Source organism: Arthrobacter sp. B0427-1-12, assembly GCF_059092905.1.
The window spans coordinates 110669-165306 of sequence record NZ_JBNHIC010000004.1; the positions used below are offsets into that span (position 1 = coordinate 110669).

Annotated in this window: 53 protein-coding genes, 1 tRNA gene, 1 other RNA gene, 3 pseudogenes and 1 riboswitch (2 of these 59 running past the window's edge); of the genes and pseudogenes, 27 read left to right on the forward strand and 31 right to left on the reverse strand. The window is 67.4% G+C overall.

The window, feature by feature from the left end; translation table 11 throughout:
- Positions 1-1198 carry the 3' portion of a S8 family serine peptidase gene (locus AC5RWU_RS04995; RefSeq protein ID WP_494029942.1) on the forward strand. The gene continues 1961 nt to the left of window position 1, outside the view, so the window shows 1198 of its 3159 coding nt (coding positions 1962-3159); its start codon lies off the left edge, out of view; the stop codon is at positions 1196-1198.
- A 73-nt stretch (positions 1199-1271) separates the two neighbouring features.
- Positions 1272-1502 (forward strand): hypothetical protein, encoded by a 231-nt coding sequence (locus AC5RWU_RS05000; RefSeq protein ID WP_494029941.1) that lies wholly within the window; start codon positions 1272-1274, stop codon positions 1500-1502.
- 78 nt (positions 1503-1580) lie between these two features.
- Here the strand turns inward: AC5RWU_RS05000 and AC5RWU_RS05005 are convergent, their stop codons facing one another.
- The 7 genes from AC5RWU_RS05005 to AC5RWU_RS05035 all read right to left on the reverse strand — a co-directional run bounded on the left by AC5RWU_RS05005 (position 1581) and on the right by AC5RWU_RS05035 (position 8208).
- Entirely contained in the window at positions 1581-2867 is a 1287-nt protein-coding gene (locus AC5RWU_RS05005; RefSeq protein ID WP_494029940.1) for an aspartate kinase, read from the reverse strand.
- A gap of 229 nt (positions 2868-3096) precedes the next feature.
- The gene (gene recR, locus AC5RWU_RS05010) at positions 3097-3693 is read right to left on the reverse strand and encodes a recombination mediator RecR (protein WP_494029939.1); all 597 of its coding nucleotides are present in this window, start codon (positions 3691-3693) and stop codon (positions 3097-3099) included.
- Positions 3694-3754: 61 nt separating this feature from the next.
- On the reverse strand, positions 3755-6685 hold the full coding sequence (locus AC5RWU_RS05015; protein ID WP_494029938.1) for a DNA polymerase III subunit gamma and tau: 2931 nt from the start codon (positions 6683-6685) through the stop codon (positions 3755-3757).
- A 75-nt stretch (positions 6686-6760) separates the two neighbouring features.
- Positions 6761-6856, reverse strand: an RNA gene (gene ffs / locus AC5RWU_RS05020) — signal recognition particle sRNA small type.
- A 7-nt stretch (positions 6857-6863) separates the two neighbouring features.
- Positions 6864-7289 (reverse strand): hypothetical protein, encoded by a 426-nt coding sequence (locus AC5RWU_RS05025; protein WP_494029937.1) that lies wholly within the window; start codon positions 7287-7289, stop codon positions 6864-6866.
- Between the two features lie 57 nt (positions 7290-7346).
- Positions 7347-7847: a hypothetical protein gene (locus AC5RWU_RS05030; RefSeq protein ID WP_494029936.1), complete on the reverse strand. Its 501-nt coding sequence runs from the start codon at positions 7845-7847 to the stop codon at positions 7347-7349.
- Positions 7848-7878: 31 nt separating this feature from the next.
- On the reverse strand, positions 7879-8208 hold the full coding sequence (locus AC5RWU_RS05035) for a hypothetical protein (RefSeq protein WP_494029935.1): 330 nt from the start codon (positions 8206-8208) through the stop codon (positions 7879-7881).
- A gap of 192 nt (positions 8209-8400) precedes the next feature.
- Between AC5RWU_RS05035 and AC5RWU_RS05040 the strand changes: the two genes are divergently transcribed.
- Positions 8401-8488, forward strand: a tRNA-Ser gene (locus AC5RWU_RS05040).
- Positions 8489-8550: 62 nt separating this feature from the next.
- Here AC5RWU_RS05040 and AC5RWU_RS05045 read toward each other — a convergent pair.
- The 4 genes from AC5RWU_RS05045 to AC5RWU_RS05060 form a co-directional block, all read right to left on the reverse strand.
- Positions 8551-9156: a class I SAM-dependent methyltransferase gene (locus AC5RWU_RS05045; protein WP_494029934.1), complete on the reverse strand. Its 606-nt coding sequence runs from the start codon at positions 9154-9156 to the stop codon at positions 8551-8553.
- A gap of 148 nt (positions 9157-9304) precedes the next feature.
- Positions 9305-10333, reverse strand: a complete 1029-nt coding sequence (locus AC5RWU_RS05050) for an MsnO8 family LLM class oxidoreductase (protein ID WP_494029933.1) — start codon at positions 10331-10333, stop codon at positions 9305-9307.
- A gap of 49 nt (positions 10334-10382) precedes the next feature.
- On the reverse strand, positions 10383-10700 hold the full coding sequence (locus AC5RWU_RS05055; RefSeq protein ID WP_494029932.1) for a hypothetical protein: 318 nt from the start codon (positions 10698-10700) through the stop codon (positions 10383-10385).
- Between the two features lie 92 nt (positions 10701-10792).
- Positions 10793-11458 (reverse strand): response regulator, encoded by a 666-nt coding sequence (locus AC5RWU_RS05060; RefSeq protein ID WP_494029931.1) that lies wholly within the window; start codon positions 11456-11458, stop codon positions 10793-10795.
- A 207-nt stretch (positions 11459-11665) separates the two neighbouring features.
- On the opposite strand from AC5RWU_RS05060, the gene AC5RWU_RS05065 reads away from it, so the two are divergent.
- Positions 11666-12511, forward strand: coding sequence for an ACT domain-containing protein (locus AC5RWU_RS05065; protein ID WP_494029930.1), 846 nt, complete (start codon positions 11666-11668; stop codon positions 12509-12511).
- 9 nt (positions 12512-12520) lie between these two features.
- Here AC5RWU_RS05065 and aroQ read toward each other — a convergent pair whose 3' ends face one another.
- The 6 genes from aroQ to AC5RWU_RS05095 are packed head-to-tail and all read right to left on the reverse strand — an operon-like array spanning position 12521 to position 19840.
- Complete coding sequence (aroQ, locus tag AC5RWU_RS05070) at positions 12521-12976, reverse strand: type II 3-dehydroquinate dehydratase (protein WP_494029929.1); 456 nt, start codon at positions 12974-12976, stop codon at positions 12521-12523.
- Between the two features lie 32 nt (positions 12977-13008).
- Entirely contained in the window at positions 13009-13914 is a 906-nt protein-coding gene (locus AC5RWU_RS05075) for an oxygenase MpaB family protein (RefSeq protein ID WP_494029928.1), read from the reverse strand.
- Positions 13915-13942: 28 nt separating this feature from the next.
- Positions 13943-14194 (reverse strand): hypothetical protein, encoded by a 252-nt coding sequence (locus AC5RWU_RS05080; protein WP_494029927.1) that lies wholly within the window; start codon positions 14192-14194, stop codon positions 13943-13945.
- A gap of 54 nt (positions 14195-14248) precedes the next feature.
- Positions 14249-17662, reverse strand: a complete 3414-nt coding sequence (locus AC5RWU_RS05085; RefSeq protein ID WP_494029926.1) for an ATP-binding protein — start codon at positions 17660-17662, stop codon at positions 14249-14251.
- Positions 17659-18381, reverse strand: a complete 723-nt coding sequence (locus AC5RWU_RS05090; protein ID WP_494029925.1) for a DUF4194 domain-containing protein — start codon at positions 18379-18381, stop codon at positions 17659-17661. The genes AC5RWU_RS05085 and AC5RWU_RS05090 overlap by 4 nt, the downstream gene beginning before the upstream one ends.
- Positions 18374-19840 carry a DUF3375 domain-containing protein gene (locus AC5RWU_RS05095; RefSeq protein WP_494029924.1) on the reverse strand — a complete coding sequence of 489 codons (1467 nt, stop codon included), beginning with the start codon at positions 19838-19840 and terminating at the stop codon, positions 18374-18376. Before AC5RWU_RS05095 ends, AC5RWU_RS05090 begins: the two co-directional genes overlap by 8 nt.
- Before the next feature lie 503 nt (positions 19841-20343).
- Positions 20344-20521, forward strand: a riboswitch (cyclic di-AMP (ydaO/yuaA leader).
- 89 nt (positions 20522-20610) lie between these two features.
- Here AC5RWU_RS05095 and AC5RWU_RS05100 point away from each other — a divergent pair.
- Positions 20611-21333, forward strand: a complete 723-nt coding sequence (locus AC5RWU_RS05100; RefSeq protein WP_494029923.1) for a LysM peptidoglycan-binding domain-containing protein — start codon at positions 20611-20613, stop codon at positions 21331-21333.
- A gap of 137 nt (positions 21334-21470) precedes the next feature.
- Here the strand turns inward: AC5RWU_RS05100 and AC5RWU_RS05105 are convergent, their stop codons facing one another.
- Together AC5RWU_RS05105 and AC5RWU_RS05110 are read right to left on the reverse strand one after the other, a co-directional pair.
- Positions 21471-22115 carry an NAD(P)-dependent oxidoreductase gene (locus AC5RWU_RS05105; protein WP_494029922.1) on the reverse strand — a complete coding sequence of 215 codons (645 nt, stop codon included), beginning with the start codon at positions 22113-22115 and terminating at the stop codon, positions 21471-21473.
- Positions 22116-22232: 117 nt separating this feature from the next.
- Positions 22233-23064 (reverse strand): annotated as a pseudogene (locus AC5RWU_RS05110) (cation diffusion facilitator family transporter); the annotation flags it as partial.
- Positions 23065-23261: 197 nt separating this feature from the next.
- Between AC5RWU_RS05110 and AC5RWU_RS05115 the strand changes: the two are divergent.
- Together AC5RWU_RS05115 and AC5RWU_RS05120 are read left to right on the forward strand one after the other, a co-directional pair.
- Positions 23262-23456, forward strand: a complete 195-nt coding sequence (locus AC5RWU_RS05115; protein ID WP_494029921.1) for a hypothetical protein — start codon at positions 23262-23264, stop codon at positions 23454-23456.
- Positions 23457-24028: 572 nt separating this feature from the next.
- Complete coding sequence (locus tag AC5RWU_RS05120) at positions 24029-24190, forward strand: hypothetical protein (protein WP_494029920.1); 162 nt, start codon at positions 24029-24031, stop codon at positions 24188-24190.
- A gap of 420 nt (positions 24191-24610) precedes the next feature.
- On the opposite strand, the gene AC5RWU_RS05125 is transcribed toward AC5RWU_RS05120, so the two are convergent.
- Complete coding sequence (locus AC5RWU_RS05125) at positions 24611-27124, reverse strand: M14 family zinc carboxypeptidase (protein ID WP_494029919.1); 2514 nt, start codon at positions 27122-27124, stop codon at positions 24611-24613.
- A 280-nt stretch (positions 27125-27404) separates the two neighbouring features.
- Here AC5RWU_RS05125 and AC5RWU_RS05130 point away from each other — a divergent pair, with 280 nt between their 5' ends.
- Entirely contained in the window at positions 27405-28592 is a 1188-nt protein-coding gene (locus tag AC5RWU_RS05130; RefSeq protein WP_494029918.1) for a TerC family protein, read from the forward strand.
- A 202-nt stretch (positions 28593-28794) separates the two neighbouring features.
- Positions 28795-29352: a dihydrofolate reductase family protein gene (locus tag AC5RWU_RS05135; RefSeq protein ID WP_494029917.1), complete on the forward strand. Its 558-nt coding sequence runs from the start codon at positions 28795-28797 to the stop codon at positions 29350-29352.
- Between the two features lie 44 nt (positions 29353-29396).
- On the opposite strand, the gene AC5RWU_RS05140 is transcribed toward AC5RWU_RS05135, so the two are convergent.
- Positions 29397-30059, reverse strand: coding sequence for a lytic transglycosylase domain-containing protein (locus AC5RWU_RS05140; RefSeq protein WP_494029916.1), 663 nt, complete (start codon positions 30057-30059; stop codon positions 29397-29399).
- A gap of 96 nt (positions 30060-30155) precedes the next feature.
- The gene (locus tag AC5RWU_RS05145) at positions 30156-31184 is read right to left on the reverse strand and encodes an isopenicillin N synthase family dioxygenase (protein ID WP_494029915.1); all 1029 of its coding nucleotides are present in this window, start codon (positions 31182-31184) and stop codon (positions 30156-30158) included.
- Between the two features lie 177 nt (positions 31185-31361).
- Here AC5RWU_RS05145 and AC5RWU_RS05150 point away from each other — a divergent pair, with 177 nt between their 5' ends.
- Together AC5RWU_RS05150 and AC5RWU_RS05155 are read left to right on the forward strand one after the other, a co-directional pair.
- Entirely contained in the window at positions 31362-31835 is a 474-nt protein-coding gene (locus tag AC5RWU_RS05150) for a hypothetical protein (protein ID WP_494029914.1), read from the forward strand.
- Positions 31836-31849: 14 nt separating this feature from the next.
- The gene (locus AC5RWU_RS05155; RefSeq protein WP_494029913.1) at positions 31850-32347 is read left to right on the forward strand and encodes a glutathione peroxidase; all 498 of its coding nucleotides are present in this window, start codon (positions 31850-31852) and stop codon (positions 32345-32347) included.
- A 95-nt stretch (positions 32348-32442) separates the two neighbouring features.
- On the opposite strand, the gene AC5RWU_RS05160 is transcribed toward AC5RWU_RS05155, so the two are convergent.
- Together AC5RWU_RS05160 and AC5RWU_RS05165 are read right to left on the reverse strand one after the other, a co-directional pair.
- Positions 32443-33306, reverse strand: a complete 864-nt coding sequence (locus tag AC5RWU_RS05160) for an NAD(P)H-binding protein (protein ID WP_494029912.1) — start codon at positions 33304-33306, stop codon at positions 32443-32445.
- 50 nt (positions 33307-33356) lie between these two features.
- Complete coding sequence (locus AC5RWU_RS05165; protein WP_494029911.1) at positions 33357-34271, reverse strand: hypothetical protein; 915 nt, start codon at positions 34269-34271, stop codon at positions 33357-33359.
- A 39-nt stretch (positions 34272-34310) separates the two neighbouring features.
- On the opposite strand from AC5RWU_RS05165, the gene AC5RWU_RS05170 reads away from it, so the two are divergent.
- Positions 34311-35210, forward strand: coding sequence for a ribokinase (locus AC5RWU_RS05170; protein ID WP_494029910.1), 900 nt, complete (start codon positions 34311-34313; stop codon positions 35208-35210).
- Between the two features lie 6 nt (positions 35211-35216).
- On the opposite strand, the gene AC5RWU_RS05175 is transcribed toward AC5RWU_RS05170, so the two are convergent.
- Both AC5RWU_RS05175 and AC5RWU_RS05180 read right to left on the reverse strand, forming a co-directional pair.
- A complete protein-coding gene (locus AC5RWU_RS05175) occupies positions 35217-35720 on the reverse strand; it encodes a flavin reductase family protein (protein ID WP_494029909.1) in 504 nt (167 codons plus the stop codon).
- The gene (locus tag AC5RWU_RS05180; RefSeq protein ID WP_494029908.1) at positions 35720-35962 is read right to left on the reverse strand and encodes a DUF3072 domain-containing protein; all 243 of its coding nucleotides are present in this window, start codon (positions 35960-35962) and stop codon (positions 35720-35722) included. Before AC5RWU_RS05180 ends, AC5RWU_RS05175 begins: the two co-directional genes overlap by 1 nt.
- A 48-nt stretch (positions 35963-36010) precedes the next feature.
- Here AC5RWU_RS05180 and AC5RWU_RS05185 point away from each other — a divergent pair, with 48 nt between their 5' ends.
- Together AC5RWU_RS05185 and AC5RWU_RS05190 are read left to right on the forward strand one after the other, a co-directional pair.
- On the forward strand, positions 36011-36835 hold the full coding sequence (locus AC5RWU_RS05185) for a phosphotransferase (protein ID WP_494029907.1): 825 nt from the start codon (positions 36011-36013) through the stop codon (positions 36833-36835).
- A gap of 74 nt (positions 36836-36909) precedes the next feature.
- Positions 36910-37329 carry an SRPBCC family protein gene (locus AC5RWU_RS05190; RefSeq protein WP_494029906.1) on the forward strand — a complete coding sequence of 140 codons (420 nt, stop codon included), beginning with the start codon at positions 36910-36912 and terminating at the stop codon, positions 37327-37329.
- Between the two features lie 14 nt (positions 37330-37343).
- Here AC5RWU_RS05190 and AC5RWU_RS05195 read toward each other — a convergent pair whose 3' ends face one another.
- Positions 37344-37757, reverse strand: coding sequence for a hypothetical protein (locus AC5RWU_RS05195; protein ID WP_494002657.1), 414 nt, complete (start codon positions 37755-37757; stop codon positions 37344-37346).
- 214 nt (positions 37758-37971) lie between these two features.
- Here AC5RWU_RS05195 and AC5RWU_RS05200 point away from each other — a divergent pair, with 214 nt between their 5' ends.
- The 7 genes and pseudogenes from AC5RWU_RS05200 to AC5RWU_RS05230 all read left to right on the forward strand — a co-directional run bounded on the left by AC5RWU_RS05200 (position 37972) and on the right by AC5RWU_RS05230 (position 42366).
- On the forward strand, positions 37972-38973 hold the full coding sequence (locus tag AC5RWU_RS05200; RefSeq protein WP_494029905.1) for an NAD-dependent epimerase/dehydratase family protein: 1002 nt from the start codon (positions 37972-37974) through the stop codon (positions 38971-38973).
- Between the two features lie 26 nt (positions 38974-38999).
- Positions 39000-39095 (forward strand): annotated as a pseudogene (locus tag AC5RWU_RS05205) (3-oxoacyl-ACP reductase); the annotation flags it as partial.
- A gap of 194 nt (positions 39096-39289) precedes the next feature.
- Positions 39290-39607 (forward strand): annotated as a pseudogene (locus AC5RWU_RS05210) (SDR family oxidoreductase); the annotation flags it as partial.
- A gap of 99 nt (positions 39608-39706) precedes the next feature.
- Positions 39707-40786, forward strand: coding sequence for an ATP-dependent DNA ligase (locus tag AC5RWU_RS05215; protein ID WP_494030048.1), 1080 nt, complete (start codon positions 39707-39709; stop codon positions 40784-40786).
- Positions 40787-40896: 110 nt separating this feature from the next.
- Positions 40897-41196 carry a type II toxin-antitoxin system VapB family antitoxin gene (locus AC5RWU_RS05220; RefSeq protein ID WP_494029904.1) on the forward strand — a complete coding sequence of 100 codons (300 nt, stop codon included), beginning with the start codon at positions 40897-40899 and terminating at the stop codon, positions 41194-41196.
- Positions 41189-41977 (forward strand): LytR C-terminal domain-containing protein, encoded by a 789-nt coding sequence (locus AC5RWU_RS05225; protein ID WP_494029903.1) that lies wholly within the window; start codon positions 41189-41191, stop codon positions 41975-41977. Before AC5RWU_RS05220 ends, AC5RWU_RS05225 begins: the two co-directional genes overlap by 8 nt.
- 89 nt (positions 41978-42066) lie before the next feature.
- Entirely contained in the window at positions 42067-42366 is a 300-nt protein-coding gene (locus tag AC5RWU_RS05230) for an FAD-binding protein (protein WP_494029902.1), read from the forward strand.
- Between the two features lie 72 nt (positions 42367-42438).
- Here AC5RWU_RS05230 and AC5RWU_RS05235 read toward each other — a convergent pair whose 3' ends face one another.
- Positions 42439-43146 carry a DsbA family oxidoreductase gene (locus AC5RWU_RS05235; RefSeq protein WP_494036913.1) on the reverse strand — a complete coding sequence of 236 codons (708 nt, stop codon included), beginning with the start codon at positions 43144-43146 and terminating at the stop codon, positions 42439-42441.
- Between the two features lie 178 nt (positions 43147-43324).
- Here AC5RWU_RS05235 and AC5RWU_RS05240 point away from each other — a divergent pair, with 178 nt between their 5' ends.
- Positions 43325-43966 carry a CPBP family intramembrane glutamic endopeptidase gene (locus AC5RWU_RS05240; RefSeq protein ID WP_494036914.1) on the forward strand — a complete coding sequence of 214 codons (642 nt, stop codon included), beginning with the start codon at positions 43325-43327 and terminating at the stop codon, positions 43964-43966.
- 21 nt (positions 43967-43987) lie between these two features.
- Here AC5RWU_RS05240 and AC5RWU_RS05245 read toward each other — a convergent pair whose 3' ends face one another.
- The 3 genes from AC5RWU_RS05245 to aceA form a co-directional block, all read right to left on the reverse strand.
- A complete protein-coding gene (locus AC5RWU_RS05245) occupies positions 43988-44440 on the reverse strand; it encodes a hypothetical protein (RefSeq protein WP_494036915.1) in 453 nt (150 codons plus the stop codon).
- 179 nt (positions 44441-44619) lie between these two features.
- Entirely contained in the window at positions 44620-46269 is a 1650-nt protein-coding gene (gene aceB, locus AC5RWU_RS05250) for a malate synthase A (protein WP_494036916.1), read from the reverse strand.
- A gap of 161 nt (positions 46270-46430) precedes the next feature.
- Entirely contained in the window at positions 46431-47747 is a 1317-nt protein-coding gene (gene aceA, locus AC5RWU_RS05255; protein WP_494036917.1) for an isocitrate lyase, read from the reverse strand.
- Positions 47748-47905: 158 nt separating this feature from the next.
- Here aceA and AC5RWU_RS05260 point away from each other — a divergent pair, with 158 nt between their 5' ends.
- The 5 genes from AC5RWU_RS05260 to AC5RWU_RS05280 all read left to right on the forward strand — a co-directional run.
- Positions 47906-49393, forward strand: a complete 1488-nt coding sequence (locus tag AC5RWU_RS05260) for a helix-turn-helix domain-containing protein (protein ID WP_494036918.1) — start codon at positions 47906-47908, stop codon at positions 49391-49393.
- Positions 49394-49829: 436 nt separating this feature from the next.
- Positions 49830-50123 carry a DUF3040 domain-containing protein gene (locus AC5RWU_RS05265; RefSeq protein WP_494036919.1) on the forward strand — a complete coding sequence of 98 codons (294 nt, stop codon included), beginning with the start codon at positions 49830-49832 and terminating at the stop codon, positions 50121-50123.
- Between the two features lie 17 nt (positions 50124-50140).
- Positions 50141-50461: a hypothetical protein gene (locus AC5RWU_RS05270; protein WP_494036920.1), complete on the forward strand. Its 321-nt coding sequence runs from the start codon at positions 50141-50143 to the stop codon at positions 50459-50461.
- 378 nt (positions 50462-50839) lie between these two features.
- Complete coding sequence (locus AC5RWU_RS05275) at positions 50840-52759, forward strand: FAD-binding monooxygenase (protein WP_494036921.1); 1920 nt, start codon at positions 50840-50842, stop codon at positions 52757-52759.
- A 354-nt stretch (positions 52760-53113) separates the two neighbouring features.
- Positions 53114-54638 carry the 5' portion of a ribonuclease J gene (locus tag AC5RWU_RS05280; protein ID WP_494036922.1) on the forward strand. Its footprint extends 101 nt past the window's final position, so the window shows 1525 of its 1626 coding nt (coding positions 1-1525); its start codon is at positions 53114-53116; the stop codon falls past the right edge of the window.

Genomic DNA, 54638 nt, shown 5'->3' on the forward strand with positions numbered 1-54638 from the left:
CGTGGCCGGGTTCGGGGCCCTGCTGCTGTCCCGGAATCCGCTGTGGTCGGCGGCGGTGGTGAAGTCCGCCATGATGACCACTGCGACCGACGTAGTGCTGCCCGACGGGGCACGGGACACGGACCTCTTCGCCACCGGGGCAGGGCACATTGACACCGAACGGATGCTGGATCCGGGGCTGGCGTACGAGGCCGACCCGCAGGACTGGCAGCGCCTGATCGCCAGCCCCCCGGAGGAGCGCAATATTGCCGCCCGGGATGTCAACCTGCCCTCCATCGCCGTCGGCGAGCTGGTTGGTCAGGTCACGGTGGCGCGAACGGTGACGGCCCTGGAGCCTGGCGAGTACCACGCCGAGATCCAGGTGCCCGGAATCGATGCCACGGTCTCGCCGTCCAGCCTCGTGTTTGACCAGCCAGGCCAAAGCCAGGTGTTCCAGGTGACATTCGAGAACGCGGGCGCGGCGATCGATCAGTTCACCACGGGCAGCCTGGTGTGGAGCGGCGAGGGCACGTCAGTCGTCTCTCCCGTGGCCGTCAGACCCGTGACGGCCATCGCTCCGGATTCGGTGTCCTTCACCTCAGCCACAGACTCGGGCAGCGGGGTCATCCCGGTAACGGTGGGCACCAGCGCGCCGATCCCCCTGACGGTGCAGGGCCTGACCAGGACCACCCCGCAGGACGTCAGCCTGGTCCCGGGCCCGGTGGCACTGGAAACGAATCCGAGCAACCACGTCACGCAGGTCGAGGTGCCGGCTGGAACATCTCTGGCGCAGTTCGCCGTGACATCCGCCGATCCGACGGCGGACTTCGATCTGTACGTCCTCTCACCGGCCGGCCCGATGCAGGCGGCAACTCCGGCCGCCAGCGAGTCGCTGACCATCAACGATCCGGTCCCGGGAACGTACCTGGTGGTCGCCAATCTGTTCGCCAGCCCCGGAGGCGCAGCCACGGCGGCCACAGTCGAGACCGTGGTCCTCGCCGGCGACGAAGGCAATCTCACCCTGTCGCCCAATCCGCTGGTGCGCCGGAATGGAGAATCGGCAGAAGTCACCGCATCCTGGACCGGGCTGGAACCGGGCAATTACATCGGCATGGTGACGTTCGGAGAGACCGGTCCCCGAACCGCGGTCAACGTGGCTGTCGGGGATCCGGCGGGCGAGCCCCCGGCCGGCGGCGCTCCGGCAGGTCCGGCCGGCTGAGCGGGCGGGGGGCCAGAGAGCTAAAGCACAAAAAGCGTAAAATGGTGCCATCTCCTGGAAGAAGGTGATACAGATGGCCAATCGCCACAGAGTGCTGACGAAGTTTATGAGCATTACGGCAAAAGCAGCAGAGATCTACGGCCCTGCGGACCGCCTGCCCGGGGATACGCCGGTTGTTCACAAGCATGACGAATTCGAAAAGGCCTCCGAACAGGACCTGGCCGGGTTCGAGGTCGTAATCGGGTCCAACGGTGAGCGTTATGCGGTGCGGAAGAGCCACCCGGAACTGCGGCGAACCACCTGACCAACTTGGGTAGTGGAAGGCCCCGCGGGAACACTGTTCCGGCGGGGCCTTCGGCTACTGCCTTTGCGGTTGAAGCGGCTAACGCCCCGTTCCGCCGTAGACGGTGGCCTCAGCTTCCGTGTCCAGGTCGAAGGCGCGGTGGACGGCGCGTACGGCTGCGTCGAGCAGGTCGGCGCGCGTGACGACGGAGATACGGATCTCGGACGTCGAAATCATCTCGACGTTGATGCCCGCTGCGGACAGGGCCTCGAAGAACCGGTGGGAGACACCCGGATTGGAGCGCATGCCGGCACCGATCAGGGACAGCTTGCCGATCTGGTCGTCGTACAGCAGGGATTCGAACCCGATATTCTCCTGGGCGGCCTTGAGGGCTTCCAGCGCATCCTTGCCCTCGACGATCGGCAGCGTGAAGGAGATATCCGTCCGGCCTGAGGCGTGGGTGGACACGTTCTGCACAATCATGTCGATGTTGGAGTGAGCGCCGGCGACGATGCCGAAGATCTCGGCGGCCTTACCGGGGATGTCGGGCACGCCGACCACCGTGACCTTGGCTTCGGAGTGATCGTGGGCGACGCCGGAGATGATGGGCTGTTCCAAGGGTTCTCCCTCTTGAATCTTGATCTTGTCGTCGGGACTGGGCAGGACCCAGGTTCCTTCGTGCTGGCTGAAGGATGAGCGGACGTGCAGCGGCACGCCGAAGCGACGGGCGTACTCGACACAGCGCAGGTGCAGGATCTTGGAGCCCGAAGCGGCCATTTCCAGCATTTCCTCGCTGGAGATCTTGTCGATTTTACGGGCGGATGGAACCACCCGAGGGTCGGCGGTGTAGATGCCGTCGACGTCGGTATAGATTTCGCAGACGTCCGCATTCAGCGCCGCCGCCAGCGCCACGGCCGTGGTGTCGGATCCGCCGCGGCCCAGCGTCGTGATGTCCTTGCTCTCCCGGCTCATGCCCTGGAAGCCGGCCACGATGGCGATGTCGCCCTTTTTGATCGATGTATTGATCCGGTGCGGCGACACATCGATAATGCGCGCCTTCCCGTGGATGGCGTCGGTGATCAGGCCGGCCTGGCTGCCGGTGAAGGATTGTGCAGTGGCGCCAAGCTCGTGGATGGCCATAGCCAGCAGGGCCATGGAGATGCGCTCGCCGGCGCTCAGCAGCATATCCATTTCGCGGGCGGGTGCATCCGAGGTGACCTGGGCGGCCAGATCCAGCAGTTCGTCCGTGCTGTCGCCCATGGCGGAGACGACGGCGACTACTTCGTTTCCGGCGGCCTGCGTATCGACGATCCGCTTGGCAACGCGCTTAATGCCGTCGGCGTCCGAGACTGATGACCCACCGAATTTCTGCACAATTAGGCTCATGCGCTCACGCTCACTGAAAAATCTCCTGGTCTGATGCCATGCAGCATCGACGGGATGGAAGGCGGGAATGCAGATGCGGATTCCCTCCAGGTACGACGGTATGGTGCCGGGCACCGCGTCCAGTTTATCCCCGGGGCGGGTGCGGATCAGAATCCAGGCGTCAAGTACCGCAGCGTGGATCGGCCGGGGTGCCGCGTTTTCCCCGCTCCCGCAGCCTTGGCCGGGGCCGTTAACTAACGGGGCGCCGGCCCTCGAAGGCACGGCCCAGGGTGATCTCGTCCGCATACTCCAGGTCGCCGCCGACAGGCAGCCCCGAGGCCAGGCGCGTGACCTGGATGCCGATGGTCTTCAGCATCCGTGCCAGATAGGTGGCGGTGGCTTCACCCTCAAGGTTGGGGTCCGTGGCAATGATGATTTCCTGGATCTGTTCGTCCGAAAGCCGGTTCAGCAGCTCCCGGATGCGCAGCTGCTCCGGGCCAATTCCGGCGATCGGGTTGATGGCGCCGCCCAGCACGTGGTAGCGCCCGCGGTAGGATCGCGTCCGTTCGATCGCCACGACGTCCTTGGATTCCTCCACCACGCAGATGAGGCTGGGATCACGGCGCGGATCCCGGCAGATGCCGCACGTTTCCTGCTCCGCGACGTTTCCGCAGATGGTGCAGAACTTCACCCTTTCCTTGACCATGGTGATCGCGCTGACAAGACGCTTCATGTCTTCGGCATCCGCCTCCAGAATATGGAAAGCGATGCGCTGCGCCGATTTCGGGCCAATGCCCGGCAATCGGCCGAGCTCGTCAATCAGCTCCTGGACGGCACCTTCGTACACGAAACCTCAATCTGCATAGTCGTTCTGGGGGCACGTAGGGCCAGCGGCATGCCGGAACCGGCTACATCCCGTCGAGGTTGCGTTCCTCGATCAGCCGTCCACCGAGGATGCGCTCGATGGCTGCGCGTCCCACCAGACCGGATTCCTCGATGGTTTCATCGTCTGCGCTGGGGATGTCCTCGATGTAGGACAAGTCTAGGTTACGCCTGTCCGATCCCATGGGTGCCGCACCCTGCGTCCGCGCCTGCGCGGCGGCCTGCGCCTTCAGCAGCTGGTAGCGGCTGAGCGGCTTGTCCGACGGCGGGGCGGTGGCTTCCGGGGGCGACGCCGGTGCGGCCGCAGGTGCTGCCGAGGGCTCAGACTGGTCCCAGGATACTTCGGCTTCCGTGGGGTCGCCGTAGTCGACCGGCGGTTCCTGGTCCGGGTAGTCCGGCTCCGGCGGAACCTGGTCAGTCCACTGCCAGGTATCCGCGCTGGTGGCAGCCCGGCTTCCGGCGGCAGGACGCGTTTCCTGCCGTGCCGGTGCGGTCCGGGCCGCTGGCGCCTGCGATGACGGAGGCATGGGGGCCGGAGGATTTGAGGCCGGGGGTGTTTGGGCAGGAGGTGTTTGGGCAGGGCGGACTGCAGTTGCGGGTCCGGGTGTTGGTGGCGCGGGCGGCACGCTTGGTACGGCCTGCGGTTCACCAGCCGGCAATGCAGGTTCGGCGGCGGCGGTTCCCCACCCTCCGGTCACCGCTGCCGGCGCGGGCCGGCTAGAACCTTTTGGGTCCGGCTCACCCGCTGCCGGGGACGAATCACTGCGAACGATCCGGACATCGGCACCCAAGGTTTTCTGGACCGCGGCACGTACGTTCTCGATGTGGTCCTTGCGGCCGAAGAAGGCGTTGGCGAGTCCCTCGGTGGTGAAGCCGAGCCCGAGGGCGCCGCCGTCGAAGGCCTGGACACTGGCATTGGGCTGGACCAGGCTCCAGGTGCTCCGCTTGATCCGGGCCAGTTCCTCCATGATTTCCGGCCAGGCCCGGCGGAACATCTCGATGCTCTGGCTCCCGCCGCCCGTTCCAGCCGGTTGCTGGGCCGACTGGGCATGCTGGGTCGGCTCGGCCTGCTGCGGTTGCCCGGCTCCGGGGCGCTCGTCCGCACGGATCTCCGGCTGGGGCCGCTGCTGAACGGTTGGAGTTTCCGCCGCTGGAGCTTCGGTGGCCGAAGTGATCGTGCTCGAAGCGTCCGCCGTCGAAGGCTCGGGCGCGGGCGCCCCCCACGTACCGCCCCAGTCGGAAGGATTCGGTTCCTCGGCTGCGGGGACAGGGGCAGACGGGATAGGGGCAGACGGGACGGCGGCCGGCGGGGCAACGGCCGGCCGCTGCGGCCGGTCATCTCGCTGCTCAGGACGCTGCTCATCTCGCTGCTCAGGACGCTGCTCATCTCGCTGCTCAGGACGCTGCTCAGCGCGCTGCTCCTGCGCCGCCATCGCGGGCCAGGCATCGTGGCTGCGTTCGGCTTCCTGCCCGGACGGCGCCGACTGCCCGGACGGCATAGCCTGGCGCGCGGAGGTCTGTGCTGGCACGCCGTCTTCGCGCGGCCAATCGTCCGTGCTCACGCGGGGCGACGGGAAGCGGTCCCGGCGGGCGGCAGCAGGCTCGGCTGCACCGCTGCCGGCCGCAGGTTGGGACATGCCTCTGGCAGCCGCCCGTGCAGCGGCCGGTCCCGAGGCCGCCGGGACGGCAAACTCCGCCCCGGCGCCGGCTGCGGCTTCGGTGGGGGCCGTGCCGGCAGCAGAAGCAGCGTCAGCCGCAACGGGTTCCGCGCCTGCCGGCGCAGAGGGTGCGCCGGCGTAGCTGAGCCGGCGTTCGATCCGGTCCACGCGGGACGCGATCCCGCGTTCGGTCTGGTCCGCCGCGGGCAGCATAATCCGGGCGCACAGCAGTTCCAGGTGCAGCCGCGGAGAGGTTGCGCCGGTCATCTCCGTCAGTGCGGTGTTGGTGATGTCGGCCGCGCGGGACAGCTCGGAGGCGCCGAGCTGCATCGACTGCTGGCGCATGCGCGAGATCTGGTCCTCGGGGGTGCCTCGCAGGATGGCGGCGGCGCTTTCCGGCATGGCGTTGATAATGATCAGGTCCCGGAAACGCTCCAGCAGGTCCTCGACGAACCGGCGCGGATCATGGCCGGTCTGGATCACGCGGTCCACGGCGCGGAACACGGTTGCGGAGTCCGCCGCGGTGATCGCGTCTACGACGTCGTCCAGCAGCGAGGCGTGTGTGTAGCCCAGCAGCGAGACGGCCAGGTCGTAGTCCAGCCCGTCCGGGCCGGCGCCGGCCATGAGCTGGTCCAGCACGGACAGGGAGTCGCGGACGGAGCCGCCGCCTGCCCGGATCACCAGGGACAGCACGCCCGGGGCGACGGGGACGTTTTCCTGGCGGCACAGCAGTTCCAGGTATTTGATCAGCGGTTCCGGCGGGACCAGGCGGAACGGGTAGTGGTGCGTCCGGGAACGGATGGTGCCGATGACCTTGTCCGGTTCCGTGGTCGCGAAAATGAACTTGATGTGCTCCGGCGGTTCCTCGACGATCTTCAGCAGCGCGTTGAAGCCTGCCGAGGTGACCATATGGGCCTCGTCGATGATGAAGATCTTGTAGCGGTCCCGCACCGGGGCGAAGGTGGCGCGTTCACGCAGGTCGCGGGCGTCGTCGACACCGCCGTGGCTGGCGGCGTCGATTTCGATCACGTCGAGGCTGCCCGGGCCTCCGCGGCCGAGTTCACGGCAGCTGTCGCACTGGCCGCAGGGGGTGTCGGTGGGTCCCTGGGCGCAGTTCAGGCAGCGCGCCAGGATGCGTGCCGACGTCGTTTTGCCGCAGCCGCGCGGGCCGGAGAAAAGGTAAGCGTGGTTGACTCGGTTCTTGCGCAGCGCCGCCATCAGCGGCTCCGTGACGTGTTCCTGCCCAATAACGTCCGCGAATGTGTCCGGGCGGTATCGACGGTAAAGGGCTGTACTCACAGGAAGAACCCTATCTGTTGGTGGCGACGCTTTGCATGCCCGTGGAGGACGAGTGGACCGCCTCCGGCCGGGGATATAGAAGACCCCCCATGCACCTGCCAGAGCCCGCTTACCCTTGCTACCTTCCGGTCCTGGGGGAGTTCACAGGATGACACCACATGAGGGGCCGTCCAATAGTTTACCCGATCCTGGACGCCGGTTCGAATCGGGCTTCGTCCCACCAGCGCAGGACGCGGGCGCAGCGCAGCGTGGCCCAGCGGCTGGGGCCGCGGGGTTCGGGCGGGAACCAGCTGTGCCCGGGGTAGGGGCGGTGGGCGTACCAGGTGCCGTCGGTGCGCTGCCCCTTCCGGATCACGTCGACGGCCCGCTCCAGCCGCAGATTGCGTGCGGCGCCGGCGAGGCGGAAATGCTCCAGTCCGCGCAGGATGTCGAAGTGCCATTGCGGCGGAAACGGGTACCGCAGGAACACCGGGTTCGCCACCTCGCCGGTCCGGTGGGAGAGGAAGAGCGAATGCGCCAGGAAGAACCGCTGGCCGCTTTCGACGGCGGCATCCACGTCTTCGCGTCCGCCCGCGGCACCATAGGCGGTCAGGGCATCGAGCACGTTGATCGTGGTGTGGAATGAACTGTGGTGCGATCCGGCGGCGCGGGCCGCGCAGTTTCAGCCGCCGTCGTCGAGCCGGTCCCGCAGCAGCCAGCGGACGGCGTCGTCAATGCGGTCATCTGCATAGCCCAGCGGCACCGAGGATAACACCACTAAGGCAGTGATGCAGGTTTCCGGTTCCGCCGCGGGCCGCCCGAAGCCCAGGCCGCCGTCGAAACAGCGGGCACCGTCCCACAGCACCCGGCAGTCTTTGAGCGCCTGCGGATTGCCCGGCGGCAGGTCCAGCCAGTGCAGCAGCAGGAGCGCGAAGGTGGTGGAGGTCCACTTCGGGTTGTAGAGGCCGTTGGCCCAGCGTCCGTCCGGATCCTGGCGGGCCAGCAGTTCGGCGCCCCGGCCGTCCCGGGCGACCTTCGCGCGCTCGGCGCGAACCTGGGGCGGCGGCGCATCGAGCAGGTCCCGGAGCGTCTGCCAGACGCCGGATGGATCGCCGGCGAGGAGCCAGTCCACTACCGGCGGCGGCAGCCCGCCGGGCTGCGGTGAGGCTCCACAGACGCCCACATGGTGATTCTCCCACTGGGCGCAGCCGGCGTCAGCCTGCGGTGCCGATGTCGATGGGGAAGGTCATGAAGGCGGGGGTTTCGTAGGGATGGGCGTACAGCATCGCGCGGACGACGGCGGCGCGCAGCAGCCGCGGATAGATCGCCTCGATGCGCACTTCCGGCACTTCCTCCGCCCGCCCGACAGCCCCGATGGTCGGGTTGGCGCCGGCCAGCGGCGTGAACCGTCCGGTTCCCTCGGTGACAAAGGAGCAGTGGGAGTAATTGCCCAGCCGCCCGGCGCCGGCGTCGCCGATCGCCTGAAGAACGACGGCGGCAGCCTCCTTGGGTGTGTACACCACGATGCAGTCGAACTGTTCCATGCCGTCTATCCTGCCAATTACTGGCGGTGCTCGAAGACGTTGTCCGCCCTGATGTTGCAGAAGGTGGTCATGCCGCCATCTGATCGGCCTCGGGTTGGGCCGTCCCGCAGGGAGCGGCTGCCGCTGATCTGACCGAAGGTGCCGATTCGGTACTTGGCGCAACTTAGGGTACTCTGGAACCTGCTTCAAATTGGAGGATTCGCCTAGCGGCCTATGGCGCACGCCTGGAACGCGTGTTGGGTTAACGCCCTCGGGGGTTCAAATCCCCCATCCTCCGCCAAGCGAAAAGCGGCCCTGACCTGCGGAAACGTCGGTCGGGGCCGCTTTGTTCCGCCCGCCTTCTCAGGCCCGGCCGAAGACCGCGACCAGGAAATCGGAGTCCGCCTCGAACGGGCGCAGGTCCCAAGTGGCCAGCCGCAGCTGGCACGTCAGGCCAGCGGCTTCGGCATCGGCAAAGAACTGCTCGAAGGCATAGCCGCGACCGGCGCCGAAGCCAGTGACCAGCCGGCCGCCGTCGGCCAGATGGGCACCCAGACGTTCCAGGACCTTCGGCGCGGTGCCGGGTGCCAGGAAGGTCATGACGTTGCCCGCGCATACGATGATGTCGAACGGGTCCTCGATGCCCTGCGCCGGCAGGTCAAGTTCGGCCAGGTCGCCAACCAGCCACTGTACGCCCGGGTGGTCGCGCCGGGCCGCCTCGATCAGCTCGGAATCGACGTCCACGCCGACGACCTGGTGCCCGCGGTTGGCCAGTTCGCCGCCGACTCTGCCCGGGCCGCAGCCGGCGTCCAGGATGCGGCTGCCACGGGGCACCATCGCATCAACCAGCCGGGCTTCCCCGTGCAAGTCCGCGCCCTCGGCCCGCATCTTCTCGAAGCGCTCGATGTACCAGGCGGAGTGTCCAGGGTTCGCCCGTTTCTGGGCCTCCCACAAAGTTTCTTCCCTCACCCTGACAAGCCTAGCGCGAGGGGGCCCCGTCCGAGCGAACCGAGGGCGGGGAAGCGCGACGGCGCTAGCGCGAGGGGTCCCCGTCCGAGCGAAGCGCGACGGCGCTAGCGCGAGGGGCCCCGTCCGAGCGAAGCGTGACGGCGCTGGATCATCCGGGGACGGTGCTGGGCTCCAGCCGCATCAGCTCCGCCAGCAGCGCGTCGGACCGCTCCTGCCCGGCCGTGTCGTAGGCACCGCCGGTAACCAGCAGTTCGTCCGCGCCGGTGAGGGCCAGCAGTTCCTCCAGCCGCTCGCCGACGTCGGAGGCTGTTCCGTGGACCGATGACGCCAGGACGGTGTCAATGATGCCGCTTTCCCGCGGAGTAGAGGAACGGTTCCGCAGCGCCGCGGCGGGTTCCAGCGGCGGGAATTCTCCCCGGGTCCGGGCGTGCGCCATCGCCCAGGCCTCCGGCAGCAGCAGGTCCCTGGCCGCTGCCGCTGAATCGGCCACCGCCACGTTGACGGACGCAATGACGTGCGGCTCCGCGTAGCGCTCCGACGGGCGGAAGTTGTCCCGGTAGCGCTCCAGCACGGTGCGGGAGCCGGGCTGGGCGGACTTGGCCAGTGCCGGGCCGCCGAGTACGACGGCGAGTCCCGCCCGGGCGGCGATGTCGGCGCCCTTGACGGTGGCCAGGACAAAGACGGGAGTCGCAGACCCGTCGCGGGGCCGTGCGGTGATGCCGGCAGTGCCGGACAAATAACCGAGAAGTTCGCCGAGGTCCTGTTCGAAGCCGTCTGCGGCTTCCTTGCCCTGCCGGAGGGCCGTGCGCACGGCGGGGGTGAATCCGACGGATCGGCCGACACCCAGGTCGATGCGTCCCGGGAAAAGTGCCTGCAGCGTGGCTGCCTGTTCGGCGACGACCAGGGGCTGGTGGTTGGGCAGCATGATTCCGCCGGAACCGATGCGGATGCGGCTGGTCCGGGAGGCAATGGCTGCCATCAGGACGGCGGGTGCAGACCCGGCGATGCCCGGAACCCCGTGGTGCTCGGCCACCCAGTAGCGGTGGTACCCGAGTGCCTCCGCACTCCGGGCGCGGTCGACGGTTTGCCGCAGGGCTTCGGATTCGGTGTGACCTTGGCGCGAGTTGGCGCGGTCGAGGATGGAAACGGGAATCAGGGGACGCTGCACATCAGGCATAACAGCGCCGCTGCCCGGATATTCCAGCCGGCTCCGGTCCTGGCGCTTCCTAGGCGATGGCTGCCAGGTCCCTGGCTGCCTTGGCCGGGGCCAGGATGCTCAGGGAGCAAGGTGACTGAGCCGGGTCGATGCCCGGCGGCAACAGCCCGGCCGCGGCGCAGCGCTGCAGAGCCTCCAGCGGGTCCTGTCCGACCCGCGCCCGACGCAGATCGAGCACTACATTCAGGTCCTGCATCAAAGCGTTGGCACGCTTCGCCACCACATACAGGGCCTGGACGCTCCGGGTCGTGACATTGCCGCCGACCTCTATCCAGGCAGTTCCTCCGTCAATATCAAGCCGCACGAGTACACGCAGTTTGTGATCCATAATGCTCCGACCGTAGGCGCCGGAGGTTGGAAAAAACCTGCCGGGTGCGCTGCAGCCGCTGCCGGGCGGCTGCAGCGCGTGCCGTTAGGCGGCTAAGCGTCGTCCGCCGGGAGCAGCTGCAGCCGCCGGGCGATGACCACCGCTTCCAGCTGCGAGTGGGCATTGAGCTTGGACAGGATTGACTTCACGTAGCCGCGGCAGGTGTGGGTCGAGATACCCAGCGTCTTGGCATTGGTCCGGACGTCGTGCCCTGTGGCCATCAGCCGGAGGACGTCCTGTTCCCGGTGCGTCAGCGTTGGAACAAGGGTGCCGTCGTCGGGCTGACGTTTGGCGGACAGCAGGGACAGCAGCGACGGATCGACCATCATGTTTCCCTGCCGTGCATGCCGCAGGGTGTCCAGCATCGTGGCCAATGAGCCGCCCTTCGGCAGGAAGGCGCACACCCCGATGGCCGCTGCGCGTTCCAGGGCTTCGGCTGTGGGATGCCCGGTGAGGATGACTATCCTCGTGTCCGGCGCCTGCGCCAGGATGCGCTCCGCGGCCAGGACACCGGTCCCGTCCGAAAGGTGGTAGTCCATGACCACCACGTCGGGCCGGAGCAGCAGGCAGAGTTTTACGCCTTCTTCCACGCTGCGGGCGTGCCCGGCGCTGATCAGGTCCGGTTCCCCGTCAAGTGCGTAGGTGAGCAGTTCGGCAAAAGTCGTGTGGTCGTCGACGACCAGCACCCGTGCCTGTTCCAATGCAGCATCAACCGCCATAATGATCCCCCAATCTGCGGTCCCCCCAAGGACACTCCTGGCTTCGAAGGCTGGCTGGCCCCGAAACACCGTGCAGACCAATGTAACCCATGTCACTCACAAAACGGTAACGAAAGACCGCGCGTGGTGTGATTTCGTGTGATTCCGTTCAAAGCCTTTTGACACCGCGGCAATGCAGCCGAAACAACGGCCGGCCAAGGTGGAGGGATGAAGCGCGGAAGAACGAACCAGAGCAGAGGATCCGCGACTGCGGCCGAATTGTCCTGCGAAGTGTGCGGCCAGCTGCCCGAACCGCACAAACCCCGCCGGACCGTGGCCAGCGTGGCGGCCATCCTGCCGATTGAGCTGCTGGTGCATGCCCTGGTGGTCAATACCGGACTGCCCTCCCTGGCGAAGGTGCTGGTCCTGGCCATTACCGCAACCGTCCTGGTGGTCTGGGTGGTGGAGCCGTCGGCCATGAAGCTCCTGCGGCGCTGGCTGCACGCGCCCGCGCTGCGGCGCCGCCGGCGGCTGGACGCATCGCCGGCACTGTGGCGGGTCAGGACGGTCCGGGACCAGCCGGGCGCGCTAGAGCGGCTGACTCACGGCCTGGCCTGCCTTGACGTGAACATCCTGAGCATCCACGTGCATCCGGTCCCCGGCGGAGCCATGGCTGAATTCGTGGTGGAGACGCCGGACAGCGTTGCCGAGTCGGAGCTGCTGGACGCACTGGAATCCAGCGGCGGCCGGAATTCCCATGCCTGGCCCACGACGGCGCTGGCGCTCGCCGATGGCCAGACCAAGGCACTCACGCTGGCCGTACGGGTGGCCGGGAATCCGGACGAACTGCCGCTGGCTGTGGCCGAGCTGCTGGGCGCGGACATGGTGCCGGACGCTCCCGGCCGGCTGGAGATTCTCCAGGGAACGACCCTGAAGGTCCCGTCCGCCTGGAACGGGCCGCTCTATTTTGCGCGCCCCGGGAAGCCTTTCACGCCTGCGGAATCCGCCCGGGCCCACCGGCTGGCCGAGCTGGCCGAACTCACCGAGCTGTCCCGCTCCGGCGGGCGGCTGTAAAGGTCTGAGTCAGCGGTTGGCGAGGTAGTCCACAGCCATCAGGTAGCCGCGGGTGCCGGCGCCGGCGATGACGGCTTCAGCGACGGAGGAGACGTAGGAGTGGTGCCGGAAGGCCTCGCGCTTGTGGATGTTGCTGATGTGCACTTCCACGGTCGGCACCTCGACGGCGGCCAAGGCATCATGCAGCGCCACGGAGGTGTGCGTGAAGGCGCCCGGGTTGATGATGATGCCCAGGTCCCGGTTGCGTGCCTCATGGATGGCGTCGAGCAGGACACCTTCGTGGTTGCTCTGGACGCACTTGACCTCGATCCCGTGCTCGGCGGCGGCTTTCCTGGTCATTTCCTCGACATCGGCCAGCGTGGTCGAGCCGTAGATGTGCGGTTCCCGGGTGCCCAGGAGGTTGAGGTTGGGACCGTTGACCAGCAGGATGCTGCGGGCAGGTGCGGCGGGGGCGGGAGTTGTCATGGTGCCAACCCTACCGAATCGGGTCCGCTTCTTTATGCCTGCCCGCCCAGCCGCCTGATGCGGCGGCGGGCGGCGGCCTCGCTGGAGCTTTGCCGCCCGAGTCCCAGCCGGACTATGCCAAGCACCACGCGCGCGGCGGTGCGCACCGGCAGCGGCACCGGCCCCAGCCGGGCAGATTCCAGTCCCAGCAGCCGGCGGTATTTCGGCTGCAGCGTGGACACTGCTGCGGCAAACAGGATGCGGCAGCCGAGGCGCTGGCCCGGGGGCAGCGGCGGATCGCGGAGCAGGCGCACCGCTTCCTCCACCCGGCCGGTGTGCAGCAGTTCGGCGTCGAAGGCGGCCAGCTGCGCCTGCAGTTCGGCTTCCGTGCGGGGAGGGCAGGGCACGCGCATGAGCTCACCGGCGATGGCCCAATCGGCGACGTACGCGTCCGGCCCGCCGGGAATGGGACCGCCAAAGGCTTTGTGCGCGGCGAGGAACGCCTCGACGAAGGCCAGGTGGATCCAGCTCAGCAGGTGCGGATCGTTGGCGGAATAGGACCGGGTTGCGCCGCGCGCATCCAGGTACGTGCCGGTGACGGGCTCGTGGACGTGGAGGACATGGTTGCAGGCAACCTTGGCTGCGGCTGTGTCCCCGTAGGTGACGGTGAAGATCCACCGGATGGTCGAGGCGAACCGGGGGAGCAGTTCCTCGCGGAAATTGGAGTGCTCATATACCCCGGCCATCGCGCCCGGGTGCAGGGACTGGATCAGCAGGGCGCCGATGCCGGCCACGACCGTGGACATGGAACCGTGCACCGCCCACGCGGCGGAATCCGGCCGGAAGTAGCCGGCGTCGTTCCCATTAGCCAGCTCCAGGGACCACTGCGGCGGGGTGGTGGAGCCGCCGTTGAAGGTGGCGCCGAGCCGCTGGCGCCATGACTCCACGATGCGGAACATGGCAGTTGCGTCCGCAGCTGTGGTCCGGTTAGTCGGCCTTGGGCGGGTGGAAGCCGCTCTGGCCGGGATTTTCATCGTGTTCGGGTCTGGCCTCTTCGTTGTACTCGACCATCGGATTGACGCCCGGCACGAACTGTCCGGCGTTCAGCAGGGAAGAGGTGTAGTGCTTCTTGTCGAATTCCGCCGCGGACTCGTGCTCCACTCCGGTGGCGTTGATGTCCTCGCGCAGATGCTCATCCTCGGGCAGCAGGGGCCGCCCGTGTCGCTGTGGCTCTTTCATGCATCCAGCAAACCAGCTTGCGGGGGCAGGCACAACGGCATTTTCACCGGCGCCTTATGACCCCGGCACGGCCTCCCGCAGGATGATGTCCACCGGGTGTGCCAGGGACCGGCCCCGCTCCACGAAACCGGACCGGTTCACCGAGTCATCACGCAGGATCTCGGTGACCGAACCGAGGAAACGGGACAGATCCACCTTGTCTTCCGGGGCGGCCAGCAGCAACTGGAAGCCGAATTCATGCAGGGCGTTGATGCTGGCCTCGGCGAAGGAGAGGCTGGATTTCACGAAGGCCTCATCCATCATGACCGTGCCGTACGTACTGAAGCCCTGGGTGACGATGCCCAGCTGGTACGCCAGCGCGGCGGCCATGATGAAGGCCGTGAACCGCTGCCCCTCGCCGCCGGACATGAGGCCCGCCTGCAGGTTGGTGAACGCATGGCCGTTACCCAGCCGATTGGTGCAGGTGATGGAAACGTGCCCGCGCACGTCCAGCACCTCGGCCCGCCAGCGGCGCTCGTCGTGGTCCTTGAGCCGGTCGACGATCCGCTCCAGCGCCAGGTACTGCGCGTCCATTTCCGCCTCGGTCTGCCGCCGGCCCATGATGGGAAGGGCGTTTTTGAGCGCGGTCCGGAATGCGTGCGCCGCGTCCGGAACGGCGGCCTGGATCTCGATCTCCAGGCGGCTGTCCGCGTGGTACTCGACCCGGCCCAGGATCTGGTTCAGCGGCAGCAGCCGCTGGGCGATGACCCGCCGCTCCTCGTCCAGCAGCTGGAGCAGGTCGCTGAAGCGCTCGTAGGTGCGGTTGTTGAAGTACTCCTGGAATTCGGCCTCACGCTGGGGCAAGCCCTCGCTGACGATGTTCCCGTAGCGCTCCTCATAGGCCGGTGCGCTCTCAATCCCGGTGCCGTAGTCCGACCCCCACTTTTCGGCGAAGGTCTCGAAGGTGCGCACCAGTTGGTTGCCGGTCTCCAGCAGCGTCTTTTCCAGCTGGGCGCGCTCGGTGAGCAGTTGCCGCTCCACCCGGCCGACGACGTCGTTCAGCTGGGCGGCGCCGGTGACCTCGCCGTGCGGCGCGAAGTACGCGTCCAGGTCCTGCCGCACCGCGTCCGGCACGGACGCCGGCGCGTCCCCGGACTCGCCGGAGCGCAACCGGTCCAGGCGCCCGGAGGCGGCGGCAAGTTCCGCCTGCAGCCGCGCCAGGTCGCCCTTGAGCACGCCCAGGTTTTCGACGGCGGCGGTCAGGTCCAGTTCGGCGGTGTCCAGTTCGAAGCGCAGCTGCTCCAGGTCCGCGTTGCCGTCCCGCGCGTCCTCGAGCCGCTGCGTTGCGGTGGCGACGGCGGTCCGCTCGGCCTCGGCGGACAGCTCCTCCCAGCTGCGGGTATCTGCAGCGATCCGGCGCACCGCGGCCAGCCGGACGGTCAGCTCCTGCTGTTCGCCCGCCCGCTCCTGCGACAGCGAATCGGCCGCCGCGAAGGTGTCCCGCAGGGCCAGCAGGTCGGCGGCGAGCGCAGCGATCTTGTCCTTGTTGTCGAAGCCGAGCAGGAAGTCGGACGGCTTGGTGTGGCGGTCGTCCTTTTCCGTGGTGCCGGCGTTCCGCTTGACCGCGCCGCCCAGGCTCACGCCGCGGCGCACCGCGGCCAGCCCGCCGGGATCCTCGACGCAGACGTAGTCGTACCGGGCGGCGATCCGTTCCCGCACCCAGCGGCCCATCGGGGTGTCCCTAGTGACCAGTTTGCCCACCAGAGCATCGTCAGCGGTGCCGTCGACGCCTGTACCGTCGCGGTCTGGGGCCCTGCCGCCGTCGTTCTCCTCCCCGCCGGGCTCCTGGCTGACGTCCAGGCATCGGATGAAGCCGCGCATGTCGTTGGCGCTGATGAAAGCGGTCACCGCGCGCATGTGCTCGCCCGGCACCAGCAGCGTGGTGGCCAGCGGCCGCAGCGCACGCTCGGCGGCCGGACGCCAATGGGCGTGCTCCGGCGCCACGTCGATCAGTTCGGCGGCGAACGGCATCTGCTCCTCCGGGATGCCGGTGCCTGCGCTGATCCGGGCCCGCCGGTCCAGGCTGTCCTGGCGGATGTTGCTGGTACGGCGGCGGAAGGACTCGATCTCCTGCTCCAGCTCCCGGATCCGGCCCTTGAGCGTCCATGCCTGCCCCTGTGCGTCGTTGCTGCGCTCCTTGGCCGCGTCCGCTTCGCGGGCCAGCGTCCGGGACAGCTCGGCGGCGCGGCTGCGCGCCGTGGCCAGGCCGGCGGGGGACCAGTCGGTCTCGATCCCGGCGGCGGCCAGATCCGCGCGCGCCGCGGCTTCGGTGGCTTCCCGGCCCTGCAGTTGTACGACGGCGGCCGCCAGCTCCCGCTCCAGCGTCGCGATCGCGCCGCCGCCCTGGGCGCTGTAGCGCTCGGCCAGGTCCGCTGCCTTCTGCTTCAGGGCGGCGCGGTGTGCCTCGGCGGCGGCCAGCTCCGCTTCCTTGGCCGCGGTCTGGGCGGCAAGCCGGTCATGCTCCCGCTCGTGCAGCGTGCGTTCCAGCTGCTGCCGGTACAGCGGCAGGGCGTCCTCGGCCAGGGCACGGTTGGCCTCCAGCGCGGCGGCCGACTCCTGGTGGAGCCGGTGGCGGGCCGGTACCTCGGCCAGATGGTCGCGCTGCTGGCGGGCGCGTTCCAGCTGGCGGCGGATGCTGCTGAGGTGGCTGAAGTCCTCCACCGCCTCCTCGGCGGCCAGCAGCGTCTTCGGTTCGTCCAGGACGTGATGGCGGAAGAAGTCGTTGACGGTTCCGCCCAGGCCCTTGCCGGCCTGCAGCATGCGCAGCAGGCCGAAGGCCTTCTCATTCTCGACCCCGAGGACCTGCCGGAAGCGTTCGGCGAACTGCTTGTGCGAGTCGAAGGCCTGGCTGCCGGGCAGCATCGCCTCCAGCCCGCCCTTGGTGAAGCGGCCGCGGGTGCGGGTCTCGATCACGGCGATGTTCAGCGGCCGGTTATGGAGCAGGTAGAAGCGCCCGATGCTGTTTTCCGTGCCGTGGGCCGGCAGGTCCAGCAGTACGGACAGGCTGGTGACCTGGCCCAGGGCATTGTCGAAGGTGAGGCTGACCGCGGACCAGGTGGCGCCGTCGCGCTGGTAGGACGTGGCGGCGGGGCCGGCGGTTCCCTGGCCCCGTCCCGGTGCCGCCATGGGCTGGCTGCCGAGGCGGCCGCGCATGTAGCTGAACGTGGTGCGGCGTTCCTCGCTGGTGGTGCCGCTGCCGGTCTGCGCCGCCTCATTCATCCGCGGCCGCGCCTCGAGGATCTGCAGAATGCCGTCGAAGATCGTGGATTTGCCGACGCCGGATTCGCCGGTCAGCAGCGTGCCGGCGCGGTCCACGTGGATGGTGTGGGCGCCGTCGAACGTGCCCCAGTTGACCACCTGCACGGAGGCGAGGCGGTTCTGGCCGGGGTTGATCAGATCGCCCATGGGCAGGGTGACCTCGATGCTCACAGCAGTACCTCCTGGGCTGGTGCTTCCTCGACCGGCGCACCGCCGTCGTCCGCCAGCGCCTCCATCGCGGTGATGGTGTCGCCGATGTTCTCGTAGGGCAGCGCCAGCGGCAGCGCGGCGGAGATGACGTACACGTCGTCGAGCTCGGTGGGCAGCAGCAGGCGGCGCTCGTTGACCAGCTTGCGGATGTTCTGGTCCGCCAGGTCCTCCACGCTCTTGGCGTCGCGCTGATCCGGGTCCAGGTACTGCTCGAGCACCTCGATAATCTCCGCGCGGGAGACCACCGCCTCGTTCCCGGTACCGGCGTGCCGGTCCTGGACCAGGCGCATGCGCAGCAGGAGCAGGGTTTCCTCCCGCGTCATCTCGCGCTGGCGCTGCAGTGCGGTGGTGTGGGGTTCCTCGACGCCAGCCGGGCGCAGCAGCGCGATCTTGCGGTCTTCATCGATCACCAGGACCAGGAACAGCTCGCTCAGCCGCGAACGGAGGATCTCCTGATGGTCCACGATGGTGCCGAACACCTTGTCCGTGCTGTTGCCGTCGATGTACGGGCCGCGGAGCAGCCGGATCAGGGCCTGGCGCAGCTTCAGCGGCAGCCGGCCGGTGTCCCCGGCGAACAGCTCGGGGCCGTCGGCCAGGCGGTCCCGCACGAGGGCGGCAGGAGCCTCGGGGAACACGGCCTCGCCGCTGTCGGTGCCGGCGTCGGTATAGGGCTCAGGCATGGAAGGCTGCTTTCCGGAAGGTAACGGTGGGTAGGTGGGCGATGCGCTCGGTCCCGTCGATCTGCGTGAACCGGACCTCTTCACGCCGGAGGGGATCCGGTGGGGCGCCCTGGTTCAGGGCGGCGTGGAGCAGCGCGCGGATGCTGTTCAGGTGCCGGTGCTCCGGCGGCAGGTGCCCGAAGACCTGTGCCAGGGTCGCCTCTCCGGCCGCCGCGAGGGCGCGTCCGACGGCGGCACGCAGCGCTTCGGGGTCGGCCTGCGGTGTGCGGGGCGAGCGGCGGGGGATGTCCGCCTCGCTGAACGTCGCGGGGGCGGCCAGCTTCGGCGGCGCCTGGTGGTCGTCCGGGTTGTACAGCCGGATCATGGCCAGGGATTCGAACTGGGATCCGTACAGCTGCGGTGCCGGCACGACGGCGGCGCGCCGCCGGGTGCGGGGGGCCTTGTGGATGGCGGTTTCAGCGGCCCGGATCAGCCGGCGCAGCTGGACCGATTCGCGGTACTCGTCGCTTTGCACGTAGGTGTGCATGCTCTCCGAGAGCCGGCCGTAGATCCGCTGGATTTCCGTGGCCTGCTCGCGCAGATCGGCCACCAGCCGGTACAGGGTCTGCCGGTCCTCGGCGCTCATCGCCTCGGTAAAGTCCCGCTCCAGCACCGCCGCGGTGGCGCGCCGGAAGCGTGCCTGCTGGTCGCCGTCGTTCAGGAAAGCCGTAAAGCCCTCATAGGTGCGCCCCTCCACGGTGCTGCGCAGCTTCTTGTCCGCCTCCAGGATCTCCCCCATGGTGATGCCCTTGCTGGCGTTGCTCTCGATGATCTCCTGGCGGAGCGAATGCAGCATGCGCTCCAGGCCGTCGCGCATCCGCTTGAAGTCCGCCGGCAGGCCGGCGGCGAGGTCGAGGACGTCGTGGGCGGCCTCCAGTGCCGTGGCATCGGGGAGGGTATGCGGTGCTTCGCCGGCTTCCAAGGCCCGCAGCTGTTCCTGGCGCTCGGCGATCTCCGCCTTGAGGAGGTCGATCCGCGCGGCCGGGTCCGGGTCCGTTTCGTGTGCCAGCGCCTCGACGCGCGTCAGCAGCGTGGCCAGGCGGGAGCTGTTGAGGTTGGTCTTTTCGGACGTGAAGCCGTCCAGGTAGGAGAGGAAACGCACGGAGGATTCAGTGAGTTCGTAGACGAACTGGCCGCCGGCCCGGGGGCGGGCCAGGAACCGCTTGGCCACCCACTCGTCGCAGTAGCTTCGCCCCGTGGCGTCTTCCCGGAGCTGGACGCCCTGGCGGCGCAGCTCGGTCAGGAAGGTGTCTGTCGCGGCGTGGAATTCCTCCAGCGGAACGCGCGGCCGGGGCCGGGTGAAGGCAGCCCGGAACAGTGCCGGGATCCAAGGTGCCGCGGCGGTGAGCTTCCAGCCAGGGGAGGACTGGAGCGTCTGGAGTTCGCGCCACTGGGACACGGCGGTTTGTGTGAGGGACATACTGCGCTTTCCGCCCGCATCCAACAAGCAAACGGGCAGAGATGATCTTAACCCGCGGTCGGCAGGAAGCCCGGATCCAGGTCTCCGTCGGAATGGCTGTGCCCCGCTGTGCTCCGGCTGGGGCCGGGACAGTGGCCCCGGACGAAAGAGAGATAAACGTCACATCTGTGGAAGCGGAGGGGATCGGCTTCCCTTGGAAGGGGCATTTTCGCCGCGGCGGATGCCACAACAGCCACAATCGCCACACAGGTTCCTTCTGCCGCGGAATCAATGGGATTTTCGGAGCGGGCGGGTGGGTTTGTACTCTTCTTAGTCCCACGGCAAACAGAAAGACGCCTTGTGAAAGGCTGGGAAATTCCTGAGTGTCAACCCCATGAAAGCCAGAACTTTGTTCCGTATCCGAAATGTGACATTCGGGCGGGGCCTCGGGTACGGTCGGTCCTCGTGTTAACCAATTGCTGGTTAACAACCCTCGGGTGGATCGCCTAGCTCTGCCACTGCCCGGGGTCCGTTCGCTACAACCGCTTGGCAGGGGCGGGGGAACCATGATCGGGCTTCGCCAGAAGTCCTAGGGGTTAAGCCGCAGCGGTGTCCGGCCGGAATTTTCCGCAGGACGCCGTTCGGCCGGGTGACTCCCATCCGAACCCGACAGCTCACCTCGCAGGCGTTGGGAGAGGCTAAAGACTTTGTTTTTCACTTCATCTTCGGCACGCCACCGTGCTACTCCGGTCCGCACCAACCCGGTTAAGGGTCTGTCCAAGGCTGTCGTTGTGACCGCCGCCGCCGGTGGCCTCGTGCTGGGCTTCGGCGCTCCGGCCCAGGCGGGCGTTTCCGCTCCGAGTGGTGCCGCGGCTCCGGCCCCGGCCGTTGCTCCTGCCGCTGCCGGTGCTGCCACCCACACCGTCCAGCCGGGTGACACCATGGGTGCCATCGCCGCCAAGCATGGTGTCCCCCTGAACGCCCTGCTGTCGCAGAACGGTCTGGGCCTGTTCACCACTATCTTCCCCGGCCAGGTCATCCAGCTGCCCGGCGCCGGCGCTGCTGCCCCGGCCGCCGCTCCCGCTGCCGCACCGGCCGCTGTCGCCCCGGCTGCTGCACCCGTTGCCGCTCCGGCTGCTGCTCCGGCCGCTCCGGCCGGCGGCATCCAGCTGGCCTCCAGCCAGATCAACGGTGCCCCTGCTTCCAGCGGCATCGGTGCGGCCCTGGTGGCCTCCGCCCAGAGCCAGCTGGGCACCTACCAGGACTGCACCGCGATGGTGGAGAAGGCCCTGCGCTCCGTCGGCAAGTCCGTCGGCGACATCGCTCCGGAGCACTTCTACCGTTACGGCAGTGTTGTATCCACCCCGCAGCCGGGCGACCTGATGATCCGTCCGGGCCACGTTGCCATCTACATCGGCAACGGCCAGGCCATCAGCGGTGGCTGGAACGGCATCGAGACCGCCGTGCACCCCGCGTCCTATCTGGGTGGCTCCACCTTCGTTCGCGTGAGCTAATTACGCGGCAGGTAGCCAGCCTAGCCTCTGCGAAGGCCCCCAACCGATTCCGGTTGGGGGCCTTCGCCGTTAAGGATGCTCCTTGGCCCACACGGTCGTTCGTGCGCCCGGCCTGGGCCGTCTCTGCGGACGATGGGTCAGCGGTCGGACACCGTGAAACGGGTCTGGCGGTGCGCCGGGTTCTCGAGCTCGTCGAGGATCGCGACGGCCATGGTGCCGGTAGTCGTGTGGGACTGTCCGTCGCCGGCAATCAGCAGCTCGTCGGCGCCGAGCACCGGCTCGGTGGCCTCGCCGGGTGTGAACAGGGCGGACGGGGAGACGCCCACCCAGTCGACGTCGGTAACTGTGCGGAGGAACTCGAGCTCCTTGAGCTGGTTCTCGGGAATCGAGACCCAGGCCTCGGCGCCCGGCATCTGGCGGATGTCCTCGATGACGAGATGGCCGTCCTCGCCCGTGGTCAGGCTGCCGGCACCGAGGATGAAGACCAGGCGCGGGGCGTCTGTGCCACGGGAGCGCTCGACGAGCGACCGGGCCAGCTCGACGTGCAGGTGGGCCTGGTCCGGAGCGGTGCCGAAGGCGTTGACGACGGCGTCGAAGGCCCCGAGGTCTGCGGAGTCCAGGTCGAAGGCGTCGCGCTCGAGGACCGGGACGTCGGTCCCGAGGACCTCCGCGGCCTTGGCTGCGTTGCGGACGACGGCGGTCGCTGCGTGACCTCGTTTCGTCGCCTCTGCGACGAGGGCGCGTCCTGCGTTGCCCGTTGCTCCGATGATGCCGATCTTCATGGCGGTCCTTTCTGTTGCGTGCGGGCGATGCCCGTCTTCCGTTGGGGATAAGTACTTGCACCTTCAAGTTATTCCCGTTGCCGGGTCCGGTCATGCCGCTTACTGCGGTTTGAGTAATCAGGACTCCTGGTGCGCTGGAGTGGGGGAGAGGGAAATGTGTCCGACGCCGGGCAAGCCGTGGCGGAGTGCCGCCGCCCCGAGCTCCTCCAAGCGATGGAAATCGGTCACAGTAGTCTCTGGCTCGACGGCAACAGCTGCGCTCATGCCGAGGGGGTGTCCGGCCCAGCGAAGCCGGACGTCCCGGACGGCCTTGATGCCATCGGCGGCCAGCAGGATCCTTTCGGCGCGGTCCACGAGTTCCGGATCCACTCCGTCGAGCAGCCTGCGGCCGACGTCCCGCGCCGTGCCCCAGAGCAGGACCATGATGGCGGCAGTGATGATCAGTCCGACGATTGGATCGGCCCGTGGGAAGCCCAGCCGGACCCGATTGCCCCGGGCACCACGGCCAGCGAGGTGAAGCCGTCCGTCCGCGCGTGGAAGCCGTCCGCCACGAGGGTGGCCGATCCGACGCTCCGGCCACCCTTGATCCGGTACATGGCGACAAGCTCAGTGCCGGCGAATCCGACGAGTCCGGCAGTGAAGACCCAGCCCAGGTTCTGCAACGGCGGGGGGGGGTCAGGAGCCGGTCAACGGACTGCCAGCCTGCCCCGAGGGCGGACAGGGCGATCATGGCCACGATGAACAGCCCGGCCAGGTCCTCGGCGCAGCCGTAGCCGAAGGTGTAGCGGCGGGTGGCAGACCGGCGCCCCAGCATGAAGGCGATCCACAGCGGCATCGCGGTCAGTGCGTCGGAGAAATTGTGGATGGTGTCCGCCAGCAGTGCCGCCGAACCGCTGATAACGACCACGGCCAGCTGCAGCAGCGCGGTGGCGCCCAGTCCAAGCAAACTACTTCGACCGCCAGCTCCACATACTGGCTGTCCACATCGAGGCCGTATATCTGGTTATCTGCGTTTATATGCGGATAATTTCATTTGACCTGAGTAAACACAACCGGCCGGGCCGCAAAAAGGAACTGGGTTGCAGGTGGCCGTGATCCAAATATTGGGCCCTTCACCTGCCGTCCGTGGAGTGGGACGATGCCCATATGAACGACGAACACACCCCCACCCCCCATGGCCAGCACGCAGCCCAGCCCGGGAATCCGCCCCACGCGCAGTCGCCGGAGGACCTGGCTGCCATTGAGCGGCGGCGGAGGGAAGCCGAGGAGAAGCTGGAGAAGTACCAGCGTGAGGCCCATCTGAGGGCCGAGGAGGAAGCCGCGCAGGAGTCTGGCGAATAACGGGATAACAGCCGCAGATTTTGATGAGAAAATTCTCATCCCAATCTCATGGTGCTCTCACGGAAGTCGACGACATTAGAAGTGTCATCCCCAAAGATCGGCTCCGGGACCGGCCCCAAGGAACCGGATCCGATCCACTGGAGGAAGCCGGACGATCCCCAATGTTCCGGATTCCTTCATCTGGAGGGCTGGACCGCCCCAATCGGTCCGGCTTTCCCGCAGGGAACGGACGGCCCCCAAAGGTCCGTTCCCGCAGCGAGTGCGCGGGGGCTGGACAATCCCAGCGGTCCAGCCCCCGCTTCGCATTTAAGCGCCGAACAGCGGAAACCGGTGGTTGAGCGGAGCGCCAGCGGAATCGAAACCTGCGCAGTGATGGAGCGGTTCGGGGCCGCTGCGAATAATGTCACCGGTGGCTGGCGGTGTGGGGGTATGGACATTGAAGCGGCCGGCGGCCTTCCCACAGACGGGGTCTTCGGTGCTGCCATGCCCCGGGAGCCCGCGGCTGCCGGCATGGTGTCGATGGAGCGTTTCCTGGTGGAGTCGCTGTCCCGGATGGGATCCCCGCGCGTGGCGTGTCAGCCTTCTCCGATACCCTGTCCGAGCATGCCGGGTTTGACGGTGCCGCAGGCGCCGGGGACCTGTCCCGGGCCCAGGCGCCTGCGGAGGCCGATGCCCTGGCGGAGGCCGAGTCGCTGGCGGAGTTCGGGCTGCTGGCGGGGATCTGCGGCTGCTGAGCCAGGAGGAGCTGGTGCGGCTGCTGGCGGCGGCGGCGCCGGAACGGCTGCCGTTCAATCTGGCCGTGTCGGGGCTGAAGGCAGCCGAACGGCTGATCGGCTGGGCCGAGGCGCTGAAGGCGCGGCTGATTGATTCGCTCAGCCGGGGCACGGATGTTCCGGTCCGCCGGCGGCGGGCCGGGGAGCGCCGGTCGGTGTCCTTTGAACCGGCCGCGGACGGGATGGCCGGACCCACCCGGAGACCGGGGCGGTGCTCTCGGTCGGCCGGGACTCCTGCACGGTGCCGGCGAGCCTGCGCCGCCATGCCCGGATGCGGACCGGACCGGCCGGTTCCCCGGCTGCAGCCGGGCCGCCGCCTGGTGCGAGCTGGACCGCACCCGGGACTGGCAGTTCTAGCTGTAACAACCTAACTGGACGGCTTCAGAGCAGTCGCAGCAGGTGCAGCCGGATGTCCGCATGGCGCAGGTCTGCGGCCAGGCGGGTGGCGAAGGGATGGGATTCCAGGTCCCAGCCGCCGGAGTTGGCAACCGTGAAACGCACCTGCCCGCCGGCGCGCTCCACCGAAACGTCCAGCCCAGCCGGGTCCGCATAGGCGCGCACCAGGCGTTCGGCGGTGCCGGCATCGTGCTCGTCGACGGCGATCACCAGCGGCTCGGTCTCATCGGATGCAGGCCGCGGCGGCTGGTGGACGGCGCCCGCCCCCGCGCCCGGAACTTCCACACCCGGCGCCGCCGCGGCGGAAACCGGAACGGGTGTCCGGCCGAACAGGGCGTTCCATACCAGCCGGGACGTGCCCTCGGATGCGGCCCGGAAGTTCGGTTCGAACGCGAACAGGACAATCCGTCCGGCACCCACTGTTTCATCCGTGACCGCCGCGGTGCCGGCGACCGCCTCCAGCCGCCGCCCGTAGCCGGACACGAAAAAGTCCTCGCTGTCCAGCTCTGGATAGTGGACGGGAGCTGCCGTCCGGGCACCCGGGCACAGGACGGCGTCGTTCTCATTCATCGCCCAGACGAACGGGCCGACGCCGGCCGCCAGCGGGCTGGATTCATCCACCCGCAGCCGCAGCAGGCTGCCGGGAATGTCGCAGTCCGGCCGGCTGTAAGTGACCGAACCGATGCCCAGGTTGGCCACCAGGCGGGCGGCCTGCCGCCAGGCGACCAGGGTGCCGCCGCACTCGACGAACCGGCGCAGTTCAGCGGTCCCGTCCAGCAGCATTGCCCCGCTTCCCGACGCGCCTTCCGGAATGACAAGCACGTCGTACCCTGCCAGGGCGCCGGCTCGGATCGCGGCGGCGTCGATGACCTCGAAGGATCCCGGCGGCAGGCCCCAGTGCTCCTGCCAGGCGTGGCGGAACCAGCCCGCCGACTGCACTACATAGTTGAACCGGCCGTCCACCCAGACGGCGACCCGCGGCACCCGTTCCGGCGGCGGCAGCGGCGGCGTCGGGCCCGGTTCCGTCACCGCCTTGGCCCGGTGCAGCGGCCCGCCCGGAATCACAACGCCGGAGCTGCCGCCGTCGATGTTCAGCAGCAGCGGCTGGCTCCAGGCCGCGACGTCGTAGAAAATCGGCACGGCCGGATACGTGCTCTCATTGAGCATGGCCTGGACAAAATGCTTGCGCGATTGCGCCATCGGAATCCACCACGTTCCCGCCGGGAGCGTCGCCGGCCGCGGTCCGCGCCCGTACGGGCGGAAGTCCGGCACCTGCAGCGGTTCCCGCAGCCGGTACACCTCCACATCCGCCCGCACCAGGCGGCGCACCAGCTGGTGCAGTTCATGGCTGCGATCGGGACTGTCGAGCAGGAAGTAGTGCCGCACGGTCCGGTCCGGAACGTGCACGGCCACACTGTTGCCGGCTACGCCGGTGCGGTTGGGCATCAGCAGGCCGGCCTCGCCCTGCCGGACCGCCTCCACATGCGCCGCATGCACCTCCCGCTGCGCGGCCCCCTTGGCGGCCGCGGCAGCACCCAGCAGCGCCCACAGCGCGATGTACTGCTCCGCCACGCGCACCGCGGGCGGGTCGCTCTTTTCCTTCTCCAGGAGCACCCCGGCGGCGAGGAACGCCGTCGTCGACACCGTGGAGCCCTTGCCCGCGTAGAAGGCGTCATACGGTTCCTCGTCCAGGTGCCGGATGCCGGCCCGTTCGAACGCCTCGGCAACGGCCGGCGCGTAGCGCTCCCTCACGGCACTGACGGCTTGGACGTGCACCTCGTGGTAGGTCGGGTCGCCGTAGGGCGGAATCCAGAACGTCTCCCGCTGCGTCATTTCATGCGCATCCACCAGCAGGACCGGCGGCAGTTCGCGCGCCAGCTCCAGCAGGGCGTCGATCTCCGGCTGAGTGCGCGTCTGCCAGTCGCGGTTGAGGTCGAAGTTCCGGCCGTTGCGCCGTATATTCAGCTCCCGGCCGTCCGGATTGCCGGTGGGCACAATAACGACGACGGCGGCGTCCAGGATCGTGGCGGCCGTCGCATCGGTGCGGTCGGCCAGATCCCGAAGGACCTGCAGGCTGGCATCCGCTCCGGACTTCTCGTCGCCGTGGGTGTTCCCGACGATCCACAGGATCGCCGGGGTGCTGCCGGCGATCCGCTCCACTTCCTCCTGCGGAGCGCGGCCGTCCCGGAGCAGCTGGGCGTCACGGGCGATGCGCGCCAGCGCCTCCGCCTGGATGTTCTCGGGCTGTCCCACGACTGCGTAGCCCAGTTCGCGGCCGTGATGACTGCGCCGGGAGAGCCGGCCTGCGGCGACCCGGTCACTGGCGGCAGTGACGGCGTCGAGGTAGCGCAGGATCTCAGCGGCGGTGAAGTCCCGCTCGCCGAAGTCCACGCCGATGACATTGACGGGGGAGGGAACGTGGCCGGCGTATTCGGCGGGGCCGAAGGCGGCTGGCTTCGCGGGTTCCTGTTCTGTTGTTGCCTGCTCGTCGATGGACACGGCGACTCCTCGATGCCGGCGGTCCTTAACGGAGTATGAACCGGAAGTGAACAGGCTTTAAACGGTACCCGAGGCCCCGGCAGCTGGCCAGGGTGGATTCGGCGCTGCTGGCTGCGGCCGATAGAATGGGGCTTGCGTAGGGGAGTATCCACTTGCGCTGCGTACCGTCAGCACGCCAGGCATTGTTGCCCGGCCGGACGCAGCGGCCAGCCGGAGAATTGGCTGTCGGAGAGACTTATGTTCAGTCCTTGACCCCTAGTTTCCAAAGGCAGATAACTCCATGGAAGTTTCCTCGCTGGTCTGGAGCCTGACGATCGCAGGCATCGTCGGCCTCCTGTTATTCGACTTCTTCTTCCACGTCCGCAAGGCCCATACTCCGTCGCTTAAAGAAGCAGCGGTCTGGTCCTCCATCTACGTGGGCATCGCGGTGCTCTTCGGCATCGGTGTGTTCATCTTCGGCGGCACCGCCATGGGGTCGGAGTACTTCGCCGGCTACATCACGGAGAAGGCACTCTCCGTGGACAACCTGTTCGTCTTCCTGATCATCATGGCCAGCTTCCGGGTGCCCCGGGCCGATCAGCAGAAGGTGCTGCTGTTCGGCATCGTGTTCTCCCTGATCGCCCGCACCGGCTTCATTTTCCTGGGCGCGGCACTGATCAACTCCTTCGCCTGGGTCTTCTACATCTTCGGCCTGATCCTGCTGATCACGGCGGGCAATCTGCTCAAGCCGGAAAACGAGGAGGCGGACAAGGCGGACAACTTCATGATCCGCATCGCCAAGAAGTTCTTCCACACCACCGAGCACTACGACGGCGACAAGCTCTTCACCATCCACAATGGCAAGAAGGCCATGACCCCTATGCTGATGGTCATGGTGGCCATCGGCGGAACGGACATCCTGTTCGCGCTGGATTCGATCCCCGCGATCTTCGGCCTGACGCAGAACGTGTTCATCGTCTTCACGGCCACCGCGTTCTCGCTGATGGGCCTGCGCCAGCTGTACTTCCTGCTGGACGGTCTGCTGGACCGCCTCATCTACCTGACCTATGGCCTGGCCGCGATCCTGGCCTTCATCGGCGTGAAGCTGGTCCTGCACGCCCTGCATGAGAACAACTTGCCGTTCGTCAACGGCGGCGAGCCGGTACCGGTCATGGAGATCACCACCGGCCTGTCCCTGAGCGTGATCATCGGCGTCCTGATCGTCACCGTCGTTGCCTCCCTGGTCAGCACCAAGGGCAAGGCCATCGCCGCCATCGCCCTGGCCAAGCGGCACGCCACCAGCTACCTGGACCTCGAATACACGGCAGACCCGGCGGAGCGCGAGCGCGTCTGGAACCTGCTGGTCAACGAGGAAAAGCAGATCAGGCAGCTGGACGAAAAGTACCGCCGCTACATCCGGGAAGAGGAAAAGTTCATGGAGCTGATCCGCAACGCCCACGCTGCGCACAAGGAATACATTTCGCGCTAGCCGCCACCCGAAGGACGCCGACGGCGGGGGCCTTGGTCACAGGACCGGGGTACCCGCCGTCGTTCTTAATGGAGCGGCGGGAGCCGCACTCCGGGGAGGGCCCGCTTTCAGGAGGCCCGCCCGGCGTGTCGGCCGGGCCACCGGGATATCCTGCCGTGGACGGTCGGAAAGCGGGCAAACCGGACGGGACCAAGGAGGCCTCATGGGCAAGGTCATCTACTCCATGGGAGTGTCGCTGGACGGCTTCATCGAGGCGCCGGACGGCAGCATCGGCTGGACCAATCCGGACGAGGAACTGCACCAGTACTTCAATGACCTGGAAAGCTCGATCGGCATGCACCTGTACGGGCGGCGGCTGTATGAAAATATGGCCGCCTTCTGGCCGACGGCGGACGCGGACCCGGCGGCGACACGGCAGGTTGCCGAGTACGCGCGCATCTGGCGGCCGAAGCCCAAGGCGGTGTTCTCCACGAGCCTTCACGACGTCGGCTGGAACGCCCGCCTCTTCCGCGAGGTGGTGCCGGAGGAGGTCGAGCGGCTGAAGCAGGAGACGGACAAGGACCTGAGCCTGGGCGGACCTGGCCTGGCCCGGTCCTTCCTGCGGCTGGGTCTGATCGACGAATTCCAGCTGTTCATCCATCCGATCCTGCTCGGCGGCGGCAAGCCGATGTTCGGGCCATTCAGTGGTCCGGTCAAGCTGCGGCTGGCGGATAACCGCACTTTTGGCAACGGTGTGGTGCTGCTTCACTACCGGAGGTGAGCCGGGCCGGCGTGGGTGCTGGGCCGGCCCGGATGCCGGGCCCCTCAGGCGCGCCGGCAGTCAGCGGCATACGGGCCCGGCGCCCACCCGAGGATCCGGTCCACATAGCCCTGCGTCTCCTGGAACGGCGGCACGCCCCGGTGCTGCAGTACCGTGCCCGGGCCAGCGTTGTAGGCTGCCAGCGTATGCCGCACCAGCTCGTCCGCGTCGGTGCTGACCGGGGACACCTGGGTCTTGAGGGCCTGGAGGTAGCGGCCCTGCGCCGCGATCGACTCAAAGGGATTGAAGGGGTCCCCGCCGTCGCCGTAGAGCTCCCAGGTCGCCGGCATGAACTGCGCCAGGCCCTGGGCGCCGACCCGGCTGACGGCAGCGGGGTTCCACGCGCTCTCGGCCTGCAGTTGGGCGGCCAGCAGCGTTTCCGGCAGGCCGGCCACCCGGGCAGCGGCACGGATAGCCTCCCGGTATTCCTCCGGAACCACCGGCGGAGCCGGGTCTACGGGCCGGCTTTCTGCGGACCCGCTCGCCGCCACGGCGTCCTCGAACACCAGGCAGGTCTGTCCGGCGAGCGTGCGCTCCCGGTTCAGCTCCACCGCGGTGAAAACCAGCAGCAGGGCCAAGGACGCCAACAGGACGACGACGCCGGCACGCGGGGCGGGTGCCTTCGCCTCCGTCGGCGGTGGTGCAGAATGTGCTGGACTCCGGTTCATGGGCACCGAGAGTACCGCCCGAGTCTGAACGTCGCCCGGAAACAGCGGTGCCCCGGCCGCATGACCGGGGCACCGCCGTCGTCCTTGACGCCAGCTCTACTTGACAATCAGTTCCGGGTAGTACTTTTCGGTCACGTCCGGGTGGGCACGCAGGCGGCCCTTGAGCATGTTGGCACCGTAGCTGGCCAGCATCGGATTGTTCGGGTCATCCGACAGGCCGCGGGCCTCGGCCTTCAGCTCGGCCGGCAACGGCACCGGGTCGATCACGGCGTCCAGGCGCGGTGACCAGAAGAACGGCACGGAGTAGCGGTCCACGCCGGGCGGCGGGGCCTGGACGCGGTGGATGGTTGCGGCCAGGTAGCCTTCGGTGGCGACTTCCAGCATCTCGCCGAGGTTGACCACCAACGCGCCTTCGATCGGCTCCACCGGCAGCCATTCGGTGGTTCCTGGAGGCTGGACCTCCAGGCCGCCGACGTTGTCCTGCAGCAGCAGCGTGACAAAACCGTAGTCGGCGTGCGTGCCTACGCCCTGGTTGCCGGCCTCTTCCACCACGCCGCCGACGTAGTGGACCAGCTTGCCCATCCAGTGCGGATTGCGGTCGAACGGTTCGTCGAAGTAGTCCTCCGGCAGGCCCAGGCCCACGCCGATGGCGCTGAGCAATTCGGTGCCCACCTTGGACATCAGGTCCGCCCAGGCCATGGCCTGGGTCTCCAGTTCGGGCAGCGCGTCGTCGGGCCACTGGTTGGGACCCTGCAGCAGCCAGTACTTCTGGTCCTCCGGGTAGTCCGTGACCGGTTCGCGCTCAGGGGAGTAGTCCAGCTGTTCGCGGGCATCCGCGCGGCCGGCGGTCACCTCCGTGCCCATGCGGGTGTAGCCGCGGAAGTGGGGCGAGTTCCGGTTGTCCAGCTTCAGCCGTTCCTCGAGGGGCAGCTTGAAGAAACGCTCGATAACATCCCACAGGTCCTGCACCTGGCCTTCGGCGGCGCCATAGCCGGTGATCTGGAAGAAGCCGACACGGTGCGCCGCATCGCGCAGCTTGTCGATGAACTCGGAGTTGAAGGAGCCATCCGGATTCCTTGCCGTGCTCAGGTCCAGGACGGGAATTGTTTCAGGGTTGGCAGACATGCCAGCAAACTACCACCATTGTTACGCGGGCACTCGTGAGTATTACGGAAATCGACGCTGTCGGTCATATGGCGTAACTCATGGAAGATGAGAAAAGCCTCATGAAGTTCTCATAGTTGTCTCACCCCGGCCGTCCACAGTGGAGGTATCACAAGCACTCTGCGAGGAAGTCCGGCGATGAAGTTTCTATGGTGGCTCATAGTTGTGGCCGTGGTGGCCGCTGCCAGCCTCATGGTGTGGAGCCAGGCCAACGCGGTATCCCCCACGGAACAGTTGCGCGGCGTGAACGTGGGGGGCAGCGCCAGCGGCGTGGCCCAGGATGTTCCGGATGTGAGAATCCAGCCGACCCAGGCCCCCGAACCTGCGCCCGAGCCCGTTCCGGAAGCGCCTGTGGAGGCTCCACCTCCGCCGGGGGCCCCTGCCGAACCTGCCGCGCCCGTTACAGTGACGCCGCAGCCGGTGGCGCCGGCCGTCGTCGTTCCGGCCCAGCCGGTGCCCGCTCGCCCTGCGGTGCCGGTCCGGCCCGTGGTGCCGGTGCAGCCCGTGGTGCCGTTCGATGACCACGGCGGATTCGACGACAAGGGCGGACTGCGCAACGGCGACATCAACGAGAGCGACTTTGACGACTTCGATGATTTCGACGACGACTGACCTTGGGTGGTTGAATGCAGGGTATGACTCAGACGCTGCATGACATCCCGCTGACCCTGATCGACGGAACCGAGGCCGGCTTCGGCGAATTCAAAGGCAAGACCGTGCTGGTGGTCAATGTTGCTTCCAAGTGTGGACTGACCCCGCAGTACGAAGGCCTCGAGGCGCTGTACCGGAAATACCAGGACCGGAACTTCACGATCCTGGGCGTGCCCTCCAACCAGTTCAAGGGCCAGGAGCCGGGGACCGAAGAGGAAATCCAGGAATTCTGCAGTGTCAACTATGGTGTGACCTTCCCGCTGGCCCGCAAGGCGGACGTCAACGGCGCGGACCGCCACCCGCTCTACGCTGAACTGACCAAGTTCCGCACGGGCGAGCTACAGGAGGACATCACCTGGAACTTCGAGAAGTTCCTGGTCAACGCCGAGGGCAAGGTTGTCGGCCGGTTCGCGCCGAAGACGGCGCCCGACGCCCCCGAAGTCATCGACGCCATCGAGGCGGAACTGGGCTAGTTCCCGCAGCAGCTAAAAGCACGACGGCGGGAGGGCTGCAGCCAGGTGCGGTTGGAGCGCACGGATCGCGAACTGCTCGGCGGCGGTGGTTGTACTTATGCGGCCGACCGCGCGGCGGCGACGGCCTCGGCCAGCGGAGTGGCCGGACGGCCCAGCAGCTTCTCGAGCTCCTGCGAGCCGCCATCGAGCTCGCCGGCAGCGATGTTGCCGTCCACCGCGACCAGGAAGCCCACGAGCCCAGCATCCATTCCGGCCCCCGTCAGCGCGTTCTGCAGTTCCTCCGCGCCCAGCGCCTTGGCCTCGACCGGGGTGCCGGTCACCTCGGTAATGGTCCGGGCCAGGACCGCGTAGGTGAACGCGGGGCCAGCCAGCTCGTAGACCACGTTGTCCGCGCGATCCTCCAGCAGCGCGGCCACATCGGCGGCGGCAAAGTCGGCGCGGGTGGCGGCGGCGATGCGTCCCTCGCCCGCCGCATGCAGGATGGCACCGTGCGCCAGGTACTGGCCGAGCTGGGCGGTGTAGTTTTCGGTGTACCAGCCGTGGCGCAGGAAGGTGTACGAGATGCCCGAGGCGGCGATGGCCTCCTCGGTGGCCTTGTGCTCGGGCGCAAGCACCAGCTCGGTTTCGTCCGCGCGCAGCACCGAGGTGTAGGCGATGCGCTGCACGCCGGCGGCCTTGGCGGCGTCGATCACGTTCCGGTGCTGCGGAAGGCGCTGGCCCACCTCGCTGCCGGAAATGAGCAGGAGCTTGTCGACGCCGGCCAGGGCGGCAGACAGGGCCTGCGGCTCGTTGTAGTCGCCGGCGCGGACCTGGACACCGAGTCCGGCGAAATCCGATGCCTTGCCCGGGTCGCGGACGACGGCGACAACAGCGGCCGGCGCGACGCCCGCCTTGAGCAGTTCGGCGATGACGAGGCGGCCCAGCTGGCCGGTGGCGGCGGTGACGGCAAAGGTGGTCATGACGCTCCTTCGGGCAGGTGTACTTGAAGGAACAAGTAATCCAAGGGGATTTATTTCCCCGGCAGGTCGTCGTCGCCCAGTGCCCGGCCTTCCACCATGTCCACCCAGCGCTGCAGGAAGACGGCACCGGCGTCGTCGTGGATCATCTTGGCGTCGCCGCCCAGGTTCGCCGCTGTCAGCACCGGATACGGCTTGGCGAACACGCCGTCCTCCGGCCGGACATCCACGTGCGCCACGTCGAAGCCCTGCTCGTGCAGCCAGTCGGCCATCGCGTAATCGCTGCGTGAGTCCCCCACGGTGCGCCACGCGGCGGGCAGCGCGCCGTCCTCCTTCAGCAGCTCCATGGCCCGCTGCGCGCCCAGGTCCTTGCCCAGCTCGATCGCCTCGATATCGGTGGAGATGATGGTCGGCTCGACGCGGAAGCTGATGTTGTCGTCGCTGTCCGGGGCGTGGTGGTCCAGCCGGGTGACGCCCAGGTTGTGCTCGCGCATGAGCCGCAGCGCGTCGTCGTCGAAATGATGCTGGATGGACAGGTAGTCCCGGTTCGGCACGTCCAGCTGCTGTTCCACGGACACCATGGCGTGCTTGGTCTCGTCGAAGAACATGTAGGCCTGGTACTTCTGCAGCACCAGCTGCCGGACGGCGTCGGCAAAGGCCGGCGGGAGGGCCAGGCTGCGGTCCACTTGGATCTCGCCGGCGCCTTCGGCGGTGATGCTGAACCACACCGCGCCCTTTTCGCAGATGGCATGGATGCGCGCGTTGTCCGGAATGCCGGCAGCCAGCATGGGCTCCATGACCTGCTCGCGGATAAAGGTGTCCGAGCGGCCGGTATTGAAGATGAGCGGGATGCCGGCGGCGGCCAGCGTGCCGAGGTGGCCGAGGATGTCCTGGCGCACGGTCCGGGTGACGGGGCTGGCGATCGGTCCGTCAACGTCGAGCAGCAGGCCAAGCAGGGGAACGTTCATGGCTTCGATTCTGTCAGAGCCCGCGGCTAGGGTCGGTTTATGAACGTCGTAGTGGTCGGATCCATCAATGCCGATCTGCTGGTCACCGCCGCCCGCCACCCGCAGCCGGGGGAGACGGTGATCGGCCGCAGCCTCGCCGTGCTGCCCGGCGGCAAGGGCGCCAACCAGGCGGTCGCAGCCGCGCGGCTGGGCGCAGCCACCGCCCTGATCGGCGCGGTCGGCAGGGACGGGCATGCGGGGGCGGCGCTGCAGCTGGTGCGTGAAGCCGGCGTTTCGCTGTCGGGCATAAGCACGACGGCGGAGCCCACCGGCGTCGCGCTGGTCACCGTCGCGGACGGCGGAGAGAACACGATCGTGGTGGTGCCCGGCGCCAATGCCACCCTGGATGCGGCGGCCGTGGAAGGTCATGCCGATGCGATCGGCGGCGCCGCCGTGGTGCTGCTGCAGGGCGAGATTCCGCGCTCCGGCACTGAGGCCGCCGCTCGGCTGGCCACCGGGCGGGTGGTGTTGAACCTGGCGCCGGTCATCGAGCTGGAGCCGGTGGTTTTCCGCCGCGCGGACCCGCTGGTGGTCAACGAGCACGAAGCCGTGCTGGCACTGAAGCTGCTGGCGCCGGGGGTTCCGCAGCCGGCTTCCGAGGAAACGCTGGCGGCGGGCCTGCTGCGGGCGGGGGTGCCCGCCGTCGTACTCACCCTTGGAGCGCGCGGGGCGCTGTGCGCGGATGCGTCCGGCATCAAGGCCTATCCCGCGCCGCCGGTCGAAGCAGTGGACACCACCGGAGCCGGGGATGCTTTCGTCGGTGCGTTGGGTGCCCGGCTGGCGGCGGGGGACAGCCTGCAGGCGGCTGCCGCCTTTGCCGTCAGGGTCGGAGCCTTCGCGGTGCAGAGTGAGGGCGCCCAGCCTTCCTTTCCCACCCTGGCGGACCGGCTGCCCGGCTGATGGCGCTCAGGCCGGGTGCCCGGCCTGCAGGCTGCGGACCTGGGAAAATTTCAGCGGCGCGGCATCGGCTTCGATGCCCACTTCGACAGGCGCCACCAGGAACCCGTCATGGTCGCCCAGGTCGACGCGGTCAACGACCTCCGCCACCATCCAGCGCGGGCAATCTGTCAGTATCGGTACACCGCGCGGCCCGTCCCGCCAGCTGCAGGAGGCGAACTTGTCCACCTCGTCGCCGGTCCGGCCGCCGAACAGTTCCGCCAGCTCCCGCTGGCCAGCGCCGAGCACATGCAGGCCCAGTGCGGACGCGTCGCGGGCCAGCCGGTAGGTGTGGTTCTGCTTGGAGATGCAGACCAGGAAGCGCGCCGGATCGATGCTGCACTGGGTGGCGAACCCCACCAGGCAGCCGGACCGTGATGCGGGCTGTGCTTCCGGCCCCGAGGCAGCCGTCACCACGTACATCGGATGGTCGAAGCCCGCGATGAAGCCGCCGATGTCCGGCTCCGGACCCATTACTGCTCCTTGCCCAGCCGATTGCTTCCCTTTTGCAGCCTGTCGATGTGCTCGGAGGCCTCCGCCTTGGTCAAATCCGCCGGCAACTCCTCCCCGGCCTCGCGTGCCAGGGTGTCCAGGTAACTGCGCTGGGCGGCGGTCATCGGCTCGTCTCCGGTGACCCAGTCCTCCGGATCACGGTTCAGGCCGGCGTCCGGTTCCGGCGTCGGGCTTCCCAAAGTCTCGCGCTCGTTGTCTGCCATGGGGTCCACTGTAGTGAGCAGGCCACCCCTTCGGTAGCATCGGCCGGTATGGAGGGATATCGAACACGCAGGTTCGCTGATCAAGCCGGCGGCGTCGAAATCCAGCTGCCGGCCGGCGATGTCACCGAAGGGGTCGTCCGGGTCGGACAGACGGTCCGCCGGCCGCACCAGCCGCAATCCCATGCTGTGGCCGCCTATCTGGACCATTTGGAGCAGGCGGGCTTCGACGGGAGTCCGCGGTTCCTGGGGCGGGACGCTGTCGGCCGGGACGTCCTCACCTTTATCGAGGGATCGGTTCCCGGCGCCGTGGTTGAGCCTTGGGTCCTATCGGAGCGGCTCCTGGCCTCTGTGGGCCGTCTGGTCCGGCGCCTGCACGAGGCTTCCTCGGATTATGACCCCGCCGCTGAGCCTTTCCCTCCGCGGCCGGTGCGGCAGGATGACTTTGAGCTGGTCACACATCTGGACGTGACACCGCAGAATACGGTGGTTCGGGGCGGGGAAGCCGTAGCGCTCATTGACTTTGACCTTGCCGGTCCAAGCACCCGTCTTATCGATTCGTACAACACGGCGATGCACTGGGTGCCGCTGCGCGACCCCTTCGACGTCGGCGGAGAATGGTTGGGCGCCGATCAGTTGCGGCGACTGCGGATCTTCGCGGATGCCTACGGCTGGTCCGCAGGAGAACGACGGCGGCTGGCCGGGTTCGGTGCGGAGCGCGCTGACCTGAGCTGGCTGAGAATGAAGCACTACGCCGAGGCAGTCGGCGGGGGGTGGGCACGGATGTGGCGGGATGGAGCCGGAGACCAGATCCGCCGCCGCCGTGACTGGCTGCTGGGCAACCAGTCAGGCATTGCGGCCGCCCTACTCGGCTGATACGTGCGCCGGCATCCCGCTGCCGGGGGTAGGCGCCTATTGCGCACCCCCGGCCTTTCTGAGCTAATGGCCTCGTGCAGATCGCCGACGATATCCGCCTGGAAATCCTGATCCGCTGCCCGGCCGACCGCGCCTGGTCCGCCTTCGCTGAGGGCAAGGATGCCTGGTGGCCAGGCATGGAGTTCGCCGTGGTGCCGGGAACGCCGGTGCGCGAACGGTGGGAAATCGAGGGCACCGTCCTGACCGCGGAAGGCGAAGTTGACGTCGTCGTTCCCGGCCGCCGGCTCACCTTCCGCTGGTCGGAACCGGGCTGGGAAGCGCAAACAAGGGTCACCTTCACCTTCCACGCGGACGACGACGGCACCCGGGTGGCGCTGGTCGAGTCGGGTTTTGCCGCGCTGTCCGACGGCGGGCCGCTGGCCGCCGAACACGTTGCCGGTTGGGCCGGGCATCTGCGCAGGCTCAAGCGGCACGCGGAGGCGGGCCTCCCGTAATCCTCCGGCAGGGGCTATTCCTCCAGAAGCTTCAGGCCCAGCCGCTGGCAGACTTGGGAGCTGCCGGGGAAGACCCCGACCTCGTCCTCGTAGAGGCAGGCGCTCAGTTCCGGCACGGTGAACGTGATGGTCGTATCCTCCGGGTCGAAACCGCTGTCCGGATCCAGGGCCTCCGGATTGATACCGTGCCGTGTCAGTGTGCCGTTCCGCCACTGGTCCGCGCAGTGCTCGATCGCTTCGGCCGGCGGACTGTTGCGCGGGTGCGCCAAGCTGAGGGCGTCATCGGCCTCAAGCTCAGGAGCGGGAAAGCAGCGGATGGTGCTCTGGTCGGCGACCGCCTGGCCGGCGATGTACACGCCTCCGGCCGTGGCCCCGGCAGCAATAAGACCGACGGCGGCGATGGCCGTCGTGCGTTTGATGCTTGGCATCGTTCCCCCTCATGAAGCAAAGCCTGGCTTGGGTGCCGGATGGAACCGGCCCACGCTTACTAGTCTGCACCCCAGGCGGCGGGACGGGGCTGAAGTGTAAGCGTGTCTGGCTAACGTTTCGGTCACGCGCCGGAAAAATGTGTTGGGACTCTCATCGCGAGTGCGTAACGTTCAGACCTTGTGCGCAGGGGGTGACCGGTGTTGGGTTGGTTGCATGCGGTTTCTGATTCTTGGCGGCACCGCCTGGCTGGGCAGTGCCATTGCGACGGCGGCACTGGGCCGCGGGCACCGGGTCACCTGCCTGGCGCGCGGCCAGTCCGGCAGCGTCCCGGACGGGGCGGCCTCCATCCGCGCAGACCCTGACGGCCCCGGTGCGTATGAGCAGGTCACCGGTGCGGACTGGGATGTCGTCGTGGATGTCTCCCGTCAGCCGGGACAGGTGCGGCGTGCCGCCGCCGCGCTCGCGGGCCGCACCGGGCTGTTCGTCTTCATCTCCTCCGGAAACGTGTACGCGGACCATACCACGCCCGGTGCCGATGAGAGCGCCGCGCTTCTGCCTCCGCTGGCCGGCGACGTGATGGAGAGCATGGAAACCTACGGCGAGGCCAAGGTCGCCTGCGAGCAGCACGTGCTGCAGGCCTTCGGGCCGGAGCGGTCGCTGATAGCCCGGGTAGGACTGATCGGCGGGCCGGGGGATATCTTCGACCGCACGGGCTACTGGCCGCTGCGGTTCGCCCGGCCTGCGGCGGCGGACGGCAGTGTCCTGGTGCCGGACGAACCAGGACTGGCCACCCAGGTCATCGATGTCCGGGACCTCGCCGCGTGGATCGTCGACGCCGGTGCGCGCGGACTTGCCGGGACGTACAACGCTGCGGGGCTGGCCATGCCCTTGCCGGAGCATCTGGCGGCGGCCCGCGCGGTGGCTGGCCATACCGGACCGGTTGTCGCGGCGGCTCCGGACTGGCTGCAGGCCCACAAGGTGGAACCGTGGATGGGGGAGCAGTCCCTCCCGCTGTGGCTTCCGCTGCCGGAGTACGCCGGATTCAGCGCCAGGGACAGCAGTGCTGCCCGGGCGGCCGGCCTGGCCACACGGCCGCTGGCCGAAACGCTCGCGGACACCCTGGCTTGGGAACTCGCCCGCGCCCCCGGCCCCACGCGGAAGGCGGGCCTGCCGGACAACGTCGAGAGGGAACTGCTGGAAGAGCTCCGTACCTAGAGCAATGCGGGAAAGGTAGGAACATCATGCTGCTGGAGAGCAAGGTAGCCATCATCTGCGGCGCGGGCGGTCCCATCGGCGGTGCGGTGTCCCACGCCTTCGCCCGCGAGGGTGCCCGGGTGTTCCTGGCCGGCCGTACCCAGTCCACACTGGACCGGGTGGCTGAGGAGATCCGGGCCGGAAGCGCAGGGAAGGACGGCGGGGCGGCGGAGACCGCCGTCGTCGACATTTCCTTCAACCTCATCTCCTACGGCGACGCCTGGAGCCCCTGGCCGAGATCTCTGTCGATGACTTCCTCCAGCCGATCAACCGCGCCATGCGCAGCCACTTCCTCACCACTCGCGCGGCCGCCCGGCACAGGGTCCCCCGGCGCTCCGGTGTCATCCTCGCCTTCGGCGGCGACTGCCCGCAGACGCTGCCCGGGCTGGGCGGCTTCAAGGTGGCCCTCGACGCCATCGAAGGCCACCGCCGGCAGTGGGCCTGCGAACTGGGTCCGCACGGCATCCGCGTGGTGACGCTGCGGACCGGCGGCGTGCCGGAGTCCATCCCGGCCGGGTTCCCCGGGCGGGAGGAGATCGCAACCGGCATTGAACAGTCGGGCCTGCTGAAGCGGGCGGCGACGCTGGCCGAGGTCGGAAATGTGGCCGCCTTCGTGGCCTCGGATCGGGCCCGCACGATGACGTCGACGGAGGTAATATCTCCTGCGGAGCGATCGTGGATTGAGGAACTGGTCATGCAGCTGCCCGTGATGCCTCCGGTCCCGCCGATGCTGGCAAAGGCTGTGGACCGGATTCCCGAAGGGGAACTGAGCTTCGAACCGAAATGGGACGGGTTCCGGTCCATCATTTTCCGCGACGGCGACGAAGTGGAGATCGGAAGCCGCAACGGGAAGCCCATGACCCGGTACTTCCCGGAACTCGTGGAGGCAGTGAAGGCGAACCTGCCGCCGCGCTGTGTGCTGGATGGCGAGATCGTGCTGGTCGGGGCCTCAGGGAACCGGCTGGACTTTGAGGCGCTGCAGCAGCGGATCCATCCGGCCGCCAGCCGGATCCGGCTGCTCTCCCGGGAAACCCCGGTGAAATATGTGGCGTTCGATCTGCTCGCGCTGGAGGACACGGACTATACCGGCCGGCCGTTCACCGAGCGACGCCGGGTCCTGGAGGACAGCCTGGCCGCGGCGCAGCCGCCCATCCATGTCACCGCCGCTACCACGGACCCTGCACTGGCGGAGCAGTGGTTCTGCTCCTTTGAAGGTGCCGGGCTGGATGGGATCGTCGCCAAGCCGCTGGCCGTAACCTACCAACCGGACAAGCGCGTGATGTTCAAGGTCAAGCACGAGCGCACCGCCGACTGCGTGCTGGCAGGCTACCGCGTGCACAAGAGCGGGCCGGACCGGATCGGCTCGCTGCTGCTGGGGCTCTATGACGACGCCGGCGGGCTGGCGAATGTGGGCGCGGTCGGAGCGTTCCCGCTGCAGCGGCGCAAGGAGCTGTTCGAGGAGCTTCAGCCGCTGGTCACGGACTTCGACGGCCACCCGTGGGCCTGGGCCCGGCAGGAGGAAGGCGCCCGCACACCCCGCAATGCCGAGGGCAGCCGCTGGACTGCGGGCAAGGACCTGTCCTTTGTGCCGCTGCGGCCCGAACGTGTGGTGGAGGTGCGCTACGACCATATGGAGGGCGAGAGGTTCCGCCACACGGCCCAGTTCGTCCGCTGGCGTCCGGACCGCGATCCGGAATCCTGCACCTATGCGCAGCTGGAGGAGCCGGTGAAATTCGACCTGGCCGAGGTGCTGGGGAGCGGCCGGCGACGGTAGCAGCGGCAGTTGCCCGCCGGCGTCGTACTTGGTAACCATTTCGCTACGAGACACGTTGCCTGCAGGTAACCATGTTTCGCTGGCTTCGCATTTTCTCTACGCTGGGGTGGGTGATCTTCAAAGCAGTTGGCGACGGACGCCCCTACCCTGACCATGGATACGTGACGCCTAAGGACTGGGCCTCCGTGCCGCCGCGGCAGGTGCGGCTCGATGAGCTCGTAACCACGAAGACCACCCTGGACCTCGAGGCGCTGCTGGCAGAGGACTCCACCTTCTTCGGCGATCTGTTCCCGCACGTGGTGCAGTGGCGGGAAACGCTGTACCTGGAGGACGGGCTGCACCGCGCGGTCCGCACCGCCCTGCACCAGCGCTCGATCCTCCACGCCCGGGTACTGGTGCTCGATGACTGACCAGCGGCAGGACGACCCCGCGAAGCAGGCGGATCCCGCGAAGCAGCAACTGCCGCACCGGCACCGGCGCGGCGGCCGCGACGTCGATGATCCGCTGCACTGGCACGGGCACCGGATCGTCACCGAGGAGGATCTCGCAGCCACTTTCGCCGGTGACGAGGTGGAGAAGTCCTCGGTCTACATGTGGCGCCGCATCCGCCACGGCATCGTGCTGCTGCTCCTGGTGGCCCTCATTGTCGCGGGCGTTTTCATGGCAGTTGCCATCTCCCGCGGCGACCTGAAGGTGCCCGGCTTCGAGCCGGAGGCGGCGCCGCCTCCGCCCACCTGCCCCGCCGGCGTCCAGAACTACGCGCCTAACAACACCGTGACCGTCAATGTGTACAACGGCACGCTGGAGGAGGGGCTGGCGTCCCAGGTGGGGCTTGAGCTGCAGCTGCGCGGTTATATTCTGGGCGAAACCGGTAACAAGGACATCAGCCAGCCCGGGCTGTCCGCGGTCATCGTTTCGGGCCGGTCAGGGGAGGCCGGCGCCTTCAACCTGCAGCGCAACATCCCCAACACCGAGTATGTGGCGGACGCCCGCAGCGACGCCTCGGTGGACATCATCCTCGGCTCCGGCTACGAGGGCCTGATCGAACCGGGGCTGGTGGACCAGACACCGGCAGCGCTCAGCTGCCCGCGGTTAAGCCCGACGCCGGTCCCTCCTTCCGGGGGACCCGCACCTGCCGAGACCGGACCGGTGGAGCCGGCGCCGGCGGTACCCGACCCCGGGGACCTGTAGCCCGCCGCGGGACTCCCGATTTTCCATTCAACGGCAAGGTGGCTGTCGTCACACTCGCTCCGTCGCGTTCACTGGCCTGAGTCAAGTCGATGGGAGATCGAGGCAATGGAAGCGAACCGCTGGATAAGGGCCCGTTCTACGCGGCGCAGATCCGGATGGGGGACCTGGGCACCTTCGCCGGCATCGGCATCAACGACCGCTCCGAGGTCACCACCGCCGACGGGACGGCCGTGCCGTGCCTGTATGCGGTGGGCGCGGCCGCGGTGTCCGTCTTCGGCGGCGGCTACCCCGGCTACGGCTCCCACGTGGGCCCGGCCCTGGTCTTCGGCTACCGCGCCGGACGCGACATCGCCAAACACGCCGCCGAGCGGGGCGTGACCCGGCCGTAAGTGCGGTCAACGTTAGTACGGTTAGGCAGAGGCGGGGCCTGCGGTATCGACCGCAGGCCCCGCCTCTTGCGTTTAGTTGCAGCCGTCCGGGCCGCAGACCTCGCCGTCCTGGCCCTGGCTGGCCGGAGTGACCATGGTCAGCGGGTTGGCCTCGGACCAGGCCTGGTTCAGCGCACCCGCGAAGACCTCGCTGGGCTGGGCACCGGAAATGCCGTACTTGCGGTCCAGCACGAAGAACGGCACGCCTTGGACGCCCAGCGCCCGGGCTTCGGCAATGTCCTGGCGGACCTCCGCGGCGAAGGCGTCTCCCGCCAGCGCCTCGCGGATTTCCTGCTCATCCAGGCCAAGTCCGACGCCGATCCCTACCAGAACCTCCACGTCGCCGATGTCCTGGGCCTGCTCGAAGTGCGCCGAGAGCAGGGCCTCTTTCGCGGCGTCGCCCTTGCCGTGCTTCTTGGCCAGGTGCAGGAAGCGGTGGCCGGTGAAGCTGTTGGCGACCACCAGGTTGTCGAAGTCGTACTCCAGGCCGACGCCGGCGGCCTGGGTCTTGACGTGCTCGAACATCTGGGCCACCTGGTCCTTGGGCATGCCCTTGACTGTGCTCAGGTACTCCAGTTCGCTGCGGTCATCGTGCGCCGGCAGGCTGGGGTCCAGCTGGTAGCTGCGCCAGGTTACCTCGACCTGGTCTTTGTGCGGGAAGTTCTCCAGGGCCGCCTCGAAGCGGCGCTTGCCGATGTAGCACCACGGGCAGGCGATATCGGACCAAATCTCAATCTGCATACTCTCTGCAACCGGCTGCCGGGCGCCGCTATTCCACCTCCCTCCCCGCCCCACCTTGCCGAAGCCTCAGTTTCTGCTGACGACACGCCGTCCCGGACCGCAAAAATTGAGGTTTCGGCGGGGCGGATATGTTGAGGTTGTGAACCTGACTTCCACACTTCCCGCGTCGTTGGACCAAATGAAGCGTCCCTTGGTCCTGCTGTCCCCGGTGGGGATTATCGCCGTCGTACATTTTCTGGCCGTGTGGGCGCACGCTGCCGTACCGGCCGCGGCCTGGGTGGTGGTGGCGCTGGCCTACTGGGCGCTGATGGCCGTGGTGGTGCTGCTGACCACCGATCCGGCGCAGCGCAGGACCTGGTTCCGCGCAGGGGGCCGCGCACCGGTGTGGGCGTACGTCGCAGCCGCGGCGCTGGGGCTCTTCCCCATGCTGGGCATCCTGCTGCTGAACCTGGACCTGCTGGCGATGCATTCGGGGCTGATCCTGCCGTGGCTGCTGTTCGCGCTGATTAACCCGCTTATGGAGGAGACCTACTGGCGCGGAGCCTTGATGGATGCGCGCGGCGGGTGGCCGTTCTGGCTGATGGCGGCGTATTCGACCGTGTTCTTCGTGCTGAGCCATCCGCTGATGTGGGGCGTGTTCTCCGTGGGCAACCGGTCAATCGCGATGTACTTTTCCCTGGCGGCGATGGGGCTGGTCTGGGCGTACATCCGCCGTTCGGCAGGCAACCTGCGGATTCCGCTGTGGTCCCACGCGCTGGTGGATGTCGGCAATATGTCCGTCTTCGTCTTCATCAACGCATACGTGCCGCCGGGGATGTGAAGCCTTACCTCCCGGCGAAGGCTAGGCGGGGGCCAGGAGCTGGACCGCAACGTAGCCGATGACCACTGCCGCTGCTGCTATCCCCAGCAGCAGCACCACGATGGAGCGCTCCTTGTCCCGGGCGTAGGAAACCGCCGCGAGGATGATGCCCACCCACCCGAGCACGGACACCAGGATGTTGTGGATTGGCAGCATGATGCCCAGCACCATCAGCAGGGCCAGGACCAGGAACGCTGCCAGGAACCACACGGCGCACTTCCCCACAGGCTTGCACGGCAGGAAGTAGCGCTTCATGCGTCCCGGAGTCCCCCTGTCTGGCCGTTGGTCCGGCAGATGGTCCTTGGGACCAGTGTAGCCGCGGGCGCTGCGGCGGATCCGGGGATCCGCGACGGCCAGGACGACGGCGCCAACCGCCGCGAGCAGGGCCAGCGGCAACCGCCGTGGTGGCGGTTTCCACCCCGGGAATGCGTGCACGGACATCATCCTCCCCCAAAGACGAATGTGATCCTTCCAGTATGTGGCATGGGGCGACCGCAGCCGGCCAGTCTGCTCAACTTCCCAGCACGAAACCGGCGTGCCCTGTGGACACGCCGGTTTCTGAGGAGTTCAGGCCGCAGAACCTGAGCAGACTGGGCAGCGTTCAGGCGCCGGGCTCAGGCCGCCACGAGCTCCCGGTCTCGGTTGCCGTCACGGTTCTCGCACAGGTAGCGGGCGTAGGCCGGCAGGGTCAGGAAATCGGGGAATTCCTCGCCGAGGGTGACTTCCTCGAAGATCTTCCGGGCCTCGGTGAAGCGGTCGCCCTCGAAGCGCGGGAGCCTAGCGAATTCCTCCTCCAGCAGTTCGCGCACCCAGTACCTGCTGACGATCTCGCCGCACGTGGTCACGGCGCTGGAGTAGATCCACTGCCAGACCTGGGAGCGGGAGATCTCCGCGGTGGCCGCGTCCTCCATCAGGTTGTTGATGCCGGCCGCACCGTTACCGCGCAGCCAGGATTCGATGTAGCGGATGCCGACCTCGATGTTGCTGCGGACCCCGGCTTCGGTGATGGCGCCCTCCGTGGAGGCGACGTCCAGCAGGCCGCGGTCATCCGGCGTCACGTCCTCGCGCAGGCGGTCCACCTGGTTGGGTTTGTCGCCGAGGACGGAGTCGAACACCTCGCGGGCCACCGGCACCAGGTCCGGGTGGGCCACCCAGGAGCCGTCGAAGCCGTCGTTGGCCTCGCGGGTCTTGTCCGTGCGGACCTTCTCGAACGCGATCGCATTGGCTTGCTCATCCCGGCGGTTGGGGATGAAGGCCGCCATGCCGCCGATGGCGTGTGCGCCGCGGCGGTGACAGGCGCGAACCAGCTGCTCGGTGTAGGAGCGCATGAACGGTGCGGTCATGGTCACCTGGTGGCGGTCCGGGAGCACGAAGCGCGGGCCGCGGGTGCGGAAGTTCTTGATGATGGAGAAGATGTAGTCCCAGCGTCCGGCGTTCAGCCCGGCCGCGTGGTCCTTCAGCTCGTACAGGATCTCCTCCATCTCGAACGCCGCGGTGATGGTCTCGATCAGCACGGTGGCGCGGATGGTGCCTTGCGGGATGCCCAGCAGGTCCTGGGCCTGGATGAAGATGTCGTTCCAGAGGCGTGCCTCCAGGTGGTTCTCGATCTTCGGCAGGTAGAAGTACGGGCCGCGGCCCTGGGCGATCAGCCGCTGGGCGTTGTGGTAGAAGTGCAGTCCGAAGTCCACCAGTCCGCCGGCGATCGGGGTGCCGTTGATCAGCATGTGCTTCTCCGGCAGGTGCCAGCCGCGCGGACGGACCACGATGGTGGGCATGTCCGTGAGCTGTTCGCCGCGGAGCCTGTATTCCTTGCCCTCGGGCGTGGTGAAGTCGATCGTCCGGTCCAGCGCATCCCGCAGGTTCAGCTGCCCATTGATGACGTTCTCCCAGCTGGGGGTGGAGGAGTCCTCCATGTCCGCCAGCCACACCTTGGCCCCGGAGTTCAGCGCGTTGATGGTCATCTTGCGGTCCACCGGCCCGGTGATCTCCACCCGGCGGTCCTCCAGGCCCGGCGCCGCGGGGGCGACGCGCCAGCTGTCATCCTCGCGGATGTGTGCGGTGTGGGGGAGGAACTTCGGGTCCGAGCCGGCGGCGATGCTCCGGCGCCGGTCCCGCCGCAGCCGCAGCAGCTCCTGGCGGCGGGCCTCAGTGGCGTTGTGCAGCTGGACCAGGAAGTCGATCGCCTGCGGAGTGAGGATCTCTTCCTGCCGCCGCGTCGGCGAAGCCGTCAGCGTAATGCCATTCAAAGTAATCGGATCATTCATCGTGGATCGTCTCCTTGGGAGAAAAGAAAAAGTGAACGACGGCGGCCCTCACCTTTCGCCGAAACCTCAGTTGTTGCAGCGACACGCCGGGGTGAAGCTGCAACAACTGAGGTTTGGCGCAGAAGGGGTGACAGGAGCGCCGAAGGCGGAGCCCGCCGTCGTTAGTGGAACTGGCCCTCTTCGGTGGAGCCAACGAGGGCCAGGGTGCTGCCGTTGGGGTTGAGGGCAGTGGAGATCTGGTCGAAGTAGCCGGTACCCACTTCGCGCTGGTGCTTGGTTGCGGTGTAGCCGCGGTCTTCGGCGCCGAATTCACGCTCCTGCAGCTCGACGTAGGCGCTCATGCCTTCCCGGGCGTAGCCGTGGGCAAGGTCGAACATCGAGTAGTTCAGGGCGTGGAAGCCGGCGAGGGTGATGAACTGGAAGGTGAAGCCCATGGCGCCGAGCTCACGCTGGAACTTGGCGATGGTGGCGTCGTCCAGGTGCTTCTTCCAGTTGAAGGACGGGGAGCAGTTGTAGGAGAGCATCTGGTCCGGGAATTCGGACTTGACGGCCTCGGCGAACTTACGGGCCAGCTCCAGGTCGGGGGTGCCGGTCTCCATCCAGATCAGGTCGGAGTACGGAGCGTAGGCCTTGGCGCGGGCGATGCAGGGTTCGATGCCGTTGCGGACCTTGTAGAAGCCTTCCGGCGTGCGCTCGCCGGTGATGAATTCGCGGTCGCGCTCGTCGACGTCGGAGGTGATCAGGGTGGCGGCTTCGGCGTCCGTGCGGGCAATAATGACCGACGGCGTTCCCGCCACATCCGCGGCGAGGCGGGCTGCGTTCAGTGTGCGGATGTGCTGCTGGGTCGGGATGAGGACCTTGCCGCCCAGGTGGCCGCACTTCTTCTCGCTGGCCAGCTGGTCCTCCCAGTGCACACCGGAGGCGCCGGAAGCGATCATGGACTTCATCAGCTCGTAGGCGTTCAGCGGGCCGCCGAAGCCGGCCTCGGCGTCGGCCACGATCGGGACCAGCCAGTCCTCGACCGTCTGCTTGCCCTCGGAATACTCGATCTGGTCGGCGCGCAGCAGCGCATTGTTGATGCGGCGGACCACCTGCGGAACCGAGTTGGCCGGGTAGAGCGACTGGTCCGGGTAGGTGTGGCCGGAGAGGTTTGCGTCGGCGGCGACCTGCCAGCCGGAAAGGTAGATGGCGCGCAGGCCGGCCTTGACCTGCTGGACCGCCTGGTTGCCGGTGAGGGCGCCGAGGGCGTTGGTGTACTGGCCGGTCTTGGCCTCCTCTGTCAGCTGCTTCCACAGCTTCTCGGAACCGCGCTTGGCCAGCGTGTGCTCTTCCTGGACGCGGCCGCGGAGGCGGACGACATCAGCTGCGCTGTAGTCACGAGTGATGCCCTCCCAGCGGGGGTTGGCAGCCCACTCGAGTTCCAGTTCCTTGGCTGCTTCTTCAGCGGTCTTCGGGGCCGGCTCAAATGATGCGGTCATTGCTGTTCTCCTTGGTTTCCCCGGCATCTCTGCCGAGTGACTTCAGTTACGGCCTCAGTGCCGAACTTCTTCGTGAAAACGACTATTCCGCATGCTGCAAGGGGTTGGATAGATGAAAATGCTGGAAAGATTTGCTTTTCTTCGCGTATTCTCAAGAAATGACTTCTACGAGCTGGCATCGACCCGCGAAGGCTTCCCAAGAGACAGCGAACGACGGCGAGATCGACCTGATCAGCCTCGGTCGCCGCGTGCGGCACCTGCGCAAGACCCAAGGCATGACGCTCGATGACCTGGGCGCCGCCGTCGGCACTGCACCCTCGCAGCTGTCACTGATTGAGAACGGCAAGCGCGAGCCCAAACTCGGCATGCTGCAGTCGCTCGCCAAGGCCTTCGGTGTCGGGATGGACCAGCTTCTTGGCGCCGAACCGCCCAGCCGCCGGGCCGCCCTGGAAATCGAGCTGGAACGCGCCCAGCGCGGGCCGCTCTACGAGTCACTCGGGCTGCCCAAAGTCCGCATCAGTTCGCGGCTTCCCATGGACGTGCTGGAGTCCCTGGTCGGCCTGCAGAACGAACTCGAGCGCCGGCTCGACGAGCAGGCCGCAACCCCCGAGGAAGCCCGCCGCGCCAACACCGAGCTGCGCGCCGAAATGCGTGCCCGGAACAACCACTACGAGGACATCGAAGCCCAGGCCCAGGAGCTGCTCAAAGCCGTTGGCTTCAGCGGCGGTCCGCTGTCCCACCACATTGCCGCGGACATCGCCGAGCACCTCGGTTTCAGCCTTCAGTACGTCGGGGATCTGCCGCATTCCACCCGTTCCGTGACGGATTTGAAGAACCGCAGAATTTACTTGACGCAGGGCCATCGGTCTGAGCATGACCCCCGTTCGGTGCTGCTGCAGGCCGTCGGCCACTACGTGCTCGGCCACGAGACGCCCACCGACTACGCGGACTTCCTGCGCCAACGGGTCTACACCAACTACTTCGCCGCCGCGCTGCTGATGCCCGAGCACGCCACTGTGGACTTCCTGCAGAAGGCCAAGCACGCTAAGGAGTTGGCCATCGAGGACTTGCGCGACGCTTTTGCCGTGTCCTACGAGACGGCCGCGCACCGCTTCACCAACCTCGCCACCCGCCACCTGGGCATCCGCTGCCACTTCCAGAAGGTGCACGTCAGCGGGATTATCCATAAGGCCTATGAGAACGACAACGTAAATTTCCCGGCGGACCATACCGGCGCCATCGAAGGCCAGCCCGTCTGCCGCTTCTGGACCTCCCGGGCGGTGTTTGATGTGCCGGACAAGTTCCGGGCCTTCAACCAATACACCGACACCGCCGCCGGCACCTTCTGGTGCACCGCCATCACGGAACGGCACTCCTCAGGCGAGTACTCGCTGAGCATCGGCGTGCCCTACGCCGACGTCAAATGGTTCCGAGGCCGCGACACCAAGGAACGCTCCAAGTCGCTCTGCCCGGATGAGTCGTGCTGCCGCCGCCCGCCGGCCGACCTCGCCGCCCAATGGGCCGGCCGCGCCTGGCCCAGCGCCCGCGCCAACTCCCACCTCCTCGCCGCCCTCCCGCCCGGCGCCTTCCCCGGCGTCGACGAAACGGAGGTCTATCAGTTCCTCCAGGCCCACGCCGACCGGTAGAAGGCAACTGCGCACGACGGCGGTGCTTCCCTGGACGCGGACGTGCGGGTCAGCTTCGAGCGGCATGCGGGCATCGAGTTGCTGGGGTGAATTCCTAATCGCGCTTTTTCGGAAAAATGCGGTGAATACCGCAGATCGCCGTTTCCCACTGTAAATAGGGGCCGCAAAGATGACGCCGGCCACAATGTGATAAGCAGGCAAGTCGGTCAACGGTGATCTAGCTCAAAGGAAGATTACTTACTGGCTGTTTATTTGCTTTATTTTCTTTAGTCGATATGGTTTTTATGAAGCTATTTTAATTCCCGTTTGGCAGTGCTAAATGACGCAGTCGCCGGGAAAGTCTCTCGGAAGCTTCACTGTCGAAGTGCCTGAGAATTGAGCTGCGTGCTTTGCTGTCCCGATTCGCGAGTAACCGAACTCTGGAAAGGAGTTTCCGATGCCTTTGACGCACGAAGAACGAGAACAACTGGAGCAGTTGGAACGCGGTCTAAGACTCGAAGATCCTGCGTTCGCCGAGACACTGCGGACTGGTCTGGTTGATGACCCGTTTACGACCAGCCCCTGGGGTCTGGTCCTGCTGTTGACCGGCGTCTTGGTCCTTCTGGTGGGGATCGAAATGCAATTCATCCTCATCGGGGTTATTGGTTTCCTGCTTGTCGCTGTCGGGGCCCTTTATGTGATCAGCAAACCAAAATCATCTGATTCGTTGGGGCGCATCAAGCAGCATTAGGCATGGAAGGAATAACTATGTGGAAGGACAGAATTTTCTTTACGCTGACTGCAACTCCCCGAGACGGTGGCGAGCAGATTTTCCGCAGCAGCGCCGAACAGATCGTGGGCAACGGGGCAGGGGCAGCCAGCTTCAGCTTCGTTGAGATTTCTGACAGCACGGCTGAGCTGCGAAGGGAAATAGTCGGCGACCGGCGCATGGTTACCGAGCGGGGCCTTGCAGAGTACCTGGAGGACCTTCTGGCCTCGAAGGAGGCCATCCACTTGGACCTCGATGTCCGGATCGAGGCCCGCGGCCTGCCGCTGCCCGCGGGGCGAGCCGCAGAGTTGGCAGCGTAATTGCGGTGTGGCTGTGGCCGGTGGTCAGGACGGTTGGCCAATGGCGTACTGCGTGGTGAGCTGGTTCGGTCGGGGATGTCACGGTGGGTGATCGTGGAGAGGCTGTCGATCAGGTCGTGGCGGACTTCCTCGTCCTAACGCGCCGATCACCGGCTAGTCCCAGAGATTCTGTCTACCAGAACTCGGTCACGGCCAATAGAGGGCGGCACTAGGGTCAGCTCGAGGGATGCGGGCATTCCGATTCTGCTCTCCAGAATCGTTTTGTTGAAGCGTAACGCCGCTCACTATGATGTGAGGCAGAGATCCCGGAGGTTGGCGGAGCCTTCGGGGCATACGTTTATCATCAGCCACCGCCTCCAGATCCCACCAGGAGCACCCATGCAGTTCTATCTAGACGGCTACCGACCCGGCGACCCGGAACTCCGACCGGCGGCTCCCGGCCGCGAGGAGAACCAGAGTGGGCAGTTCCCGGAGGAAGTGGATGTCCTGATCGTGGGTACCGGTCCGGCCGGAGTGGTGCTGGCGGCCCAGCTGTCGGAGTTCCCCGACATCAGGACCATGGTTGTCGAGCGGCGGAACGGTCCGCTGGAACTCGGGCAGGCGGATGGCGTGGCGTGCCGGACCGTGGAGATGTTCAACGCCTTCGGACTTGCCGAGCGACTGGTCCGCGAAGCGTACTGGGTCAATGAAACCGTGTTTTGGCGGCCTGACGACCAGGACCGGACGAAGATCGTCCGCAGCGGACGGGTCCAGGACGTGGCCGACGGTTTGTCCGAGTACCCCCACGTCATCGTCAACCAGGCCCGCATGCAGGACTACCTGCTCGAGCACATGCGGAACTCGCCCAGCCGGCTGGAACCGGACTATGGCCTGGAGGTGACCGACGTCGTCGTCGATCCTGAAGGTGAGTACCCGGTGACGGCGACCATGCGCCGGACCACGGACGACGGCGGCGAGGACGTTACGGTCCGCGCCAAGTATGTGGTGGGCTGCGACGGCGCCCGCAGCGCGGTGCGGAAGTCGATCGGCGTGGAGCTGCGCGGCGATGCGCGCAACCACGCGTGGGGCGTCATGGACGTCCTGGCCGTCACGGACTTCCCGGACGTCCGCCTCAAGGCCGCGATCCAGTCGGCCAACGGCGGCAACATCCTGCTGATTCCGCGCGAGGGCGGCTACCTGGTCCGTTTCTATGTTGATCTTGGCCAGCTTGATCCCGCGGACCGGGAGGCTCGGAAGCGGTTCACCGCGGACTCGATTATCGAGGCTGCGCAGCGGGTCCTCCATCCCTACACCTTGGAGGTGAAGGACATCGCGTGGTGGTCGGTGTACGAGGTGGGCCAGCGCATCGCCGACCGGTTCGACGACGTCCTGCCGGAGGAGCGCGGTACCCGCAGCCCGCGGGTCTTTATCGCCGGGGATGCCTGCCATACGCACAGCGCCAAGGCCGGGCAGGGCATGAACGTCTCCATGCAGGACGGCTTTAACCTGGGCTGGAAGCTCGCGGCGGTCCTGGAGGGACGGAGCCCCGAATCCCTGCTGGACACCTATTCGCAGGAGCGCCAGGCTATCGCGCAGGAGCTGATCGACTTTGACACCCGCTGGTCCAAGACCATGGGCTCGAAGCCGAAGGATCCGAACCGGCCCGGCGACGAAGGCCTGGACCCCCAGGAAGTCGAGCGGCAGTTCGTGCAGGCCGGCCGCTTCACCGCCGGCTTCGGCACCGACTACTCGCCGTCCATGATCACGGGCGAGGACACCCACGAGCACCTGGCCAAGGGCTTCCCGATCGGCGAGCGGTTCCACTCGGCGCCGGTGATCCGCCTGGCCGATGCCAAGCCGCTGGAGCTCGGGCATGTGGCACAGGCCGACGGCCGCTGGCGGATCTATGCGTTCGCGGACGCGGTTGGCCCGGCCGAGGCCGACACACGCCTCACGGCGCTGTGCCGGTTCCTCGCCGACTCGGAGGACTCCCCGGTCCGCCGCTTTACTCCGGCCGGAGCGGACCCGGACGCCGTGTTCGATGTCCGGGCCGTCTTCCAGCAGGGCCACCGGGACCTTTCGCTCGAGGATATGCCGGCCTTCCTGCTCCCGCAGAAGGGGCCGTTCGGGCTGAAGGATTACGAGAAGATCTTCACCCCGGACCTGAAGTCCGGCGAGGACATCTTCGATCTGCGCGGCATCGACCGCCAGCAGGGCGCCATGGTTGTGGTCCGTCCGGACCAGTATGTGGCGCACGTCCTGCCGCTCGACGCGCACCAGGAGCTGGCGTCCTTCTTCGCCGGCATCATGGTCGGCTAGCGCAGGGCACGAGAACGACGGCGGGGGCCCACCAAAGGTGGGCCCCCGCCGTCGCTAGTGTTGCCGGTGATGTGGCCGCCGTCGTAGTCGCGCTGCGGATCCCGCGTGCCCGGCAGTGGTGGCCTCCTGAGCCGGTGGTAAAGTCAGGTCAAGTACGCCGTCCCGTTATTGCTGCGGGGCAGGCCGCCGGTCCGCCCAGGGCGTCCCGGCCCACGAACCTTACGCCGGCAAGCCGGCTGCGGGCGTTGCCGCCCGCCACTGCCAACGCCATAGAGATCGGATCCCATGACCAGGACTTCACGCCATTCCTCAGCCGATGCACGCCAGACCCGGCCCGGGCTCGCGAAAGGAGCCATGCGCATCGTGTCCCTCGGCGGACTCGGCGAGATCGGCCGGAACATGACCGTGTTCGAATATGGCGGCAAGTTGCTCATTGTGGACTGCGGCGTGCTCTTCCCCGAGGAGCATCACCCGGGTGTGGACCTGATCCTTCCGGACTTCTCCTCGATCCGGGACCGTCTGGACGACATTGTCGGCGTGGTGCTGACCCATGGGCACGAGGACCATATCGGCGGCGTACCGTACCTGCTGAAGGAACGCGGGGATATCCCGCTGATCTCCGCCAAGCTGACGCTGGCCTTCATCAAGACCAAGCTCCAGGAACACGGCATTGCCGCCAAAACCGTGCAGGTCAAGGAGGGGGAGCGCAAGAAGTTCGGTCCCTTCGACCTGGAGTTCCTGGCTGTGAACCACTCCATTCCGGATGGGCTGGCTGTGGCCATTCGTACCGGGGCCGGGCTGGTCCTTGCCACGGGCGATTTCAAGATGGACCAGTTCCCGCTGGATGGCCGGATCACCGACCTGGCCGGCTTCGCCCGGCTGGGAGAGGAAGGGGTGGACCTCTTCCTGCCGGACTCCACGAACGCGGACGTTCCTGGTTTCCAGATCTCGGAGCAGGATCTGGCCCCGGCCATCGATGAGGTCTTCCGCACCGCACCGCGGCGCATCATCGTCTCCAGTTTCGCCAGCCACATCCACCGGATCCAGCAGGTCATCGACGCCGCCCACCTGTACAAGCGGAAGGTGGCCTTCGTGGGGCGGTCCATGGTCCGCAATATGAAGACGGCCCGCGAACTCGGGTACCTGAACGTGCCGCGCGGCCTGCTGGTGGACTTCAAGGAGCTCGACAAGATGCCTCCCACGAAGGCTGTCCTGATCTGCACCGGATCGCAGGGCGAACCGATGGCGGCGCTGGCCCGTATGGCGAGCCAGGACCACATGATTGACCTGACCGAGGGCGATACGGTCCTGCTGGCCAGCTCGCTGATCCCCGGCAATGAGACCTCGATCTACCGACTGATCAATGATTTGACCAAGCTCGGCGCCAACGTGGTGCACAAGGGCAACGCCAAGGTCCACGTCTCCGGGCACGCCAGCGCGGGCGAACTGGTCTACTGCTACAACCTGGTCCGCCCACGCAACGTGATGCCGGTGCACGGCGAGCACCGCCATCTCAAGGCCAATGCGGAACTCGCCGTACGAACCGGTGTGGACCCGAAGCAGGCCCTCGTGGTCGAGGACGGCACCACGATCGACCTCAAGGACGGCGTGGCCCGCGTCTCCGGGAAGGTCCCGGCGGACTACGTGTACGTGGAGAATATGGTGGCCGGCGCGGCGACCGAGGAATCCCTGCAGGACCGCCTCCGCCTGGCCGAGGATGGCGCGGTCACCGTGCTGGCGATCGTCAACCCGGACACCGGGCGGCTGGAGGAGGACCCCGAGTTCTTCCCCGTCGGGTTTGCCCCGGCAGCCGGCGAACTGCAGAACGCCACCGGCATCGTGGAGAAGGCGCTCGCCGGGCTCAAGGGTGACAAGACGG

Coding starts and splice junctions, on each gene's coding strand:
- AC5RWU_RS05000 (WP_494029941.1), top strand. CDS start 1,272: ATGGCCAATCGCCACAGAGTGCTGACGAAGTTTATGAGCATTACGGCA.
- AC5RWU_RS05005 (WP_494029940.1), bottom strand. CDS start 2,867: ATGAGCCTAATTGTGCAGAAATTCGGTGGGTCATCAGTCTCGGACGCC.
- AC5RWU_RS05035 (WP_494029935.1), bottom strand. CDS start 8,208: ATGGAACAGTTCGACTGCATCGTGGTGTACACACCCAAGGAGGCTGCC.
- AC5RWU_RS05050 (WP_494029933.1), bottom strand. CDS start 10,333: ATGCCTGATGTGCAGCGTCCCCTGATTCCCGTTTCCATCCTCGACCGC.
- AC5RWU_RS05055 (WP_494029932.1), bottom strand. CDS start 10,700: ATGGATCACAAACTGCGTGTACTCGTGCGGCTTGATATTGACGGAGGA.
- AC5RWU_RS05060 (WP_494029931.1), bottom strand. CDS start 11,458: ATGGCGGTTGATGCTGCATTGGAACAGGCACGGGTGCTGGTCGTCGAC.
- AC5RWU_RS05065 (WP_494029930.1), top strand. CDS start 11,666: ATGAAGCGCGGAAGAACGAACCAGAGCAGAGGATCCGCGACTGCGGCC.
- aroQ (WP_494029929.1), bottom strand. CDS start 12,976: ATGACAACTCCCGCCCCCGCCGCACCTGCCCGCAGCATCCTGCTGGTC.
- AC5RWU_RS05075 (WP_494029928.1), bottom strand. CDS start 13,914: ATGTTCCGCATCGTGGAGTCATGGCGCCAGCGGCTCGGCGCCACCTTC.
- AC5RWU_RS05080 (WP_494029927.1), bottom strand. CDS start 14,194: ATGAAAGAGCCACAGCGACACGGGCGGCCCCTGCTGCCCGAGGATGAG.
- AC5RWU_RS05090 (WP_494029925.1), bottom strand. CDS start 18,381: ATGCCTGAGCCCTATACCGACGCCGGCACCGACAGCGGCGAGGCCGTG.
- AC5RWU_RS05095 (WP_494029924.1), bottom strand. CDS start 19,840: ATGTCCCTCACACAAACCGCCGTGTCCCAGTGGCGCGAACTCCAGACG.
- AC5RWU_RS05105 (WP_494029922.1), bottom strand. CDS start 22,115: ATGAAGATCGGCATCATCGGAGCAACGGGCAACGCAGGACGCGCCCTC.
- AC5RWU_RS05115 (WP_494029921.1), top strand. CDS start 23,262: ATGAACGACGAACACACCCCCACCCCCCATGGCCAGCACGCAGCCCAG.
- AC5RWU_RS05130 (WP_494029918.1), top strand. CDS start 27,405: ATGGAAGTTTCCTCGCTGGTCTGGAGCCTGACGATCGCAGGCATCGTC.
- AC5RWU_RS05135 (WP_494029917.1), top strand. CDS start 28,795: ATGGGCAAGGTCATCTACTCCATGGGAGTGTCGCTGGACGGCTTCATC.
- AC5RWU_RS05140 (WP_494029916.1), bottom strand. CDS start 30,059: ATGAACCGGAGTCCAGCACATTCTGCACCACCGCCGACGGAGGCGAAG.
- AC5RWU_RS05145 (WP_494029915.1), bottom strand. CDS start 31,184: ATGTCTGCCAACCCTGAAACAATTCCCGTCCTGGACCTGAGCACGGCA.
- AC5RWU_RS05150 (WP_494029914.1), top strand. CDS start 31,362: ATGAAGTTTCTATGGTGGCTCATAGTTGTGGCCGTGGTGGCCGCTGCC.
- AC5RWU_RS05155 (WP_494029913.1), top strand. CDS start 31,850: ATGCAGGGTATGACTCAGACGCTGCATGACATCCCGCTGACCCTGATC.
- AC5RWU_RS05160 (WP_494029912.1), bottom strand. CDS start 33,306: ATGACCACCTTTGCCGTCACCGCCGCCACCGGCCAGCTGGGCCGCCTC.
- AC5RWU_RS05165 (WP_494029911.1), bottom strand. CDS start 34,271: ATGAACGTTCCCCTGCTTGGCCTGCTGCTCGACGTTGACGGACCGATC.
- AC5RWU_RS05170 (WP_494029910.1), top strand. CDS start 34,311: ATGAACGTCGTAGTGGTCGGATCCATCAATGCCGATCTGCTGGTCACC.
- AC5RWU_RS05175 (WP_494029909.1), bottom strand. CDS start 35,720: ATGGGTCCGGAGCCGGACATCGGCGGCTTCATCGCGGGCTTCGACCAT.
- AC5RWU_RS05180 (WP_494029908.1), bottom strand. CDS start 35,962: ATGGCAGACAACGAGCGCGAGACTTTGGGAAGCCCGACGCCGGAACCG.
- AC5RWU_RS05185 (WP_494029907.1), top strand. CDS start 36,011: ATGGAGGGATATCGAACACGCAGGTTCGCTGATCAAGCCGGCGGCGTC.
- AC5RWU_RS05195 (WP_494002657.1), bottom strand. CDS start 37,757: ATGCCAAGCATCAAACGCACGACGGCCATCGCCGCCGTCGGTCTTATT.
- AC5RWU_RS05200 (WP_494029905.1), top strand. CDS start 37,972: ATGCGGTTTCTGATTCTTGGCGGCACCGCCTGGCTGGGCAGTGCCATT.
- AC5RWU_RS05215 (WP_494030048.1), top strand. CDS start 39,707: ATGCAGCTGCCCGTGATGCCTCCGGTCCCGCCGATGCTGGCAAAGGCT.
- AC5RWU_RS05225 (WP_494029903.1), top strand. CDS start 41,189: ATGACTGACCAGCGGCAGGACGACCCCGCGAAGCAGGCGGATCCCGCG.
- AC5RWU_RS05230 (WP_494029902.1), top strand. CDS start 42,067: ATGGGAGATCGAGGCAATGGAAGCGAACCGCTGGATAAGGGCCCGTTC.
- AC5RWU_RS05235 (WP_494036913.1), bottom strand. CDS start 43,146: ATGCAGATTGAGATTTGGTCCGATATCGCCTGCCCGTGGTGCTACATC.
- AC5RWU_RS05240 (WP_494036914.1), top strand. CDS start 43,325: ATGAAGCGTCCCTTGGTCCTGCTGTCCCCGGTGGGGATTATCGCCGTC.
- aceB (WP_494036916.1), bottom strand. CDS start 46,269: ATGAATGATCCGATTACTTTGAATGGCATTACGCTGACGGCTTCGCCG.
- aceA (WP_494036917.1), bottom strand. CDS start 47,747: ATGACCGCATCATTTGAGCCGGCCCCGAAGACCGCTGAAGAAGCAGCC.
- AC5RWU_RS05260 (WP_494036918.1), top strand. CDS start 47,906: ATGACTTCTACGAGCTGGCATCGACCCGCGAAGGCTTCCCAAGAGACA.
- AC5RWU_RS05265 (WP_494036919.1), top strand. CDS start 49,830: ATGCCTTTGACGCACGAAGAACGAGAACAACTGGAGCAGTTGGAACGC.
- AC5RWU_RS05270 (WP_494036920.1), top strand. CDS start 50,141: ATGTGGAAGGACAGAATTTTCTTTACGCTGACTGCAACTCCCCGAGAC.
- AC5RWU_RS05275 (WP_494036921.1), top strand. CDS start 50,840: ATGCAGTTCTATCTAGACGGCTACCGACCCGGCGACCCGGAACTCCGA.